Origin of the sequence: Finegoldia sp. (assembly GCF_046991905.1) — a bacterium.
Lineage (GTDB): Bacteria > Bacillota > Clostridia > Tissierellales > Peptoniphilaceae > Finegoldia.
Window position 1 is genome coordinate 68,372 of the sequence record NZ_JBKWZF010000003.1, and the last position, 57,671, is coordinate 126,042.

Annotated in this window: 56 protein-coding genes, 1 other RNA gene and 1 other annotated feature (1 of these 58 cut by a window edge); of the genes, 38 read left to right on the plus strand and 19 right to left on the minus strand. The window is 41.2% G+C overall.

The genetic code is table 11. The features are described 5' to 3' along the window. The 5 genes from ACLUJM_RS02545 to ACLUJM_RS02565 form a co-directional block, all read left to right on the plus strand. On the plus strand, positions 1 to 456 hold a 456-nt coding region (locus ACLUJM_RS02545; RefSeq protein ID WP_257355015.1), incomplete at its 5' end, for a hypothetical protein. A gap of 12 nt (positions 457 to 468) precedes the next feature. Continuing rightward, positions 469 to 663, plus strand: a complete 195-nt coding sequence (locus ACLUJM_RS02550; RefSeq protein WP_002607800.1) for a hypothetical protein — start codon at positions 469 to 471, stop codon at positions 661 to 663. After that, positions 660 to 851, plus strand: a complete 192-nt coding sequence (locus tag ACLUJM_RS02555; RefSeq protein WP_002607799.1) for a hypothetical protein — start codon at positions 660 to 662, stop codon at positions 849 to 851. Before ACLUJM_RS02550 ends, ACLUJM_RS02555 begins: the two co-directional genes overlap by 4 nt. Before the next feature lie 16 nt (positions 852 to 867). Further along, the gene (locus ACLUJM_RS02560) at positions 868 to 1,113 is read left to right on the plus strand and encodes a hypothetical protein (protein ID WP_002607798.1); all 246 of its coding nucleotides are present in this window, start codon (positions 868 to 870) and stop codon (positions 1,111 to 1,113) included. Positions 1,114 to 1,117: 4 nt separating this feature from the next. Next, the gene (locus ACLUJM_RS02565) at positions 1,118 to 1,402 is read left to right on the plus strand and encodes an HU family DNA-binding protein (protein WP_002607797.1); all 285 of its coding nucleotides are present in this window, start codon (positions 1,118 to 1,120) and stop codon (positions 1,400 to 1,402) included. A 202-nt stretch (positions 1,403 to 1,604) separates the two neighbouring features. On the opposite strand, the gene hydF is transcribed toward ACLUJM_RS02565, so the two are convergent. The 11 genes from hydF to ACLUJM_RS02620 form a co-directional block, all read right to left on the minus strand. Beyond that, entirely contained in the window at positions 1,605 to 2,870 is a 1,266-nt protein-coding gene (gene hydF, locus ACLUJM_RS02570; RefSeq protein WP_412412079.1) for a [FeFe] hydrogenase H-cluster maturation GTPase HydF, read from the minus strand. Then, entirely contained in the window at positions 2,797 to 4,215 is a 1,419-nt protein-coding gene (hydG, locus tag ACLUJM_RS02575; RefSeq protein WP_009588991.1) for a [FeFe] hydrogenase H-cluster radical SAM maturase HydG, read from the minus strand. Before hydG ends, hydF begins: the two co-directional genes overlap by 74 nt. Continuing rightward, on the minus strand, positions 4,194 to 5,282 hold the full coding sequence (gene hydE, locus ACLUJM_RS02580) for a [FeFe] hydrogenase H-cluster radical SAM maturase HydE (protein ID WP_022299983.1): 1,089 nt from the start codon (positions 5,280 to 5,282) through the stop codon (positions 4,194 to 4,196). Before hydE ends, hydG begins: the two co-directional genes overlap by 22 nt. Continuing rightward, positions 5,275 to 5,538, minus strand: a complete 264-nt coding sequence (locus tag ACLUJM_RS02585) for a TM1266 family iron-only hydrogenase system putative regulator (protein ID WP_002606672.1) — start codon at positions 5,536 to 5,538, stop codon at positions 5,275 to 5,277. The genes hydE and ACLUJM_RS02585 overlap by 8 nt, the downstream gene beginning before the upstream one ends. A 387-nt stretch (positions 5,539 to 5,925) precedes the next feature. Then, complete coding sequence (locus ACLUJM_RS02590; protein WP_161128921.1) at positions 5,926 to 8,028, minus strand: diguanylate cyclase domain-containing protein; 2,103 nt, start codon at positions 8,026 to 8,028, stop codon at positions 5,926 to 5,928. A 93-nt stretch (positions 8,029 to 8,121) separates the two neighbouring features. Then, on the minus strand, positions 8,122 to 8,736 hold the full coding sequence (locus tag ACLUJM_RS02595; protein WP_002606674.1) for a protein jag: 615 nt from the start codon (positions 8,734 to 8,736) through the stop codon (positions 8,122 to 8,124). A gap of 12 nt (positions 8,737 to 8,748) precedes the next feature. Next, a complete protein-coding gene (locus ACLUJM_RS02600; RefSeq protein WP_009588973.1) occupies positions 8,749 to 9,744 on the minus strand; it encodes a YidC/Oxa1 family membrane protein insertase in 996 nt (331 codons plus the stop codon). Between the two features lie 31 nt (positions 9,745 to 9,775). Further along, positions 9,776 to 10,102 carry a ribonuclease P protein component gene (gene rnpA, locus ACLUJM_RS02605; RefSeq protein ID WP_002606676.1) on the minus strand — a complete coding sequence of 109 codons (327 nt, stop codon included), beginning with the start codon at positions 10,100 to 10,102 and terminating at the stop codon, positions 9,776 to 9,778. 188 nt (positions 10,103 to 10,290) lie between these two features. Further along, positions 10,291 to 10,425, minus strand: coding sequence for a 50S ribosomal protein L34 (gene rpmH / locus ACLUJM_RS02610; RefSeq protein ID WP_009274359.1), 135 nt, complete (start codon positions 10,423 to 10,425; stop codon positions 10,291 to 10,293). Between the two features lie 114 nt (positions 10,426 to 10,539). After that, the gene (locus ACLUJM_RS02615; RefSeq protein ID WP_161128920.1) at positions 10,540 to 10,923 is read right to left on the minus strand and encodes a hypothetical protein; all 384 of its coding nucleotides are present in this window, start codon (positions 10,921 to 10,923) and stop codon (positions 10,540 to 10,542) included. A gap of 173 nt (positions 10,924 to 11,096) precedes the next feature. Further along, the gene (locus tag ACLUJM_RS02620; protein WP_412412081.1) at positions 11,097 to 11,414 is read right to left on the minus strand and encodes a hypothetical protein; all 318 of its coding nucleotides are present in this window, start codon (positions 11,412 to 11,414) and stop codon (positions 11,097 to 11,099) included. A gap of 209 nt (positions 11,415 to 11,623) precedes the next feature. Here ACLUJM_RS02620 and dnaA point away from each other — a divergent pair, with 209 nt between their 5' ends. The 13 genes from dnaA (at position 11,624) to ACLUJM_RS02685 (ending at position 27,241) form a co-directional block, all read left to right on the plus strand. Then, positions 11,624 to 12,982: a chromosomal replication initiator protein DnaA gene (gene dnaA, locus ACLUJM_RS02625; protein ID WP_002606678.1), complete on the plus strand. Its 1,359-nt coding sequence runs from the start codon at positions 11,624 to 11,626 to the stop codon at positions 12,980 to 12,982. 150 nt (positions 12,983 to 13,132) lie between these two features. After that, positions 13,133 to 14,251 carry a DNA polymerase III subunit beta gene (dnaN, locus tag ACLUJM_RS02630; protein WP_008816042.1) on the plus strand — a complete coding sequence of 373 codons (1,119 nt, stop codon included), beginning with the start codon at positions 13,133 to 13,135 and terminating at the stop codon, positions 14,249 to 14,251. A 207-nt stretch (positions 14,252 to 14,458) separates the two neighbouring features. Further along, on the plus strand, positions 14,459 to 14,662 hold the full coding sequence (gene yaaA, locus ACLUJM_RS02635) for a S4 domain-containing protein YaaA (protein WP_002606680.1): 204 nt from the start codon (positions 14,459 to 14,461) through the stop codon (positions 14,660 to 14,662). Then, complete coding sequence (recF, locus tag ACLUJM_RS02640) at positions 14,659 to 15,759, plus strand: DNA replication/repair protein RecF (RefSeq protein WP_044904274.1); 1,101 nt, start codon at positions 14,659 to 14,661, stop codon at positions 15,757 to 15,759. Before yaaA ends, recF begins: the two co-directional genes overlap by 4 nt. A gap of 11 nt (positions 15,760 to 15,770) precedes the next feature. Beyond that, positions 15,771 to 17,714 (plus strand): DNA topoisomerase (ATP-hydrolyzing) subunit B, encoded by a 1,944-nt coding sequence (gyrB, locus tag ACLUJM_RS02645; RefSeq protein WP_002606682.1) that lies wholly within the window; start codon positions 15,771 to 15,773, stop codon positions 17,712 to 17,714. Between the two features lie 16 nt (positions 17,715 to 17,730). Continuing rightward, on the plus strand, positions 17,731 to 20,244 hold the full coding sequence (gyrA, locus tag ACLUJM_RS02650; protein WP_008816040.1) for a DNA gyrase subunit A: 2,514 nt from the start codon (positions 17,731 to 17,733) through the stop codon (positions 20,242 to 20,244). A gap of 8 nt (positions 20,245 to 20,252) precedes the next feature. Next, positions 20,253 to 20,462: a binding site (T-box leader), on the plus strand. Positions 20,463 to 20,501: 39 nt separating this feature from the next. Further along, positions 20,502 to 21,788 (plus strand): serine--tRNA ligase, encoded by a 1,287-nt coding sequence (gene serS, locus ACLUJM_RS02655; RefSeq protein ID WP_008816039.1) that lies wholly within the window; start codon positions 20,502 to 20,504, stop codon positions 21,786 to 21,788. Between the two features lie 837 nt (positions 21,789 to 22,625). Beyond that, positions 22,626 to 22,723, plus strand: an RNA gene (gene ffs, locus ACLUJM_RS02660) — signal recognition particle sRNA small type. Between the two features lie 13 nt (positions 22,724 to 22,736). Continuing rightward, positions 22,737 to 23,192 carry a tRNA adenosine(34) deaminase TadA gene (gene tadA, locus ACLUJM_RS02665; RefSeq protein ID WP_008816038.1) on the plus strand — a complete coding sequence of 152 codons (456 nt, stop codon included), beginning with the start codon at positions 22,737 to 22,739 and terminating at the stop codon, positions 23,190 to 23,192. A 94-nt stretch (positions 23,193 to 23,286) separates the two neighbouring features. Further along, on the plus strand, positions 23,287 to 25,092 hold the full coding sequence (dnaX, locus tag ACLUJM_RS02670) for a DNA polymerase III subunit gamma/tau (RefSeq protein WP_074747890.1): 1,806 nt from the start codon (positions 23,287 to 23,289) through the stop codon (positions 25,090 to 25,092). A gap of 4 nt (positions 25,093 to 25,096) precedes the next feature. Beyond that, positions 25,097 to 25,405 carry a YbaB/EbfC family nucleoid-associated protein gene (locus ACLUJM_RS02675; protein WP_002606688.1) on the plus strand — a complete coding sequence of 103 codons (309 nt, stop codon included), beginning with the start codon at positions 25,097 to 25,099 and terminating at the stop codon, positions 25,403 to 25,405. Then, on the plus strand, positions 25,405 to 26,001 hold the full coding sequence (gene recR / locus ACLUJM_RS02680; RefSeq protein WP_009270082.1) for a recombination mediator RecR: 597 nt from the start codon (positions 25,405 to 25,407) through the stop codon (positions 25,999 to 26,001). Before ACLUJM_RS02675 ends, recR begins: the two co-directional genes overlap by 1 nt. 304 nt (positions 26,002 to 26,305) lie before the next feature. Beyond that, complete coding sequence (locus tag ACLUJM_RS02685) at positions 26,306 to 27,241, plus strand: hypothetical protein (protein ID WP_008816035.1); 936 nt, start codon at positions 26,306 to 26,308, stop codon at positions 27,239 to 27,241. Here the strand turns inward: ACLUJM_RS02685 and ACLUJM_RS02690 are convergent. Together ACLUJM_RS02690 and ACLUJM_RS02695 are read right to left on the minus strand one after the other, a co-directional pair. After that, positions 27,224 to 27,475, minus strand: coding sequence for a DUF1294 domain-containing protein (locus ACLUJM_RS02690; RefSeq protein ID WP_035303967.1), 252 nt, complete (start codon positions 27,473 to 27,475; stop codon positions 27,224 to 27,226). The two genes, ACLUJM_RS02685 and ACLUJM_RS02690, sit on opposite strands and share 18 nt — an antisense overlap. Next, positions 27,472 to 28,029 (minus strand): CYTH domain-containing protein, encoded by a 558-nt coding sequence (locus ACLUJM_RS02695; protein ID WP_412412082.1) that lies wholly within the window; start codon positions 28,027 to 28,029, stop codon positions 27,472 to 27,474. The genes ACLUJM_RS02690 and ACLUJM_RS02695 overlap by 4 nt, the downstream gene beginning before the upstream one ends. 59 nt (positions 28,030 to 28,088) lie before the next feature. Between ACLUJM_RS02695 and ACLUJM_RS02700 the strand changes: the two genes are divergently transcribed. Next, on the plus strand, positions 28,089 to 28,862 hold the full coding sequence (locus ACLUJM_RS02700) for an NAD kinase (RefSeq protein WP_008816032.1): 774 nt from the start codon (positions 28,089 to 28,091) through the stop codon (positions 28,860 to 28,862). Between the two features lie 274 nt (positions 28,863 to 29,136). Here the strand turns inward: ACLUJM_RS02700 and ACLUJM_RS02705 are convergent, their stop codons facing one another. Continuing rightward, positions 29,137 to 30,357, minus strand: coding sequence for an FtsW/RodA/SpoVE family cell cycle protein (locus tag ACLUJM_RS02705; RefSeq protein ID WP_008816031.1), 1,221 nt, complete (start codon positions 30,355 to 30,357; stop codon positions 29,137 to 29,139). Positions 30,358 to 30,581: 224 nt separating this feature from the next. Here ACLUJM_RS02705 and mutS point away from each other — a divergent pair, with 224 nt between their 5' ends. The 8 genes from mutS (at position 30,582) to ACLUJM_RS02745 (ending at position 39,895) form a co-directional block, all read left to right on the plus strand. Continuing rightward, complete coding sequence (mutS, locus tag ACLUJM_RS02710) at positions 30,582 to 33,113, plus strand: DNA mismatch repair protein MutS (RefSeq protein WP_009588944.1); 2,532 nt, start codon at positions 30,582 to 30,584, stop codon at positions 33,111 to 33,113. 60 nt (positions 33,114 to 33,173) lie between these two features. Further along, complete coding sequence (gene mutL / locus ACLUJM_RS02715) at positions 33,174 to 35,261, plus strand: DNA mismatch repair endonuclease MutL (protein ID WP_009588982.1); 2,088 nt, start codon at positions 33,174 to 33,176, stop codon at positions 35,259 to 35,261. A gap of 132 nt (positions 35,262 to 35,393) precedes the next feature. Beyond that, complete coding sequence (gene miaA, locus ACLUJM_RS02720; RefSeq protein ID WP_008816028.1) at positions 35,394 to 36,305, plus strand: tRNA (adenosine(37)-N6)-dimethylallyltransferase MiaA; 912 nt, start codon at positions 35,394 to 35,396, stop codon at positions 36,303 to 36,305. 1 nt (position 36,306) lies between these two features. Beyond that, the gene (locus ACLUJM_RS02725) at positions 36,307 to 37,047 is read left to right on the plus strand and encodes a ThiF family adenylyltransferase (protein WP_009588980.1); all 741 of its coding nucleotides are present in this window, start codon (positions 36,307 to 36,309) and stop codon (positions 37,045 to 37,047) included. Further along, positions 37,037 to 37,816: a nitroreductase family protein gene (locus ACLUJM_RS02730; protein WP_009589002.1), complete on the plus strand. Its 780-nt coding sequence runs from the start codon at positions 37,037 to 37,039 to the stop codon at positions 37,814 to 37,816. Before ACLUJM_RS02725 ends, ACLUJM_RS02730 begins: the two co-directional genes overlap by 11 nt. A gap of 178 nt (positions 37,817 to 37,994) precedes the next feature. Then, a complete protein-coding gene (locus ACLUJM_RS02735; RefSeq protein WP_257274058.1) occupies positions 37,995 to 38,699 on the plus strand; it encodes a hypothetical protein in 705 nt (234 codons plus the stop codon). Positions 38,700 to 39,018: 319 nt separating this feature from the next. Then, positions 39,019 to 39,357, plus strand: coding sequence for a PadR family transcriptional regulator (locus ACLUJM_RS02740; RefSeq protein WP_008816025.1), 339 nt, complete (start codon positions 39,019 to 39,021; stop codon positions 39,355 to 39,357). Further along, the gene (locus tag ACLUJM_RS02745) at positions 39,335 to 39,895 is read left to right on the plus strand and encodes a DUF2812 domain-containing protein (RefSeq protein WP_008816024.1); all 561 of its coding nucleotides are present in this window, start codon (positions 39,335 to 39,337) and stop codon (positions 39,893 to 39,895) included. The genes ACLUJM_RS02740 and ACLUJM_RS02745 overlap by 23 nt, the downstream gene beginning before the upstream one ends. Positions 39,896 to 40,076: 181 nt before the next feature. On the opposite strand, the gene ACLUJM_RS02750 is transcribed toward ACLUJM_RS02745, so the two are convergent. Further along, positions 40,077 to 40,727: a YggS family pyridoxal phosphate-dependent enzyme gene (locus ACLUJM_RS02750; RefSeq protein ID WP_002606703.1), complete on the minus strand. Its 651-nt coding sequence runs from the start codon at positions 40,725 to 40,727 to the stop codon at positions 40,077 to 40,079. Between the two features lie 736 nt (positions 40,728 to 41,463). On the opposite strand from ACLUJM_RS02750, the gene tmk reads away from it, so the two are divergent. The 10 genes from tmk to ACLUJM_RS02800 all read left to right on the plus strand — a co-directional run bounded on the left by tmk (position 41,464) and on the right by ACLUJM_RS02800 (position 52,431). After that, positions 41,464 to 42,096, plus strand: a complete 633-nt coding sequence (gene tmk, locus ACLUJM_RS02755; RefSeq protein ID WP_008816023.1) for a dTMP kinase — start codon at positions 41,464 to 41,466, stop codon at positions 42,094 to 42,096. Then, positions 42,089 to 43,066, plus strand: coding sequence for a DNA polymerase III subunit delta (locus tag ACLUJM_RS02760; RefSeq protein ID WP_008816022.1), 978 nt, complete (start codon positions 42,089 to 42,091; stop codon positions 43,064 to 43,066). Before tmk ends, ACLUJM_RS02760 begins: the two co-directional genes overlap by 8 nt. Further along, on the plus strand, positions 43,063 to 44,133 hold the full coding sequence (ricT, locus tag ACLUJM_RS02765; protein ID WP_008816021.1) for a regulatory iron-sulfur-containing complex subunit RicT: 1,071 nt from the start codon (positions 43,063 to 43,065) through the stop codon (positions 44,131 to 44,133). The genes ACLUJM_RS02760 and ricT overlap by 4 nt, the downstream gene beginning before the upstream one ends. A gap of 9 nt (positions 44,134 to 44,142) precedes the next feature. Then, positions 44,143 to 45,000, plus strand: a complete 858-nt coding sequence (rsmI, locus tag ACLUJM_RS02770) for a 16S rRNA (cytidine(1402)-2'-O)-methyltransferase (protein WP_002606707.1) — start codon at positions 44,143 to 44,145, stop codon at positions 44,998 to 45,000. Positions 45,001 to 45,109: 109 nt separating this feature from the next. Continuing rightward, a complete protein-coding gene (locus tag ACLUJM_RS02775) occupies positions 45,110 to 45,805 on the plus strand; it encodes a GNAT family N-acetyltransferase (RefSeq protein WP_008816020.1) in 696 nt (231 codons plus the stop codon). 64 nt (positions 45,806 to 45,869) lie between these two features. Beyond that, entirely contained in the window at positions 45,870 to 46,550 is a 681-nt protein-coding gene (locus ACLUJM_RS02780) for a response regulator transcription factor (RefSeq protein ID WP_074747878.1), read from the plus strand. Beyond that, positions 46,534 to 48,177: a sensor histidine kinase gene (locus ACLUJM_RS02785; RefSeq protein WP_021420140.1), complete on the plus strand. Its 1,644-nt coding sequence runs from the start codon at positions 46,534 to 46,536 to the stop codon at positions 48,175 to 48,177. Before ACLUJM_RS02780 ends, ACLUJM_RS02785 begins: the two co-directional genes overlap by 17 nt. A 397-nt stretch (positions 48,178 to 48,574) precedes the next feature. After that, positions 48,575 to 50,920 (plus strand): anaerobic ribonucleoside triphosphate reductase, encoded by a 2,346-nt coding sequence (locus ACLUJM_RS02790; RefSeq protein WP_008816017.1) that lies wholly within the window; start codon positions 48,575 to 48,577, stop codon positions 50,918 to 50,920. Continuing rightward, positions 50,913 to 51,461: an anaerobic ribonucleoside-triphosphate reductase activating protein gene (nrdG, locus tag ACLUJM_RS02795; RefSeq protein ID WP_008816016.1), complete on the plus strand. Its 549-nt coding sequence runs from the start codon at positions 50,913 to 50,915 to the stop codon at positions 51,459 to 51,461. Before ACLUJM_RS02790 ends, nrdG begins: the two co-directional genes overlap by 8 nt. A gap of 481 nt (positions 51,462 to 51,942) precedes the next feature. Next, the gene (locus ACLUJM_RS02800; protein ID WP_008816015.1) at positions 51,943 to 52,431 is read left to right on the plus strand and encodes a helix-turn-helix domain-containing protein; all 489 of its coding nucleotides are present in this window, start codon (positions 51,943 to 51,945) and stop codon (positions 52,429 to 52,431) included. Between the two features lie 409 nt (positions 52,432 to 52,840). Here the strand turns inward: ACLUJM_RS02800 and ACLUJM_RS02805 are convergent, their stop codons facing one another. From ACLUJM_RS02805 to ACLUJM_RS02820, 4 genes are read right to left on the minus strand one after another with little or no spacing between them, the layout of a single operon-like run. Beyond that, positions 52,841 to 53,284: a PTS sugar transporter subunit IIA gene (locus ACLUJM_RS02805; protein ID WP_002606721.1), complete on the minus strand. Its 444-nt coding sequence runs from the start codon at positions 53,282 to 53,284 to the stop codon at positions 52,841 to 52,843. A 3-nt stretch (positions 53,285 to 53,287) separates the two neighbouring features. Continuing rightward, positions 53,288 to 54,325 (minus strand): PTS fructose transporter subunit IIC, encoded by a 1,038-nt coding sequence (locus tag ACLUJM_RS02810; protein WP_008816012.1) that lies wholly within the window; start codon positions 54,323 to 54,325, stop codon positions 53,288 to 53,290. 20 nt (positions 54,326 to 54,345) lie between these two features. Continuing rightward, complete coding sequence (locus tag ACLUJM_RS02815; protein WP_002606723.1) at positions 54,346 to 54,660, minus strand: PTS fructose transporter subunit IIB; 315 nt, start codon at positions 54,658 to 54,660, stop codon at positions 54,346 to 54,348. A 14-nt stretch (positions 54,661 to 54,674) separates the two neighbouring features. Continuing rightward, positions 54,675 to 57,317, minus strand: coding sequence for a glycoside hydrolase family 38 C-terminal domain-containing protein (locus ACLUJM_RS02820; protein WP_009588979.1), 2,643 nt, complete (start codon positions 57,315 to 57,317; stop codon positions 54,675 to 54,677). Between the two features lie 334 nt (positions 57,318 to 57,651). Between ACLUJM_RS02820 and ACLUJM_RS02825 the strand changes: the two genes are divergently transcribed. Further along, positions 57,652 to 57,671, plus strand: partial view of a BglG family transcription antiterminator gene (locus ACLUJM_RS02825; RefSeq protein ID WP_008816008.1) — the beginning only. It continues 1,924 nt past the right edge of the window; 20 of the gene's 1,944 nt are visible here — the first part of the coding sequence; the start codon lies at positions 57,652 to 57,654; its stop codon lies off the right edge, out of view.

Here is a 57,671-nt window from a genome sequence, read left to right on the forward strand (position 1 = left end):
AGTCAAAAAAGTTTTGATTCCGTTCTATTGATTAACAGAGAATTAGCCAAAACAAAATGGTTTCCATTATTGGTAGAAAAATGGTGGTGGCACATTGACGGAGAAATTGAAGACTGTATGGGATATATAACAGGTGTTTGGGAAAAAAAAGAAGAAAAACCACAAATTATGAGGATGGAAATTGTCTTGAGCGAAGAAAAAGCAAAGCTTCATGGAATTGATGTAAACAAAGGATATAAAGCCATTGATGATTATTTTGAAAATCGAGGAGTACCTAAACTTGGACAAGGAATATATGAATGTATTGAAGATGATAATAGTTTCTCTACATTTAGCGTTGCAATCGCACAATTACCTGAAACAAAATGGTTTCCTTTGCTAGTAGAAAAGTGGCTATGGTATATCCAAGGAGAAGTGGAAGATTGCATTTCATCATTGAAAGGAATTACTCTTTAATAGGATGTTTGTATGAATAAAAAAGCTATCAACTTTGATTTGGATACAAAGAAATTGAGAGAATTCCATCCAAAAGGTATTACTCAAGCCTATACAGATATACGAAATTTTCTTGAAAGTATGGGATTTGAACATAGACAGGGTTCAGGCTATGTATCGAAAGAACCAATGCGTTATGCTACTGTAGATGCAATCGTAGAAAAATGAGTAATGAACATGATTGGTTATCTAAATGTGTAAAAGAAATTGATGTTACTGATGTAGGAGAAAAATATTACAGTTTATTAGATACTGTTTGCGGTAAAGGAAGTATTGTTAAGGATATCTTAGAAGAAAAAGATGAAATTGATTTAGATATTGATATTACAGATGATTTTTTCGACATTGATAAATAACTAAAGGAGTGATTGAGTGAGCAGGAGAGAAGAACAACTACGCAAAATGAGAGATCAAAAAATTTCTGAAAGAGTGAGCAATATTTATTTGTCTTCAATTACTGAAGTTTTATTTGAGGCAGGAGTAAAGAAAGAAGATATTGAAACTCTATTATGTAACCTAACTGAAAAAATTGAGAATTTGACGAAAGGGTACATAGGTTTAGATACTTATATTGAAACAGTTGAAGAAAAAGTTGGAATTAAACTAAAAGGAGAATAAGAATATGAAAACAACAATTAAAAAAGTGGATTTAGCTGAAAGTGTAAAAAACGCACTAGCAACAACAAAAAGTGCAGGAATGGAAGCAGTGGAAACAGTATTTACAGAAATCGCAAAAGCACTGGCTGAAGGCAATACAGTTGAAATTTCAGGGTTTGGTAAATTTGAAGTAACTGAACGCTCTGCGAGAACTGGAATCAATCCTGCTACAAAAGAAAAAATCGAAATTCCTGCAAGTAAATCAGTAAAATTCAAGCCAAGTAAAGCACTAAAAGATCAAGTAAAATAACTATACAAATGCCTTGTTCAGAACTTGGCATTTTTTCTTTTTTGGCATCAAAAAAAGGCATTTGGAAAAATGCCATTTGCCTTTTGTTAAATTGATACAAGAGTGATACGAAAAAAAGTAAAACATATATATTTTAAGTCTTTTATAGACAATGCAGATATTATAAACACGCATAATTACTTCACTTCATATTCAGAATTTTTCAATATATAATATGCTCCAGTATCCCTTTCATATATGCGATAGCAATTCCGTAATTCGTCATCGGTATTCCTTCCTTTTTTGCCTGTTCCACTCTGAATTGAACATATTTTTTATTAAACATGCAGGCACCGCAATGAATGATGAAATCATAGTCCTGCAGTTCTTTCGGAAAGTCCGTACCGCAAACAATAGTCACCTGCAAGCCGTCTCCATATTTTTTCTTCAGCATAGCAGGAATCTTAACCCTGCCGATATCCTCCGCAAGTGGGGCATGTGTACAGGCTTCGGCAATTAGAACTCTGCTGTTTACAGTCAGCTGATCAATAGCCTTTGCACTTTTTATGAAATATTGGATGTCCCCTTTGTATTTTGCGAATAGTACGGAGAATGAGGTCAACAGACTTTCCTCCGGCTTTTTTTCATATACAAGCGGAAACACCTGTGAGTCTGTGATTATCAGCTTCGGCGGCTTTGACAAAGCTGAAAGAGCCGCATCTAACGTATCGCTTGTACAGCTTTGAATAATACATTTGTGATCCAGCAGATCGCGAATTGTCTGTACCTGCGGCAGGATCAATCTTCCCTTTGGAGCCTGTATATCCTGCGGCATAACAAGCAGAACAAGATCATTTTCCTGTACCAGATGTCCGGTGATTGTTTCTTCCGTAAAATCAGAGGGAAGCAGACGAATCAAAGCCTGACAAACATCATCCGTCACCAGCTCCTTCACATTTGTAATAAGTACGTCACTACCTGTTTTCTTCTCAATCTGTGTAACCACATCCGCATATACTTTCTCATCTTCAGCATCCTGATTCCATATGCAAAGAACAGGAATCTGTTTTTCTTTTAACTTCTTATACCATGTCATTTCCCAGGAAATATCCATGTCACGGAATACCAGAATTGCCATATCTGTTTTCTGAGTGACTTCCACTGTTTTTTCAACACGCAGATTCCCCAGCTCCCCTTCATCATCAAAGCCTGCAGTGTCATAAAATACCACCGGTCCAAGACCATGAAGCTCCATCGCTTTTACTACAGGATCCGTGGTTGTGCCCGCCACAGGAGAAACGGTAGAGACCTTCTGCTTCGTAATGGCATTTAACAGTGTGGACTTCCCGCTGTTTCGTTTTCCAAATATGCCAATGTGCAGACGTACTGCATTGGGTGTGTCCTGAAGACTCATATTAAAACCGGAAATCCCGTTTTCCATTATCAATGGAATGCAGATAGGAGGCACAGCTTTCTCTTGCTTTCTCATTTGGAATATGTAACAGCTCCCGATCTATTATGGCACTGCCAAGCTTTTTTGTATCCTCTTTTGCATAATCATCCAGATACTCCCGCAGTGTCAATAATGCGTTTGGATGACAGCAGTTGGCAATCTGTCCGGATTTCACCAGACTCATAAAGCGGTCCCCTGTTCTTCCTTCCCGATAGCATGCCGTACAGAAGCTCGGTATATAGCCCAGCTTCAACAACCAGTTAACCACCTCATCCAGGGTACGGTTATCACTCACATCAAACTGCGCACTGTTTTCCTCTTCCTTTTCCGGTACTGCATAGCCGCCGACACTGGTGGAAGAAGCTCCGGATATCTGAGAAATACCGAGATCAAGAACCTTTTCTCTTGTTTTCTGTGATTCTCTTGTAGAGATAATCATACCGGTATATGGTACAGCTATTCGCAATACAGCAACAATTTTTGTAAATATCTCATCACTGATGGCATTTGAAAATTCATTCGGATTTATATCGTCAGCAGGACAGATACGTGGAACACTGATTGTATGCGGACCAACGCCGTGAACCGCCTCCAGATGCTCAGCATGCATTAAAAGTCCTACAAAGTCATAACGATACATATTCAATCCAAACAATACCCCACAGCCGACATCATCAATACCGCCCTCCATGGCACGATCCATTGCCTCCGTGTGGTAGGCATAGTTTGATTTCGGTCCGTTTGGATGCAGCTGTTCATATGATTGCTTGTTGTAGGTTTCCTGAAACAGGATATACGTACCGATTCCTGCTTCCTTCAGCTTTCGGTAATTATCCACAGTTGTTGCCGCGATATTTACATTCACTCGGCGAATAGCTCCATTCTTATGCTTGATGCCGTAAATCGTTTTAATACTCTCAAGTACATATTCAATCGGTGAGTGAACAGGATCCTCTCCTGTTTCCAGAGCAAGTCGCTTGTGTCCCATATCCTGCAGGGCAATAACCTCCTGCCTTATTTCTTCCTGCGTCAGCTTTTTCCTTCGAATATGCTTGTTCTTATAATGATAGGGACAGTATACACAGCCGTTAACACAGTAGTTGGAAAGATACAGCGGAGCAAACATAACAATGCGATTGCCATACAGCTTCTGCTTGATCTGTTTTGCCAGCGTAAACATCTTTTCATTTTCCTCAGGAAGATCACATTCCAATAACACCGCAGCCTCTCTGTGTGTAAGCCCCTTACAATCTGCGGCTCGCTCAATCAGGGAGCTGATCAATTCCTTATTGTGTTTGTTTTCCTGTGCAAAGCACAGTGTTTCTTTGATTTCCTCATCGTCAATAAATTCCGTTGCTTTCAGTGAATGTTTATTGTACATATACGTTTTTCCTCTAACTTTCTTATACTGTCGCCGCGATCTGTTACGAGTTCATATCCAATACGCTTCATACGATTGGAAAGACATACTCTGCATTCGGCTGCTTCATCACCGGTACAGATTTTATCATCATACAGCATGTATTTCTTTCTCACAGCTATCGGACTGAGATTGGGCATCACAACGTTGGCACCTGCTAAAATCCCCTGTTCTCTTCCCTGTGGATCAATCGTACCCAGAGCTGTAGTCGCCGGAAGAAGTACATCCGGCAGGATCAGACGGATAATGGAAAGCAGTGTCAGTGTCAGCGTGAAGCTGCCGGCCGGTTCATTGTGAAACGGTGTATCATGATGCGGAAGAAAAGGCCCGATTCCCACCATTTCCGGCTGAAGCTCCTTCATGAAATGCAAATCCTCTACAATATGCTTCAGCGTCTGTGAGGGAGAACCGACCATGATTCCGCAGCCGGTCTGAAAACCGATTGCCTTCAAATCCTTTAAGCACTGCTTGCGATGCTCACTGGTAAGCTCTTTTGGATGCAGACAACGATAATGCTGTGCATTGCTTGTTTCATGACGCAGCAGGTAACGATCTGCACCTGCATCATAATAGCGCTGATAGCTCTCCTTCTCTTTTTCTCCAAGTGATAAGGTGATAGCACAATCCGGATACCGCCGTTTTATATCAGTTATGATTTCAATCAGAAGCTCATCCGTATAATATCCATCCTCCCCGGACTGCAGGACAAAGGTACGAAATCCAAGATTATAGCCTTCATCACAGCAGGTAAGGATATCCTCTTTTTTCAGACGGTATCTTTGCGCATGGGAATTGCTGCGGCGGATACCGCAGTAATAGCAGTCATTGCGACAGTAGTTGCTAAACTCTATCAATCCACGGGTATACACCTTATTTCCATAGTATCTGTGCGCTGTTTTTCTTGCATACTCCGCAAGCAGATTTCTTATTTCATTCTCACCATGATGTATAAGTACCTCAAGAAATTCTTCATCTCTTAGCCAGCCTTCCATATATAGCTTTTCGATCAGAAAAGAAACATTATCCATCTATATTCTCCATCACATTGGAATACAGTGCCTTTGTACTGACACCCTCTAATTTCCCCAGTTTACCGGATAATGCAGAAATGACAGGCTGAGGTGCATCTATGATAATACTGATAACAGAAATCCCTCTTTTCTGATACGGCACTCCCATACGACCAAGAATATATTGTGCATATTCATGAAGTATGGAATTGATTTTTTCAGCAGACTCCGTATTTTCGACAATGATACCGATAACAGCAACTCTAGTTTCCATAACATCCTCCTCCATTAAAAAAATTCTTGTCCTATGAAAAAACAAGAATACAGTAAAAAACTATTTGCATTCCCGTCTTTTTCCTCAGGCTGTTCCTTTAGAAGCAGATCGTCAGCGATCGATGTTTGATGTTTACGGTCAGTACCACTTTCCGCTCACTTCAACATCTTGATTATAACACCTTGTTTATTTGTTCACAAGCAATATAGTACTATGTACTTAAAAAACTAAAATAATTCCAATACATAAAGAAAAGAAGAAGACATTGCTGCGTACTTCCTCTTCCTATTCTTACATTGGATGAAATGCGTCTGTTTTTCGTTCAATCAGAACTGCAAATTGTTTAGACTCCATGTTTTTATTATATTTCTCAGATTCACCTTATCCCTATTTTTCAATTGCAATCAGGTAGGTCGCAAATGCATAGGAAAGATTACGAATCAGCGATAGATCATCTTCATTCCATTCATGAATTCTTCGATCATTCATACCAAGTACACCTATCATTCTATGATCGTACAAAATCTGATGCTGCAGTGTTGCCTGAATTTGATATTGTTCATACGCATTTATATAACGGATATCATTTACGTTAATCTGATTCTGATAGTAAAGGTGTCTGTCATCAAAAGCCTTTAGGTATGCTGGATCCGTCTGAATATGAACATGCTTGGATGCCTTATTCCTTTCCAGGTCATATATATAAACTCTGCCCATGGAATATGCTTCATTTTCAAAGCGAAGCAGAAATATATTTTTCACATTCATGGAACGGCAGATAAATTCCATCGTCTGTGCCAGCAGCTCATCCCGTTTATCGAATACATTCAGCATTTCAAATACCTTTGGCAGAATATCATTGACGGTGACCTCATGGCGGTCCTTGCGCTTTTCTTTTTTCTGCATGATCTGACTGAAATAGTCATTTTTATAGACAACAAACTGGTCACGCCCATTTGCCTTAGCTTCATAAAGAGCATGATCCGCTTTCATAAAGATATCTTCAAAATCCTTTTCTATATCCACAATACAAATTCCCATACTGACAGTAAGCTGCTTCTGCAGCTTACTGATATTCAGATTGCGTATATTATCTATAATACGTAAAGCATTCTTTTCAATATCCTCAATACATGAGATATGATTCAGATACATACAAAATTCATCACCGCCGATTCTGCCGACTAGATCTTCCTCTCTTAGATTATTCTGAAGATTAGCTGCGACCTTCATGATTACCTGATCACCCACAAGATGTCCACAGGTATCATTGATAATTTTGAAATTATCAATATCCAGTATAAAGAAAGCACCCTTTTCGTCTGCTCTTTTACCACGAATCGCCTCCAGCACATGGTTGCGAAAGGCAGTTTTATTCAATACCTCGGTAAAGGGATCCAGTTTGTTGCTGCGAAGAAGCTCTTCATTTCGCTGCAGGATAATATGCTGTTCGTAGAGTGCGTTTTCCAAATCCATTTTATTCATCATACTTTGCAGATTATTGCGTTTTTCCTGCTCTCTGGCCTTTCGGTTGAGACGATAGGCTTCCAGCAGATGGAGAAATAGTTCCTCTTTGGAGCAAAATTGCATTGCCAGCTCCACCTTGATATCTGCTAGTCTTGCGGAATTGATAGAGTTTGGATGATGAGATTCCATTTTTTCAAGATTGCGATATAGCAGATATGCCTGATCCTTTAATTTTAATGAAATGCAGATGTGAATACAATCCATATAGTTTCTCACTGTATTTTTATAATCAGATGTATGGGGAGCAGCCTCCAGAAAATCATATAATCTTTGCTTTAATTTCGCTATATCCTTTCTGTGCCACAATTCGAATATGCTGATCATGATTCTATTCTCTGTCAGTACCACATGGTCATTGTCTTTGAAATAGCGTAAGAATGTTTCATACCAGGGAGCTGCCTCTGCTGCGCGGTTCATTTTCATATATACCATCAGAATATTCGTTAATATAATACCGTCATTCAGTGAAAATTCAAGATGCATTTTTCTTCGTTCCTGAAATGCCCGTATGAAGTATTCAATTCCTCTTTGTTCACAATCGATATCATGAAACAATGTTCCCAGATTGTTAATAATCGCATAATGATATTCGAATTCCGGATGATCCATTGTGAGATAATAAGCCTTTAGAAGAAAATGCAGGGAGGTGAGAAAATCCCCCAGATCAGAATAAACGATTCCCTGTAGATTATGTATGTATGCAAGAATTTTCAGATATTCATTTTTTTCACAGTATTCCTCACTTTGAAAGCAGTGCTGAAGACATTCTTTGTAATTTCCTCTTGAAAATTCATAATATGCCTGAAAATATAATGCAGCTGCAATGTAGTAGGAATCCTGATGAAGCTGCGCAATTTCCAGTAATCGGGAAGCCTTTTGAAGAATCTCCTCCGGTCTCCCCTGTTTGCGCAGTATAAGAAGCTGTTCTTCAAGCTCTGTAGCTTCTTTTTTATAAACTTCCATGCTCATCCTCTTTTCTATAATTAAAAAAACTCACATTCGACAAATTTCGCATATGGAAAGGGAGCCATGCTGTCTTGCATGACTCCCTGTTTTTTATGCATTATCTTCGCTGTAAACGATTTTCAGACGCCGCTGATTACCTTCACCTTCACTGACGGTAGCAATATGCTTCATATTGGCTAAATAGTTGTGAATAGCCTTTCTTTCATCGGCCGGCATAGGATCCAGTGTTGCATCAGTTTTTGTCCGCTGTACGCTTTTCGCAACTCGAAGAGCCAATGAACAAACTTTCTGATATTTCTCTTCCTTATATCCGTTGATATCAATCAGTACACCAATCCGGCGCTTAAACTCACTGGAAGAAGCAGATTTCAGAACAGTATTGACTGCCTGTAATGTCTGTCCGTTCTTTCCAATCAGAATAGCGTTGTTCTCAGCGTCCAGATTAACACGGAAATATTCACCGTCATCCACCACATCAATGGACACTTCCATATGAATACCTTCGAAATAGGTCTGCAGATATGCTTTCATGAATTCACGAATATCATTTCTACAGTAAGCCGTTATGGTTGTTTTGCTGCCAAGACCCAGAAAGCCTGAGGTTTCTTCTGTAACATTATAAGTGAGCTCTTCTACGCTTACTCCCTTATCCTCGGCAGCCTGCTTCAATACATCTTCCAGATTTTTGCCAGTATACGATTTCATCCTGTTATCCTCCTAATCTTTGATAAAGAATTTGTGGATTACAATATTTTGGATAACTCTTGCAAGAGAGTTTACCAGCCAGTAGAAGGACATACCCAGCGGCCAGTTGATTGCAAAGATGGCAATCATACCGGTACTCATGTACATCATCATGTTCATGGAGCCCATCATACCATTTCCGCCCTTTTTCTTAGGCTCTGCATATTTTTTCTCTTTGACATGCATCTTTTTCTTTCTGTGTTCCTGCAGCCACTGCGGCATTTTGAAGGACAACAGCTGGAAGGCTACCATCAGAACAAAGATGACAATATACCAGTAATCACCTAAGTTAAACCCTTCAATCGGCGTCTTAGCCAGGTTGATTCCCTGGAAGGAACCGGTTACCACGCTGTACGCACGCATCGTCGCCTGATACATACCCAGAATTACCGGGAACTGTATAAACGTTACTAGCAGTGTTCCAAACGGATTGATTTTGTATTTGCTGTAGAGCGCCTGCATTTCCTGTGCCTGCTGCATCTTGGAGCGGTCATCGGTTTTGCCTGCATATTTCGCCTGAATCTTATTCATTTCCGGCTGAATGGACTGCATACGCTGTGATGCTACCTGTGATTTGATTGAGAACAGGAAGATCAGCAGCTGAATCAGGAAGGTCGCTGCAATGATACCGATACCTGCATCACTGAAATCTGCTACAAAGTTAATCAGGAATGCAATCGGCCATACGATCAGCCCATTGAACCATCCCTCATCCATTGCATCCGAGAATGTTGTTTTTTCGATTGTAATCAAATCATCTGCTTTATAATCCTTATACTTCTTTTGAAGTTCTTTGTCGTCTGGAATGTCAACATCTCCGCGTTTCACCTGAACGTCATTGTTCGTGTAAATGGAATTGACATATGTCTTACCATTCTGCCCACGCGGAACACTACATCCGGTCAGTGTCACGACCATCAGCATAACGACCAGAAGAAACTTCTTTTTGTTTCTAAAAAAATCTTTCATCTTTTTGTCTCCTCGCTAAGTTTGCCTACCTTTATATTTTAACTTTTTTAACCAATCTTTCCAAGAGTTTTTTGTTGTTTATATAATTTTCTTCATGATATTTTACGCGAACGAGTATAATCGTATCAAATTTCTCTTCAAAACTGTAAATATCCTGTACCATCATGCGTACCTGACGCTTGATTTTATTACGTACAACTGCTTTTCCCATTTTCTTACCAACGGAAATTCCTACTCTTGCATGATCTTCTTTTCGCGGCTTCACATAAATAGCAAAGGAAGGACAGGTGTAAAATTTTTTGTAATTCATAATCTCGGCGAATTCCTGGCTTTTTTTCACACGATATTCCTTTTTCATGCAGTTCTTCCTTTCTGTCTTCCGCTTCCCTGATGCCGTTTTCTACCTGCTATACGCTTTCACAGCATCATACGCTTAATCATAGCCTAAATCAGGGGAAAAAGCAATAACGTACGGCAGGAAAGCACCTGAAACAGAGGAAGCCATCACTTTGACAAGGCGAAAAAAAATCACCACAGGGTGATTTTTTATGCTGATAACACTTTTCTACCTTTGGCACGACGACGCGCTAATACTTTACGTCCTCCTACTGTAGCCATACGGGCTCTGAATCCATGAGTTTTCTGGTGTTTTCTTTTGCTCGGTTGATATGTTCTTTTCACAAGAGCCACCTCCACTTCTTCTTTATCATTTTATACAAATTGAGCATTGCTTTAAAATTATACATAAAAACTCTGTCAAAGTCAATAATTCATTAAAAATATTTGAAAATACGTTTATTTGTCAATCCATGCCATTTTTCGACAGAAGGTATGTGTAAAAATAGGGAACAGCAGCACGATAAAAGCAGAAACCACTATAAATATAAAGATACTTGCATAAAAAAATAAAACGGTGGAGATCAGTGCCTGAAGCAGCAGCATGATGCCGTAAACAATTCTGGTTTCCACACGCAGACTCATAACTGCGTACAGGAAGATAATTCTTGCCGCTACAACCACAGCGAGAATTCCGAAAAAAACGGATAGGGAAGAAAGCTTATCCGCAATCAAAACAAATGAAAGCAGTGCCAGAAACAGCTCCAGCAGCAGACTCATCTGATAGGTAGAGGCAAGACGGTGCTGAATCATGCGTTTTGTACTTTTTTCAAACCAGTTCATATCATCACATCCTATATAATCATCTCATCTATTATATAGGAAGTTGAAAAAGAACACAATTCACTTCGCAAATTGTTCTGTATATTATCATTCAGAGGGTTTTCAACAAAACACTCCGTTTACGGTGGAAAACTTGGCTTTCAACCCCAATTTATAATATGAAGCAGAGGATATCAGCTGTTTATCCCGTCGCAACAGATTTTCCACGATTCTTCCACAAGAATACATAACATAGTTTTCCACCATATGTGGAAACTGTAGAAAAGCTTCTCATATCCTTTATTTATCATACTTTTCATGTGTATACAATGATGGAAAAGCATCTGTTGATATCCATTGTTTTCCACTTTTCCACAAAATACGGGATTCCACACTTCCTGTTTCCCCATTTTTTCCATATGGAAAGCTGTGGAAAGTGGAGAAACTCCTTTATTTATCCTGTTTAAAGCATGTTTTCCTGTGGATAACCTATGTGTGTAAACGGAATCCACCGGAAATCCTTCAGAAAACGTGTCCTGTCCGGTGGAAAACTGAATCAGTATTCTCCTTCACTTTCCATAAACAAATTATTTCCATTTTTTCTACATGACAGCAGCACTTTTTTACATATGCTGTGATTCCCTTTATCTTAATCAGAATAGCCGTGGTATTTTTCCACAATCTATAGTAAAATATAAGGTGCATGAAAAAGGAGTCGTTTATGTCTAATTTTGCCAAGGTACAGCTTGAGCAGATCTGGCAGAAGACACTTCAGCTCATAAATGAAAGTGCACATTTCGATGATGCCGTATTCAACGCATGGTATAAAGAAGATTCTCATCTCTTTGATATAGAGGATGATTTTGCGACCATTGTTGTTCCTTATAAGATCAACAAGCAGATCATGATGGATTCCATCGATCTGATTCAGCAAAAGCTGTCTGATGTTCTGGATATGAAGGTCTCCTGTCAAATCCTGCTCAAGAGCGAAGTGGATATGCTTCAGCCATCATCTGTCATTAAAAGAAGAAATGAAATTTTATTTGAAGACAAAGTAAAAAAAGAGTACACCTTCGACAGCTTTGTCGTAGGGAAAAACAACCGGGAGGCTCACGCTGCGGCATTGTCCGTATGCTATTATCCCGGTAAATTCAACAATCCGCTGTTTATATTCGGAAATTCAGGCCTGGGGAAAACCCATCTGCTGCATGCCATCGGCAATTACGTCAAGGCAAACAAGGCGGATGAAAAGGTTTTATACATTTACAGTGAGGACTTCGTCACCCTGCTGATTGAGGCGATGAAAAACAAGACGGTTGAGGACGTAAAGGAAATGATCTGTTCGGTGGACTATCTGCTGATTGATGATATCCAGCGTCTGAAGCAGAGCACCTCACAGGAAATCTTCTTCAATATGTATAACAAGCTCATTTCCGACAACAAACAGATTGTCATTACCAGTGATATTCATCCTACAGAGCTGAAGGGAATTGAAAACCGTCTGATATCCCGCTTTTCCAGCGGTCTGTCCGTATCGGTAGGGTCTCCGGAATTTGAAACTGCGAAAGCTATTCTGCAGAAAAAGATGGAAGGCCGCAGCGATGAAATCATGATTGATGACGAGGTTCTCGATTATCTGGCAACCCGCTTTGCAAGTGATGTCAGAAAACTGGAGGGAACGCTCAACGAGCTGTTCTTTAAAGCAATATTATATAATCCCGAGCGGATTGATATCACCTTCGCGAAAGAAATATTCAAAGAAAATCCGATTGTTGTAAAGCAGGAGGATGAACTAACGCCGAAGAGGATAAAGAATGCGGTATGCGAATACTATGGTCTGACCAGAACCCAGATCGAATCAAAATCAAGAACCAAAAATATCGCCAATGCGCGTCATATCGCAATATACCTGTGCAGGACGCATCTGGAAATGCCGTTTGCCAAAATCGGTTTTGAATTTGGAAACCGTGATCATTCCACGATCATGTCCTCGTATGAAAAAATGATGAAGCTGTTAAAGGAAAAGGAAACATTTCAACAGGCAGTCATGCAGATTGAAAGTAATCTGGGGATAAAATAGCTAAGATATCCACATGTTTAAACTTTTCATCCACAGCAAAATTTGTTAAAATAAGCCTATGTTCAAAGTGTTTTTATAGCTTTTCCACACTTTCCACATACTTATTATTGTTTATTTACTTATAAAACATAAAAGAAGGGAGCATCACCCATGTACTTTAAGGTGTCTAAAAAAGAATTCTACAATGCATTATCTGTGGCATCCCGTGCCATCTCTACATTTTCACCACTTCCTGCGTTCTCCGGTATTAAGATTGACGCAAAAGAAGATTGTCTGATTCTGACCGGAAGTGATTCGGATGTATCCATTCAGACGAAACTGACAAAATCGGAAGAATGTGTTCTTGAGATTCGTGATATGGGATCAATCGTTATTGAAGCTAAGTATATTCTGGAAATCGTTCGTAAGATTGATGCTGATGAAATCGAGTTTGAAATGATTGACGGTTCCCTGACTAAAATCAGTGGAAACACTGCAGAGTTCAGAATCAATGGAATGCGTGCAAATGAGTATCCGGCTATCGACTTCTCCAAACCGAAGGAATGCTTTGCATTAAAAGAGGAAACACTGAAGAAAGTGATTTTGCAGACCAGCTTTGCGACAAGTGATAAAGAAACACGTCCGGTACTGACCGGTGTGAATTTCCACTGTGAAGGCAATACGCTGCACTGTGTCGCTACCGATTCCTATCGTCTTGCAAAGAAAACGATTGATATCAGCGAATCCCTGAACTTCAATATCACCATACCTGCCAAATCCCTGTCCGAGGTTGTTAAAACACTGGAAGGTGAAGGAGAGGTGGAAATTGCAGTCAATGATAAAAAAGCGCAGTTTATCATTCATGACACAATCGTACAGACGCGACTGATTGACGGTGTATATCCGGAAACAAGCCGACTGATTCCTTTACAGTTTGACTACGAGCTGACAATCGATTCCCGTGATCTTCTCAATGCTATTGACCGTGCAAGCTTTATTAAAAATGACGGGGTTTCCGTTATTAAATTCAGTCTGAGTGAGCAGGAATGCGTGCTTTCCAGCAAGTCCGTGGAAGTAGGATCCTCCACTGAGGTTTTAAGCAGTGCCAGCTTCACAGGAAGCTCTCTGGAAATCAGCTGTAACGGACGATATGTCTTTGACGCAATCAAGGCATTGAGCGGCAGTCTGGTAACCTTCCGCCTTTGTGGAGAAATGAAGCCGTTTATCATTAAATCTGTGGATGATGATAATGTTTTACAGCTGGTACTTCCAGTCAGAACCTATGCATAAACAACAGGCAGTAAGGGGAACATCCTGCTGCCTTTTTCTATGTATTTTAACAAAAGTAGACCTTTTTCAGGACTGGAATGCAGCGTTTGAAAAGAGAATAAATTTACATGTGAAAAATGATGCAGAAAAGTTTGAAAACCATAGGAAAAACTAACAAAAAACCTTTAAATATGATATAATATATAGGAATGTGAAAGAGGTTTTATAATGGATATAAAGATAACCGGTGAATACATAACATTAGGTCAGCTGCTTAAAATGACGGATTTTATCCAGAGCGGCGGTGAAGCAAAATTTGCGGTAAAATCCCTGAAAATCAACGTGAACGGGGAACAGGAAAATCGCAGAGGACGCAAGCTGTATGCAGGTGATGTCATTGACATTGAGGGCAGCGTATTTTCTTTGTCATGAGACTGGAATCACTTCGTCTTCATGATTTTCGCAATTATGCAGATGTAAATGTCAGTTTTACCGACGGCATTCATATTCTGACAGGAAAGAATGCACAGGGAAAGACCAACCTGCTGGAATCTATCCTTTATTTATCAACGACCAGATCCCATCGAACCAGTGAAGATAAAGATCTAATCAAAGAAGGTGAGCAGGCCTTCTTTATTAAAGCCTTGATTGCAAAGGAACAGAAAACGGAGGAAATCCGTGTGACGGTAAATGAAAAGGGGAAAAATCTTTTTATTTATCAGAATCCCGTGAATCGCGTCAGTGACTTCATAGGTGAATTTAACTCCGTTATGTTCTGTCCGGATGATATGAATCTGTTTCAGGCCTCTCCCCGCGTCAGAAGACGCTTTGTGGACATGGAGCTGAGTAAGATAAGTAAGAAGTATGTATCAACGCTTTACGTCGCTACACGGCTCTTAAAAGAGCGGAATGCTTATCTGAAGCAGGAACGGGTGGACCGCTCCTATCTCGAGGTCTTAACCTCACAGCTTGTGGATGCATCTGTTGTCATCATGAAGCAGCGGCATTTCTTTCTGGAGGAGCTGCTGGACAAATGCAGGACATTTTACCGCCAGCTTTCCAATGATGATACGGATATAACGGTACGCTATCTTAGCTGTGTTCCTTTCTCGGACAGTGAGGAAGCGCTGAAGGAAGCTCTGCTGAAGAAATATCAAAAGCATCAGGATCGTGACCTGCTGTTGAAACAGACGACGGCCGGTATTCATAAAGAGGATTTTATCTTTGAAATGAATGGGCACGAGCTTGTCAGCTTTGCTTCCCAGGGACAGAAGCGAAGTGTATTGCTGGCATTGAAAATCGGTATGATTCATATGATTCATGAAATCATACAGGAATATCCGGTGTTATTGCTGGATGATGTATTTTCGGAGCTGGACAGCTATCGGAAACAGGAATTATTAAAATCTCTGCCCAAAGAGGTGCAGATTTTCATCTCCACAACAGATTTTGTGGAAATGGATGATATGAAAAGTGATCGCAGAGTCACGTTGTGGAATGTAAGCAACGGTACAATCGAGAGATGTTAGGAGGATGAACTATGGATGAGAATCAGATGAAAGAAATCGAAGAAATGGAAGATAAGGTTGATCATTCTTATACGGCTGATGATATTCAGGTCCTGGAAGGACTGGAAGCTGTACGGAAACGACCTGGTATGTATATCGGTTCTACCAGTGAGAGAGGTCTTCATCACCTTGTCTGGGAAATTGTTGATAACTCGATCGATGAGGCTCTTGCCGGATTCGCTACGGATATTGAAATAACGATTGAAAAAAATAACATCATCCGTGTAGAGGATAATGGTCGAGGAATGCCGACGGGAATCGTTGAAAAGACAGGAATATCCGGTGTGGAAACGATTTTTACTGTACTGCATGCCGGTGGTAAATTCGGCGGTGGTGCTTATAAGGTTTCCGGAGGTCTGCATGGTGTCGGTGCCAGTGTTGTTAATGCATTGAGTGAATGGCTGGAGGTTAACGTACATCAGAACGGACATGAGTTTTTCCTTCGTTTTGAAGACGGAGGCAAGGCAACAGGACCTTTGAAAATCATCAATGACAGCGAAAAGCATGGTTCCATTGTGCGTTTCAAGGCAGATCCTGAAATCTTTCAGGAAACACAGGAATATGATTTTGATACTTTGAATGCACGTATTCGTCAGCTGGCTTTCCTGAACAAAAGCATTCGTCTGGTGCTTTGTGATGAACGGGAAGCGGAGCCGAAACGAATTGAATATAAATACGATGGCGGTATCCGCCAGTATGTGGAATATCTGAACAAGAACAAGACGCCGCTGCATGAAGAGGTTGTGTATGTGGAAGGGATAGAGGACGGGATTCTTGCGGAAATCGCCATGCAGTATAACGATGGCTACATTCCAAGCATCTATTCCTTCTGTAACAACATCAACACGATGGAAGGCGGGACGCATGAGGATGGCTTCCGACTCGCTCTGACAAGGATTATCAATGCCTATGCGAGAGAGCAGGGAATGATAAAAAAAGACGAGACACTGGCTGGAGATGATGTGCGTGAGGGATTAACGGCTATTATCTCGGTAAAGCACCCCGATCCGCAGTATGAAGGACAGACAAAGACGAAGCTGGGAAACTCAGAGGTACGAAAAATTGTTTCCAGTATACTGGGTGAACAGCTGGATCGTTTCTTCATGGAGAATCCGGAAACAGCAAAGATTATTGTAGATAAGGCGATTCTTGCGAGCAAGGCACGTCTTGCGGCAAAAAAGGCAAGAGAGCTGACAAGAAGAAAATCAGCCCTGGAAATCACATCACTGCCCGGTAAGCTTGCGGATTGTTCCAGCAAGGATGCCTCGGAATGTGAAATCTATATCGTCGAGGGTGATTCCGCCGGCGGAAGTGCAAAGCAGGGAAGAAATTCCAAGTTTCAGGCAATTCTGCCACTGCGTGGTAAGATATTGAACGTCGAGAAGGCGCGTTTGCAGAGAATCTTCGAAAATAATGAAATTCGCTCTATGATCACAGCATTCGGCTGTGGAATCGGAGAGGAAATGGATGTCAGTAAGCTGCGTTATCATAAAATTATTATCATGACCGATGCCGATGTCGATGGTGCGCATATCTGTACACTGATGCTGACGTTCTTCTACCGTTACCTGCGTCCGATCATTGAGGGTGGCTATGTATATATCGCCATGCCACCGCTGTTCAAGGTTGCCAAGGGAAACCGTGTGGAATATGTGTATAAAGAGGAAGAAGTGGAAACGGTACGTGCTTCTATGGGGGAGAATGTAAACGTACAGCGATATAAAGGTCTGGGAGAGATGAATCCGGAGCAGCTGTGGGAGACAACCATGGACCCAGCATTCCGTACGCTGAAGCAGGTAAATATTGATGATGCTATGGAAGCTGACAGTATTTTTGAAATGCTGATGGGAGAAGAGGTTGAACCAAGACGTGACTTTATTCAGGAAAATGCAATCTATGCAACACTGGATATCTAAGGAGGTGTAAGGGAACATGGATTTAAACAAGGAAAAACTGATTCAGGTAGATATTTCAAAAGAAATGAAAACCTCCTTTCTGGACTATTCAATGTCTGTAATCGTAGATCGTGCACTGCCTGATGTTCGTGATGGAATGAAGCCTGTTCATCGCCGTATTCTGCATGCGATGAATGAGCTGGGAATTGTGGCAAGCAAGCCGTTTAAAAAGTCAGCGCGTATCGTTGGTGAAGTAATCGGTAAGTATCATCCGCACGGTGATACAGCCGTATATGATGCCATGGTTCGTATGGCACAGGACTTCAGCTACCGCTACATGCTGGTACAGGGACATGGTAACTTCGGTTCCATGGATGGTGACGGTGCGGCGGCAATGCGTTATACCGAAGCCCGTATGTCTAAAATCGCTATGGAAATGATGAAGGATATCAATAAGGATACCGTTGATTTCATACCCAACTATGACAATGAGGAAACTGAGCCGGCTGTGCTGCCTGCCAGATTCCCGAATCTGCTGGTAAACGGTTCTGTCGGTATTGCGGTAGGTATGGCGACCAATATACCGCCGCATAATCTTACAGAAACAATAGACGCAACCTTTGCCATTATGGATAATCCGGAGATTTCCGTTGTGGAGCTGATGGACAATTATATCAAGGGTCCTGATTTTCCAACAGGCGGTATCATTCTGGGAAGAGCCGGAATTCGACAGGCATTTGAAACAGGCCGCGGCTCTATCATGGTACGCAGTAAGCATCATCTGGAGGATATGGGCAACGGTAAGACAAGAATTGTTGTGACTGAAATCCCGTATCAGGTGAATAAAGCGAATCTGATTACCAAAATCGCAGACCTGGTAAGAGAAAAGCAGATTGAAGGTATCACCTATCTGAATGACGAATCAAACCGTGAGGGTATTCGAATCGTGATTGAGCTGCGTAAGGATGCTCAACCGGATGTTATTTTGAATCAGCTGTATCGTATGACACAGCTTCAGACCTCTTTCGGTGTCAACATGCTGGCACTGGTAGAGAAAACACCGAAGCAGATGGGAATCCGGGAGGCACTTCAGCATTATGTGAATCATCAGATTGACGTTACGGTACGCCGTACAAAATTTGAATTGAAAAAAGCTGAGGATCGTGCTCATATATTGGAAGGTTTGCGTATCGCACTGGATCACATTGATGAAATTATTCATCTGATTCGCTCCAGTCAGAATGATGCGGAAGCAAGAACTGGTCTGATGGAGCAGTTTAAACTCACGGAGATTCAGGCAAATGCAATCCTGGAGATGCGTTTGCGTCGTTTAACAGGCTTGGAACGCGATAAGATTGAAAATGAATATCGTGAGCTGATGAATACGATAGCAGATTTACGTGATATTCTTGCAAACCATGATCGTGTTCTCGGGATTATCCGTGATGAGCTGACTGAGGTTAAAAATCGCTTTGGCGATGAGCGTCGTACAGAAATCAGTGAGGCAGATTACGATATGCAGGATGAAGATTTAATTCCTGTTGAGGATGTTGTTATCACAATGACAACAAACGGTTATATCAAGCGTATGCCGACAGATACCTATCGTACACAGAACCGTGGAGGCCGCGGTGTGAAGGGTATGTCTGTAAATGAGGATGATATTGTTGATCTGCTGATTACAATGTCCACTCACGACTATCTGATGCTGTTTACCAATCTTGGCAAGGTTTACCGTATCAAGGGGTATAAGGTGCCGAATTCTGGTAGAACGGCTAAGGGCCTTCCGGTCGTGAATCTGTTAAATCTGGACAAGGAGGAGAAGGTGCGTGCACTTGTTCCTGTTCGTCCGGATAGTGAATCCTCCTTCCTGCTGTTTGTCACAAAGAACGGACTGGTTAAGCGAACACCGATGAGTGAATTCGATTCTATACGTCAGAATGGTAAAATCGCCATTACACTACGTGAATTTGATGAGCTGGTTGGTGTGAAGGAAACAACCGGAGATGATGAAATTATTATCGCAGGCTCCAATGGTAAGGCAGTTCGATTCCATGAAGATGATATTCGTGCTATGGGACGTACGGCAAGCGGTGTGAAGGGCTTTAATGTTGATGGCTCAATCGTAGTAGGTGCTGCCACTTCTAAAGAGGGAACACATCTGCTGGCTGTTAGTGAAAATGGTTATGGTAAGCGTACCGCTATTGAGGAATACCGTCTGACAACACGTGGAGCGAAGGGTGTAAAGACAATCAATGTTACCAATAAAACCGGTGAGCTTGTTTCCGTTCGCGCTGTAAATGGTGATGAGGATGCCATGATTGTTACAAACTCCGGTATTATTATCCGAATATCTGTTGATGATATTGGTATTTACAGCCGTAATACTCAGGGTGTTAAGCTGATCAACGTGGCAGATGAAGAATCTGTTGCCAAGGTGGCTATTGTTGAAAAGGAAGAAGAGGAGCCGGAAGAGGCTGCAGCTGGTGAAGCTTTGGAAAATAATGAAGAAACTACGGAACAGATAATTGACAATCCTGTAGAAGAATGATATAAAATAATAAAACGTTGAAAAGGTCAAGTAAGAAAGCAGGCTACTTTCAGAGATATAACGGTAGGTGTGAGTTATAATAGCTGCTTATGAAATCCGCCTTTGAGTGAATCAATGAACTATTAGTAGTTGATTACGGTAGCACCGTTATAGCTATGAGAGGGTATATCTTTATAGGTATATCAAAAAGGGTGGCAACACGAGGTATCGTCCCTTTATGGACATACCTCTTTTTTATATTCTAGGAGGTTATGATTATGCTTGATATGAAATTTTTACGCGAAAATCCTGAAATTGTAAAAGAAAACATAAAAAAGAAGTTTCAGGATCACAAGATTGAGCTTGTAGATAAAGTGATTGCTATGGATAAAGAGAATCGCTCTCTTAAACAACGAGGGGATGAGCTGCGAAGCAAGAGAAATGCTATGAGCAAGGAAATCGGCGGTCTGATGGCCAAAGGTTTAAAGGATGAGGCAAATGCTATTAAAGCCAAGGTTCAGGCTATGGCAGATGAAATGAAGGAAACAGAGGTTAAGGAAACTGAGCTTGCTGAGAAAATCAAGGAAATGATGATGCAGATTCCAAATATCATTCATCCTACGGTCCCGGTTGGTAAGGATGATTCAGAAAATGTTGAACTGCAGAAGTACGGCGAGCCTGTGATTCCTGATTTTGAAATTCCATATCATACAGATATTATGGAACGGTTTGAAGGTATTGATCTGGATAGTGCAAGAAAAGTTGCAGGGAACGGGTTCTATTATCTGATGGGAGATATTGCACGACTTCATTCTGCTGTCATTTCATATGCACGTGATTTTATGATTGATAGAGGATTTACATATGTTGTACCGCCTTTTATGATTCGTAGTAATGTTGTGACCGGGGTTATGAGCTTTGCGGAAATGGAAGGAATGATGTATAAGATTGAGGGCGAGGATTTGTATCTGATCGGTACCAGTGAGCATTCTATGATTGGAAAATTCATTGATACAATTCTTGATGAGAAAAAACTTCCTTATACTTATACAAGCTATTCTCCTTGCTTCCGTAAAGAAAAAGGTGCACACGGTATTGAAGAAAGAGGAGTTTACCGCATTCACCAGTTTGAGAAACAGGAAATGATTGTTGTTTGCAAACCGGAAGAAAGTGCAGACTGGTTTGTAAAGCTGTATACGAATACTGTTGATTTATTCAGAAGTCTGGATATACCAGTGAGAACCTTAGAGTGCTGTTCCGGTGATCTTGCTGATTTGAAGAATAAGTCTGTTGATGTCGAAGCATGGAGTCCACGTCAGAAAAAATATTTTGAAGTGGGAAGCTGTTCTAATTTGACAGATGCACAGGCAAGACGTCTTGGCATTCGCGTAAAGGGTGAGAATGGAAAATATTTTGCTCATACTTTGAATAATACGGTGGTAGCTCCACCTCGAATGCTGATTGCTTTTTTAGAGAATAATCTGAACAAGGACGGCAGTGTGAATATTCCGGAAAAATTGCAGCCATATATGGGAGGCACAAAAATATTGATGCCAAAAAATTAAGCAGTATTGAAAAGGTGATTTTTATATAAATTTCACCTTTTTTAGCATCTAAAACAGCTTATTATTTGTTGGTTAAAAATAGCAGAAAAGCCTTTGTTTATCGCATTATTTGGATAAATAATACGATATTGTGACTCTCTGATTTACATCGATATTTGAATAATCGGACAATTGGTCATGTCGTTGCAAATGATTGCACAGCTTTTTTAGGCATTTTTGTTTCACGTGAAACAATTAAGGATAAATCAAGAAATTTCAGCTGTTACTTATGCTTGTTTTATAATGTTTTAAAAGAGATAATAAAAAATGTGTAAGCAAATAGAAGATAAGTTATAATGATGCTATACATAAAAAGGTAACCTTATATATGAAAATTATTTTTATACAAAGTAGGCGCAAATCCAATGTTAAGACAATTTCAAACATTCTTATGTATGCACTAATGATTTTCTAATAATAAAATAAGAAAGCTTCCTTCAGTTGTATCGTGTTTGAGAAAAGGAAGTATCAAATTCTGTTGAATAATATAATGGTGATAAGTACTCAATGTAGTTATGTTCAACCTGAGTTTATGAACTGTTTAGAAAATTAGCCTGCTCATTCTTAAAGAGAATAAAAAGTATTCCGTTTTATGACAATATATTGTATCTGAAATACAATTCATATTACTATCTTGTTAATAGCTCAGATAAAAAAATAGTGTTAATCTTAAGGATAAAGGAGTTTCCTTTGTGAAATACAGGATAGACTTGTTCATCACTTGTAAAAGTCAAAATGGCAATTATAAAATATGTGAAAGCAAATTAACTGTTGAAAAAATCAGAGAATATGCTATAATATATAAGCTACTACAATGGTATCTACTGAATTAGGTCAGATTGGGAACAAAGCAGCCTTAAGGGAGCTCTATCATGTGTGGTAGCCCTTTTTTATATCTGAGGTAATTTTATGAAAGAAGAATATATGCGGGCTGCTTTAAGAGAGGCAGAGAAGGCTAAAAAAATAGATGAGGTACCCATTGGCTGTGTTATTGTTAAGGATGATAAAATTATAGCAAGAGGTCATAATCTCAGAGAAACAAAACAGCAGTCAATAAACCATGCTGAAATCATTGCAATTCAAAAAGCTTGTAAAAAGGTAGGAAGCTGGCGTCTTGAGGATTGTGATTTATATGTTACTCTGGAGCCCTGTTGCATGTGTGCCGGTGCTATTCTGCAATCACGTATCAGAACTGTTATCTATGGAACTGCTGATCCAAAGGGTGGAAGCATTGAAAGTACCTTGCATATGTATGAACAGCCGGGATATAACCATTATCCGAAAGTTGAATCCGGTGTTCTTCAAAACGAATGTTCACAGCTCTTAAAGAATTTCTTTAAAGAAAAAAGACTAAAAAAGAAATAAAAGCAAATACTGTAAGAAAGAAAAGTATTTGCTTTTCTTATGTAAAATTCATTGTCAGCATGATATAATTGACAGTGGAGAAAGCAGGTGAAGTATGGCATATAAAGCGTTATATCGTACTTATCGTCCAAACAGTTTTGATGAAGTAGCAGGACAAAAGCACGTTGTACAAACCTTGCAGCATGCAGTGGAACAGCATAAGATTGCACATGCTTATTTGTTCTGCGGCCCCCGTGGTACAGGAAAAACATCAATTGCGAAAATCTTTGCGAAAACTATAAATTGTGAGAATCCAAATCATAAACCATGTTTGGAATGTGATAACTGTAGGGCAGTACAGGATGGAAGCCATCCGGATATTATTGAGATAGATGCTGCCAGCAATAATGGTGTAGAAGAAGTACGTACACTGATAGAAAAAGTTAAGTATGCGCCATTGAAGGGTAAATATAAAATTTATATTATTGATGAGGTCCATATGATGTCAACGGGTGCATTTAATGCGCTGTTAAAGACGATTGAGGAACCACCGGAACATGTTATTTTTATTTTAGCTACGACAGAGCCGCATAAGGTGCTGCCTACGATTATTTCACGTTGTCAGCGATTTGATTTTACTAAAGTTCCACGTGAAGAAATCGTTCAGAGGATACATACTATTCTGGAGAGAGAACAGATTACGTGTGAAGAGGAAGTAATTCGGATTATTGCACAGCTTGCTGATGGCGGATTGCGTGATGCTTTATCTATTCTTGATCAATGTATTGCGTATGCACAGAATCATATCCAGGTGCATCATATCAATGAAATTTATGGCATTACAACCATACAGGAAAAATTAGATTTGTATCATTATATCTATGGAAAAGATGCAGTATCCCTGTTAAATGCGATAGATCAGCTTATTGAAAAAGGTATTGATATCAAAAGGCTGACTGTTGATTTAATTGAAATATTAAAGGAGAGTATCATTTTCGAGTATACAAAGGATGCATCTCTGCTTCATATTCTAAATAGTGAAGAGGTTTTAACTCTGATTGATGGAAAATCTATTGCAGAGAGGTTTCAAATGATACATCTTCTAATGGAAACATATGATAAATATAGAAGTGCAGCAAATGCAGGATCTTATTTTGAGGTCTGTTTACTGCAAATGCTGGATGTAAAGGCAACTGTGGTGACAACGACATCACATCCATTGGAGACTCCTAGGCAGGAACAAAAACCAGTAAGCACTGTTAATAATGTTTCACGTGAAACATCTAAGAAGAAACCTATACTTGAGGTTCCTATGGATGATGAACCATTTACACCATATGATACACCAGTATTTGATTCACCAGTAACAAAGAGTGCGAAGTCTTCACATATACCGGAAAATATAGTAAGCAAGGAAATTACTGCTGTTTCAACAAAAGCTTTAAAACCATTGGATAATGAATTTGTTCTTGGACTTCTTGCCGGGGCAAATAAACCTGAAAAAGCAAAGGATAGTCAGCATTTTCAGAAAATACCTGAATTCATGCTCGATTTTAAATATGCTAAATATGGAAGTCTTTTAAAGAATGCAGGTATTGTAGGCAGTGGTAATACCTATATAGTGGTATGTGTCGATAATCAGGCAGTAGCAAATGAAATAAATGAGATGGACAGTAAAAATGAATTTCATGATTTCATTACTGTATTGATGGAAAAGAATAAAAAAATATTTGCTATTTCTGCTGATCAGCAGAAATATGTTATCAAAGAGTTTAAAGACCGTATGATTGCAGGTACATTGCCAGATCCTATACAGATTGAAGCTGTGACGATTGAAAAAAAAGAAGTAAAAGAATTAACACAGGAAGAAGCTGTATTGGATTTGTTCGGTCAGGAAAATATAATAATAACGGAGGAATAAGATTATGAATATGCAGGGATTATTAAAACAGGCACAGAAAATGCAAAAGGAACTTACTAAGCTGGAAGATGAATTAAATGAAAAAGTATATGAAACAACAATGGGTGGTGGTGTTATCAAGGTAGAAGTAAAAGGAAGCATGTCTGTAGAAAGTATCTCAATCGATGAAAGTTTGCTGGAGAAAGATAACAAAGAAGATTTAGAGGATATGCTGAAGTCTGCCTTGAATGATGCATTCGCTAAAGCAGTCGAGGATAAAGAAAAAAATATGAATCAAATTACAGGCGGAGTGAAAATGCCAGGTGGCTTCTAATGTATCCTAAGAAATTTGAAGCACTTGTTGAATGCTATCGGAGACTACCGGGTGTAGGAATAAAAACTGCAGAACGCTATGCATTTCAAACGCTCGAATGGGATGATGAAACTATGGACTCTTGGATTCATGCATTTCAAAACGCAAAAGAAGGCTTAAAAAAATGCGCGGTATGCGGCAACTTATCGGAAGATGACACATGTGATATTTGTGGAGATCAAAGTAGAAATAGTCAGATTATATGTGTTGTACAAAGTCCAAAGGATGTTATTGCAATGGAGAAAACAAAAGAATACTCTGGAGTATATCATGTGTTGAATGGTGTAATCTCAACATCAAAAGGTATACTGCCTGAGGACATCAACATAGACTCTCTATTAAACAGAATTAGTGAGGAAACCGAGGAAATTATTATTGCAACCAATCCGACAGTCGAAGGTGAAACTACAGCATTGTACTTATCAAAGCTGCTGGAAAAATATCCGGTTACTGTAACAAGGATTGCACATGGTCTTCCAATGGGCGGACATTTGGACTATGCGGATGAATTAACCTTGATTAAAGCAATTGAAGGAAGAAAGAAAATGGAACCATAATGTTGGTTCTTTTCTTTACTGTATTATAAAACGTAAGAAGTATATAGTAAATGAGGAAGGACAGGAATACCCTGCTTTCAAATGTATGGATGTTTAAATAGCGTTTAAATCAAGAATATGAAAAAGGGAACAACCTCCTACAGCAACAGCAAAATAGGCGATACACAGAAAAAGCATCATCACTATATGAACTAATTGTATAAATCCAAAATCACCAGCACCTTACATATATAGAAAAGAAATATTTTCATTTTACTGCAAGCGCTATCATGGTAAAATGGATATATAGGAAGAAGGCGAACATATGGGCTCAATTGCTTATATTACTGATAAAAATATGATGGAGTACCATAGACTTCATGGTAACTCTGTTATCAATTTCTGGAAGCCAAGTATCAAAAGTATTACTGATTTTAAAAAGGGAGACATGCTGTTTTTCTTGACAAAGGGGACAGAGCGTGGGAAAAAAAGAGAAAAGGGAATACTTGGATACGGTCATCTTCGAAAGCAACAAAACATGGGGTTTACACAAATGTGGAATGTATATAAAACTCTGAGTGGCTATCCGGATAAGGAATCATTAAAGCAGGCAATCTGCAAAATTACAAAACAGGAGGAAGTACCTGAGCTACTTTCCTGCATGGAATTAGAAAATGTTATCTATTTTCAATATCCGATTTACCTAAGTGAAATCGGTATGAAAATTTCCAATAATATAGAAAGCTTTTTCTATATAGATAAAGAGGATATACAAAATACAGGAAGACTACTGCATCTGGCATCCTCTATTGGTACGGATATGTGGGTGAACAGTACTGTTATTACAAAGGAAAAGAATATGCAGGAGGATGCTGTACTTCAAATACTGGAGAACCTGAGCAGACGTATAGAGACTAGCTTCTATTCAGAATATGAAGAATCAAAAATACGTCATTATATACAAAAACTTCAGGATGCAAATATACAGTCAATTAGAAACAGTAAAACAGAGTATTGGACAAAACGCGATGGAAAAATAATGATTCTACTTCCATGCCTCTTAAACTTTATAGATGCTGAAAGTAAAATGCAGTATAGCATTGGTCATTATCAGTTATTTAAAGTATATATAAATCAAAGTGAATATGCTGATCAGATTTCCATCAAACTATTGTTTAACCAAAAGATCCACAGTAATTGGAGACTTGCTCTCAGCTATTTAAAGATAGAATATGAAGAAAGGCTAGTCGAAGAGGACTAGCCTTATAGCTATTACCTGAAGAATACAAAAGAAAGGGACCATAAGAATGAATTTTGTTTTCCTTATTTTGTGTCGGAAAGCAATCATTCCAAGACCAATACCAAAAGCTCCTCCAAGGAATGCATACAGTAATAGAAATCGCTCAGGTATTCGATAACGCTTATGAATGGCTTTCCATTTATCAATTCCCATCATACAAAATGAAATCACGTTCCAGAAGACGACGTAGATCATTCCTCCACTGCCTGCAAAGCACGCTGAATCTTAGATGTGCAGTTTTTTTCATAAACAAGCTGCACATGAGAAAGAAGCTTCTGAAAAACAGAAAGCTCGTCATGTGGCTGCTTATATTCATATTCAATTTCATAATCTGTATGATTTCCATAGGTGCTGATATCAAAGCATAGTTCAGCATTCTCTGTTTCTACAACAGCTCTTTTTGTCACGAGAGTAGTTAACGGAATGATTGCAGCTTCAATTTGATACTCATGCAATAGCTGAACAATTTCCTCTGATTGCAAAGCATGAATACTGTTTTCAGATACTTCACACTCACACTCGCACAGCCCATCAAGATTCTCCTGCCGCATCTTTAATGTAAACAGAAACCTTCCATTTCGCTCACGTATACGCATTGCACCCTTCTTTTTCTGAATGTCCCCGTTTACCGTATCATAATAGGTATTGGTCTGGGTTATAAAATTCAGATTTTCATACAAACTACACAGCTTATCAAACTGTTCCTTGTTCACAAGCATTTTATATTCTTTTTCAACATGTTTATTCATCTTTCATCACCTTATAGGATATGATACAATAGTACCATAACAAAAGGAAGTGATTTGTGATGAAATATTCAGTAGTTGCGAAAAAAGATGCAAAATCACATGCAGTAGAGGAGAAAATCAAAGAGCGTCTGCAGTCTTCTGGCTGGATTTATGACAAAGCAGAACCACAGCTTGTTATCTGTGTGGGAGGAGACGGTACACTGCTGTATGGCGTGCATCAGTATCTGCATCGAATCAGCGAAGTAAACTTCCTTGGCATTCATACAGGAACCCTTGGCTTTTTCACGGACTATACGGAAGAGGAGCTGGAGGAATGCCTGCATGATGTATTGGAAAAGGAGCCTGTGATATTTGAATCCGGTTTATTGAAAATAAAGCTGGATAATAATCCAAACCCTTATTATGCATTAAATGAGATGCGTGTTGAGAATATTGTGAAATCTCAAATCATGGATATATATGTAGACGGTGAGTTTTTTGAAACCTGCAGAGGCTCCGGCATCTGTCTATCCACTCAGGCAGGCTCCACTGCATATAATCGATCTCTTGGAGGAGCAGTTATAGACTGTGGATTATCTCTTATGCAGCTGGCGGAAATAACAGCTATTCAGCACTCCAAGCACCGCTCCCTCGGAAATCCGTATATCATGATGGAGAACCGTCATGTAACAATGAAAAGTGAAACCTTTGATACAGCAATACTCTGCTATGATCATTTGAATGTGCCGTTGGAAGCCACCAAAGAAATCTATTGCGAGATGTCTGATCGGAAGGTTAGATTCGCACGTTATCGTCATTACAGTTATTTGAGAAGATTAAAAAATTTATACTGACAGATAGTATGGATGAAGGGATATGATTTAGTCATAAGCTGCTTCATTAGTCTATTCAGTTGCAGGAAGAACGAGGATTATCGCATCATGAAAAGTAAAAAAACAGATACGCGTGGAATCTGTTTTTTATATCCGTTTTTTCCTGTACCAACCATTATTTACTTTTGAGAAATGTATCGTATAACAAATATCAATAAATTGAAGTAGCATGCGCATTTCATCCGTTATAAAAAAAGCAAGCAAAATAAAACCAATCACAAAACTTATGATTGGCTTATTCATATACATAATCAGAGAGCTTTTTTGCTTTTGCACTGGCATTCATAATGATTCCAAATGCAATCAGATATGACAGTAATGATGAACCGCCATACGATATCATAGGAAGCGTGATTCCGGTAATCGGCAATAAACCGATTATCATCCCGATATTTTGTATCTGTTGATACAGCAGCATCCCCAGAATACCCAGAATGAAATACTTTTCAAACATATTCTTTGACATGCTGGCAATACGGCATAAATGAATATCAAGCCCGAGACACAGAACCACTATGAATAATGTTCCGATCAAGCCCCAGCTTTGTCCAATAACAGCAAAGATAAAGTCGGTCTGTGCTTCCGGTATGGATACCAGCTCGATTCCCATACCATGACCTGTAAGGCCGGCCGAGCCAAGAGCAAGCAAGGCCATATACAGCTGATGCCCCTCTCCATTGATATCTGTTTCCGGATTCAGCCACGCTGTTATTCGTTTCAGACGATATCCTCCTTCACCACCAATCAGCTCATTCAGAACATTGAAATGATAGTAATACATATAGAAGAATAATACCAGCACAATGACAATCAGGATACCTATGATGACAAACCATTGTTTTTTTATACCGGAACATACGATCATCGCCACCAGTGAAATAGCGATAATCAATACCACTCCGGTATCTGGCTGAGCAAGTATCAGAAGGATAGGGGGAACTGCCCATTTCGCTACATTCATAAACAAAGAGAAATCCATTTCATAGGACTCTGTTAATTTGTTATTGTTATGCTCATCAATCACACCGGCAGTTATTAAAATCAAAACGATTTTCATAAACTCACTGGGCTGAAAAGAACCGAACGGCCCCAGCTTAAACCAGGATGTGGCACCGTTTGTTGTGATGATCATTCCCAGCAGACTGCCTCCGGTCAACATATTGTATACCTTACCAATCAGCAGCACCACAAGACAAACCATAAGAAACCAGTATCCTATTTTTGCGAACTGCAGCATGGAATCATTACCGAGATACATAATCACACCGATCGCGATTGATCCGATAATAAACCACATTGCCTGCTTCATCATATAGTCTATACCGGCTGCCTGACCGATAATACCAAAAGCGGAATAGATGGACAGAAGACTCATGCCAATCGTTAAAATCAAATATGTAACTAAAACAAAATCGAACTTATCCGGACTCTTTGCCCTGGATAATCCTACTTTCATTTGCACCACTCCAGACAAAAACCTTTTTGAAACAAGGTTGTACTTATTATAACACGGTTTATATTTCTTATGTTGCAGCATGGTCAATTATTTTCTGAATTTCTATTAAGAAATGAGAATAAGCATACACTGCAGGTTAGGATGATTGTATGAAAAAACAAAAGCATATAGGATTATACCCAATGGTCATGTTATAATAATAAGCAGTGAGTGGAGTTGATAAAATGACTAAAAAAGCTACCTATACACCGATGATGAAGCATTATCTGGAATTAAAAGAACAGCATGAGGATGCAATCATATTCTATCGTCTCGGTGATTTTTATGAAATGTTTTTCGAAGATGCAAAGACGGCATCCAGTGAGCTTGATCTGGTTCTGACAGGAAGAAATGCCGGTGTTGAAGAACGGGTACCAATGTGTGGAATTCCACATCATGCCGCAAAGGGATATATACAGCGACTGATTCAAAAAGGATATAAAGTCGCAATTGTTGAGCAGCTGGAGGATCCGGCACTGGCAAAGGGACTGGTGAAGCGGGATGTCATCAAAATCGTTACACCCGGAACCATCATGGATGAAGTAAGTGATGAGAAAACAACTGTCTATATTGCTTCTCTGCATGACTTTCAATTCGGTCTTGCCGTCATACTCTGTGAAATGACAACCGGAGAGCTGCGTGCGCAGCTGATTGATAAGCATGTCATGGCAATACAGAAGGTTCTGCTGGGAAACAATGTACGAGAAATTGTAATACAGGAGAAGTTTGATAAGAAAATCGTGAAGATGATAGAAGAAATGCAGACGATTACCGTTTCCTTTCATAATGATAACGCATTAAAGGAAGAATACCGTCATTTGCTGAATGGAATTGAAGATGATCGTGTGGAAACTGCCTTTGGCGTTCTCACCAATTATCTGGATGAAACACAGAAGCGAAATATGGCTCATCTGAATGCTGTTGAAATGGTGTATGAAAATGATTTTCTGCAGATGGATTTTTCGACAAAGCAGAATCTGGAGCTGACCTCCAGTCTGCGCAGCAATTCACGCTCACAGACATTATGGAGCTTTCTTGATAAATGCCGCAGCTCCATGGGCTCTCGGTTATTAAAAAAATGGATTGAATACCCGCTGGTTGATACAGCGATGATTAACCGGCGTCTGGATGCTGTTGAATATTTGAATGATAACTTCATTACGAAGGATGAACTGCGTGAGCATCTGGGCTTTGTCTATGATATGGAGAGACTGAGTGCCAGAGTGGCCTATGGTTCTGCAAACCCGCGGGATATCCTGCGACTGATCAAAACGCTGGAACATACACCGCAGATTTTTGAATTATTTCATGACTGCAGTGCCTATGAGGAATTTCAGAGTATCGATCCATGCCGGGAGCTGTACGATATGATCGAGGGTGCCATCATTGATAATCCTCCTTTGACATTAAAGGATGGCGGTGTGTTTGTGGAGGGCTATAATGAAGAGCTCGATCAGGTGCGCGAAATCGGTAAAAACGGGAAGAACTGGATTCTTGAGCTTGAAAACAAGGAGCGGGAAAGAACCGGTGTAAAGTCTTTGAAAATCGGATACAACCGTGTATTCGGGTATTATATTGAGGTTACAAAAACCAATCTGGATTCTATAAAGGATGAATTTGGTTATGTCAGAAAGCAGACACTGACCAACGCAGAACGCTTTATCACGCAGGAGCTGAAGGATAAAGAGGACGCGATTGTACATGCGCAGGAAAGAAGTATCCGTCTGGAAGCAGAGCTATTCAATCACCTTCTGAATCAAATCAAGGTATATCTGCCTAAGTTGCATGATCTTTCACATGCATTGGCCACAATTGATGCATTATATGCACTTGCAGAGATTTCCAGTGAAAACGGATATACACGGCCACAGTTTCATACCGGTCATTCCATTCACATGAAGGAGGCAAGACATCCGATCCTGGATCGAATGATGAAAACAACACGTTATGTTTCCAATGATCTGGAGATGGGTGAGGACAATGACATTCTGATGATTACCGGACCGAACATGGGTGGTAAATCCACCTATATGCGACAGACCGTTCTTCTTGTCATCATGGCCCAGATAGGCTGCTTTGTCCCTGCAAAGAAAGCGGAAATGCCAATCTTTGATCAGATATTCACACGGATCGGCGCAAGTGATGATATCATGTCGGGACAGTCAACCTTTATGGTGGAGATGATCGAAGCGAACAATGCATTACAGAATGCCACAGCAAATTCACTTATTTTATTTGATGAGATCGGGCGCGGTACCTCCACATATGACGGTATGGCACTGGCGCAGGCTATGATTGAATATATAATGCGAAATATCAAAGCGAAAACGCTATTCTCTACCCATTACCATGAGCTGACAGAAATGGCAGAAAAGAATGCAGGTATCCGCAATGTGCATGTGGATGTACATGAAGAGGATGATAAGGTTACATTTTTATACCGCGTGCTTGACGGCAAAGCAGATAAATCCTATGGAATCAATGTTGCACGTCTTGCACATCTTCCTTCCTCCGTGCTGGAGCGTGCCAAGCAGATTCTGGACAATCTGGAGCTGCAGCCGAATATGGTAAAAGAGGTGAAGCCACCACTCGTCATAGAAAAAGAGAATCCGCAGCACATGCAAATCATCAATCAGGTTAAACAGGTAGATGTAAATAAAATGACACCGATGGAAGCCATGCAGTTTCTGTATGAGCTGAAGGAAAAAATGTCATAGAAGAGAACTCTGTAATCCCGGATTACAGGTTTTCTGTTTTATAAGAAAGAAGGTGTACTTATGGGTAGAATCAATCGACTGGACGAACATCTCAGCAATATGATTGCGGCTGGAGAGGTCGTGGAACGTCCGCAGGGTATTGTAAAGGAACTGGTTGAAAACTGTATCGATGCACACGCATCAAATATAGAAATACAAATATCACAGGGTGGTATTGCGACCATTACGATTATAGATGATGGTGACGGTATGGATCCTGAGGATGCCACGCTGGCATTTGAGCGGCATGCCACAAGCAAGCTGAAAGAGGTTAATGATCTCTGGAATATACATACAATGGGATTTCGCGGGGAGGCACTGCCTTCCATCGCATCTGTTTCTCATGTACTGCTGCGAACAAATGACGGCACAAGCTCTACCGAGGTGGAGATCAACTACGGCAAGCTGATCAGTGCCAGACCATGCGGGACTCCGAAGGGAACCATGATAGAAATTCAGAATCTGTTTCAGAAAACACCGGCACGCTTCAAGCATCTGAAAAGTCCGCAGTATGAATTTTCTCTTATTTCGGATGTAGTTCAGAAGTTTGCCCTTTCCCATCCGGAAATCGGATTCTGCCTGTCTCATGATGGAAGAACGGTTTTTAAAACCAAGGGCAGCGGTAATCTTTTGGAAGTACTTATGCAGATTTATGGAAGAGACAGTGCGAAGAGTGCGATTTCGCTGGATGGAAGTGATCAGGATTATAAGATAAAAGGCTATATCATGCAGCCGCAGTTTAACCGTGCAACAAAATATTATATGCTGCTGTACATCAATGGCCGTATGATACGGAATTACCATTTGCAGAAGGCAATACTGGATGCATACTCACCTTATATGCCGAAGGACAGATATCCCATCGTTGTCATTGATTTACTGATGGATGCACAGCTGGTGGATGTCAATGTACATCCGTCCAAATGGGAAATTCGTCTGTCCAAGGAAAAGCAGCTGGAAAAGCTCCTCTATGAGACAATTCGCAAAGCACTGCAGGAGCAGCTTGAGGTTCCACGCGTTAATATTACAAAGGAAACCGTAAAAGAGAAGGTGGAAGAGCAGGAGCTGCAGTTTACGTATGAACGTGATGATAGCATTTCAAGACTGCATGAGGAAGTAAACGACAGCTTTATACATCCGGAAAAGAATGAAAAGCCCTCTCTGGATATGGAAGAGCTGCGTAGAAAAATCGAAGCAGATAAAAACCGGAGAAAAGAATCAGCTGCTCCGATACAGCCTAAGACAAAGGAACTTCTTCCTGAAATCCGGGAAGAAACAGCATCCTACGAGCCTGAGGATTCAACATCGGTAAAGGCGGTGACAGAGGAAGCAGATGTCAAGGTTCAGCATGAGGACACTGACAAAACAGAAGTGCTGCCCGCTGCCCACACCGGGTCGGAGGCACACACAGAAGCTATAGAAACAGACATTTCTTCGGATGCAGCTGTTGCATACAAGGAAATCAGTCAGTCCGAGGAGCTTGTCTATGAGAAAAAGGCAGAGGTGGAACAGCCACAGCCTTTGAATCCGAGTCTCCCACAGCTTCGTGTGATTGGTCAGTTCCACAGCTGCTATATCTTGGCAGAGGGTGAAAAGGGCCTGTACATAATTGATCAGCATGCAGCACAGGAGCGCTATCATTATGAAATTATCAGAAAGCAGATTCTAGACGGAAACAATGATACCCAGCCGCTGCTGCTGCCTATAACAATAGAATCTACGATTTCTGCTGTTTCGCAGGCAGATGATTTGAACGCATTGCTGGAACAGCTCGGCATCCATCTTGAGGTGTTTGGAGATCATACCTTTGTGTGCCGTCAGCTGCCGCTGTGGATGAAGGATGTTGAAGAAGAGGCTTTTCTCTGCGATATGATCGATATATGGGAAAAGGATAAGGAAATCAGTCTGGATAAGCTGCGGAAGCATGCAATAGCTACCATGGCATGTCACAGCTCCATACGCTTTAACCGCAGTCTTACACTGGATGAAATGAAGCGTGTCATAGAGGATTTAGCACATTGTGAGCAGCCGTTTCATTGCCCGCATGGAAGACCGACAATGATCTGTATGGAGGATAAGGCATTGATCCATGAATTTGAACGTGGATAAGCAGCAGGAGGAAACAGCCTGCAAGCATATAGCTGCTTGTAGTCGCTGCCTTTTGAAATGGCATACCTCTGGCTACAGTGAGAACGGATACTGTGAATTTTGAGGATATCTTGTGAGAGAACGGAGTTAATTATGGAAAAAGTACTGGTGATTGCAGGTCCCACAGGCGTAGGAAAAACAAGCCTTAGTGTGGAGCTGGCAAAAGCCTGTCATGGAGAGGTTATCAGCGGAGATTCCATGCAGGTTTATAAAGAAATGAGTATCGGAACAGCAAAAATAACAAAGGAGGAAATGCAGGAGGTACCGCATTATCTGATTGATTTCTGTTCCTTTACAGAGGAATACAATGTTAAAATTTTTCAGGAGAAGGCCAGAGAATACATAGCGGAAATCACCAAACATGGGCATCTTCCCATCATATGTGGAGGAACAGGGCTATATATAAAGTCCTGTCTGTATGATTATCAGTTTGTCGATCAGCCACAGGATACGGAGTTTATGAATTTTCTGGCAGAGCGAAGTACGGATGAAATATGGGGGATGCTGTCAGTCATCGATCCAAAAGCCTGTGAGAATCTGCATCCGCATAACAGGCAGAGAATCGTTCGTGCTCTTGCGATGGCACATACCGGAGAGAAAAAAAGCGAAATCGTTGAGTCACAGGAGCACCGTCCTGTTTACGATGCCTATATCATAGGTCTTACAATGGATCGTTCGCGGCTGTATGAGAGAATCAATGCTAGAGTCGATACCATGATGGAACAGGGACTGCTGCAGGAAATTGAACAGCTCCATACCCTGCAGGAGGATGTCTGGAGTCTGCAAAGCTTTCAGGGAATCGGCTATAAGGAATGGAAAGCTTACATAGAGGACAGGGAATCAGTTGACACCTGTGTGGAACGTATTAAGAAAAATTCACGTAATTTTGCGAAACGCCAGTATACATGGTTCCGCAATCAGATGCAGGTGCACTGGTATGATGTTGAAGATGAGAACTATCGCGAAAAGATTTTAGAAGATGTAAAAGCATGGATGGAGAATTGAGATGGAAACACCTTTACAGAGAATGGAGCTTCTGATTGGAGAAAACAATCTGGAAATATTAAAGCGTTCCACCGTCATGGTTGTAGGTGTCGGAGGTGTTGGCTCCTATGCTGCGGAGGCACTGGCAAGAAGTGGAGTCGGAACCCTGATTCTTGTTGATGGTGATACCGTTGCACCCAGCAATCTGAACCGTCAGATACATGCCGTCTATGCTACCATCGGTCGATCAAAAACAGAGGTTATGAAGGAACGGATGGAAAGCTATCGCAGGGACTGTACAATCATCTGCAAGGATATATTTTATAAGGAAGAGGAAAATGCAGTCCTCTTTGATAAACCGGTGGATTTCGTTATCGACGCAATTGATACCATGAGCAGTAAGCTTTCCTTAATCACATACTGCCTGAAACATAAAATACCCTTTATCAGCAGCATGGGGATGGCAAACCGTCTGGATCCGACAAAGGTGGAGTGCTGCGAGCTTATGAAAACAAGCTATGACCCTGTTGCGAAAATTATGCGAAATCTGATTCGGAAGCATCATATAAAAGGAAAGATTCCGGTTGTGTTTTCCAGTGAAAAGCCCAGCGTACAAACCAAAATCATAAATGAAAACGGTGTTACCAGAAAGCAGAAAATGCCGCCTGCCAGCTCACCGTTTGTTCCGAGTGCTGCTGGTCTTGCAGCGGCTTCCTATGCTATGCGCATACTGCTTGAGAAAGGGGAACACCATGGACAATGAAACTCTGAAGGTTATTCGTAGCCGTACATCCCTGCGTACCTACGATGCGAAACCGCTGCGTGAGGAAGAAGAAAACGCCATTATCGAGAGTGCTCTTCTTGCCCCTACTGCTGGAAATCAGATGCTGTATTCCATGATCATCATCCGTGATCAGGAAAAGAAAAAGAAGCTAAGTAAGCTTTGTGACTATCAGATGTTTATACAGGATGCCCCACTTGTTATTGTATTTGTCGCAGATCATCACCGCTGGTTTGATTATTATCGCATGAACGGCGTAAAGAGGTATGCGGAAAAGCACGGATTATCATTTACATCACCTGCGGAGGGGGATTTAATGCTTGCGGTGGAGGATGCGATGGCTGCAGCGCAAAACAGTGTCATAGCTGCGGAATCTATGGGAATTGGTTCCTGTTATATTGGTGATATACTGGAAAATTATGAAACGGTAAAGGATCTGCTTCAGCTACCCGATGAGACCTTCCCCATCGCAATGCTATGCTACGGACATTATAAACAAGAGCACAAAAAGGTGTTTAGAAAACGCTTTGATAGAAGGTTTGTGGTATTTGAGGATTCCTATCGGCAGCTGCAAAAAGAGGAATATGAGCAAATGTTTGCCGAGCGTGCGGAAAAGGAATTTCTGACACAGAATAAATACGCAGCGAAAAACTATGCACAGCAGTTCTATGCGAGAAAAACGGGAGCCTCCTTCAGTAAGGAAATGACTAGAAGTGTAAAGGAAGCCTTAAAGGCCTGGACAGGAAAATAACGTCTTATCGCTAACAGACTTTATTTGGAAAGGATATTATGAGACAAATAGATGTTGTCTATTCGCCGATGTGTGAAGCTACAGCTGCAATGGTTGAAAAGCTTCGAATCTGGCTGGAGGGCACAGACATACAAATCAATTTAATTCCATATCATCAGCTGCCATCGGATAAAAAAATTTGCGAAAATGTGAAAATTGCTTTATCGATGTATACGATCGTGGTCGAAAAATAGACACGGTACCGTTGCATAAGCAACAGCTGTATGCAGCCCTGCAGATTGAAAGAAATGCAGAGGATGAAGAACCTGTATTCTCAAAATGGAATGGTTTGACAGAAGAGCAGTTTAAAAATTGTTTACATAAGGATGAAATTTCATTCATACCTATCACAAAACATAATTATCTCAGAGAAATGTCGATGTGTCTTACCAATTATCCCTTTGGTAATCCCTCTGAGCAATATCATCAAAGCTGTATATCATTAAAATCCAAGGTGTTTTCAGAGATATGGCAAAAGGAAGATATTGCTGGAATTTTCGCAGTTTTGAATGATAGGGTAATTGGCTTACTGGAGGTAATGCCAAGAGAGATTTTACAAAAATACGGCTATATGACAGGAACAGCAGGGAATAGCGACAGCTATTTGACAATAGGCTGCTACGAGGTTGGATATGGTGTTCCTCGGGTTGAAATGCTGGATGCTCTGATGGAGAACCTGGAAAAGGTATATCCGCTCTTCCATCGGAAATACCTCGAAGGTATCGGTATTTATGAATGGAGGGATGGATTCAATCCATACTGGGTATATGAAAAACATGGGTACAGCAGAACGGAAAAATTAGCTGACAATATTATTGTAATGTCAAAGAAGCTTTGCAAGTAGTGCAATCCATAGCAGATGAGAAGAGGAACAGCTGTTAAGAATGCAGGGTACTCTGTGTCATAGTAAATATATAACATATAAGGAATCAAATTTATCAGTTTATGATATCTGATTCTTTTTATTATGTTCGCTTAATTTCTTGTTGTTATAGAAAAGCCTTATGATCACTGATTGTATCTATAAATGAATAAAAGGAATGAAGCATGCAGCAGCCTTTGAGACAGCTGCGTCAGTTTCTATTGACATATAGATAGCACTGCGATATAGTATATATAGAGGTTCGATATATAGAGATACAATGTAGTAGTGGAGGTTATCTATGGATGAAAAACTAAGACGTGTTTATGTGCCGATGACAGAAACCGGTTTTTATATTCTGTTTTCCCTGCAGGAGGAACGCCATGGTTATCATGTAATTCAATATGTGAAAAAAATTACAGATAACGAAATCATTATAAGTGCAGGAACCTTGTATGGAACTCTTTCAAAAATGGAAAAGGATCAGCTGATCAGGTTTACAAGAGAGGAAGAAAAAAGAAAATATTATCAAATTACAGAGCTTGGCAGTACGGTACTGCAGCTGGAGCTGGCCCGTATTAACCGCTTATATATCAACAGTAAAGGAGGATGCTATCATGGAAACAAAGAGAATCTTTAGATTCTTCTCACTTGCGGAATATGGCGAAGAACAGAAGTTTCTGGAAGAAATGCATCAAAAGGGCTGGAAGCTGAAAAGCTATACGGTTTTCAGGGGGTATGTCTTTGAGAAATGCATACCGGAAAACTGGATTTATCAACTGGATTATCGTGATGAAGTAGAGGATCTGAATGCTTATATACAGCTGTTTCAGGATTGCGGCTGGGAGTATGTCATGATGTTTAATTCCTTCTATTATTTTCGCAGAAAAGAGAATGGGGAAGAAAACAATTCGGAGATTTTCAGTGATCGTGAAACGCGGCGGGAATATTGTGAGTCTATTTATAAGCGAAGTGTATTTCTTACCTTGTTTTGTGCAATCATATTTTCTATTATCATAGTTCCCGGTCTGTGGAAGGCTTTGCAAATGTTTGAAAGAGATCCATGGTTTCTTGTTGTATATTCTTTGATTTCCGGTATTATGCTGTTTGAACTCCTGTTTTTAATAAAATGCACGCTGAAATTATATGCGGCAAAGAAGGAGCAGGAAAGCACTTAAAGCGATGCAGTATGCTTCATAATCTGTTACTTTGTGTTTACGAAAAAACCAGAGCTTATTCATAATGAATGTTCTCTGGTTTTTATTATAATTGTTTTACTTATGCGCAGGAGTATTTGTTTTACTGGTTACGTGAGATCAATCAGTATTAGAATCAACAGGCTTTATGAAAATGATATGCTTATATAGAATAATTTCGCTTACCGAAAATCACAGTACCCAGGCGAATCATATTCGAACCATGCTTCAAAGCAATCGGATAATCATCACTCATCCCCATGGACAGATAGCGGATCTGCTCACTTCCATATTCACTTTGCAGCTTGTGAAAGAGGATATTCATCCTTTCAAAGCATTCCTCAATACGGTCACGGTCCGCATCCAGTGGACCAACACACATTAGTCCCTGAACATCCAGGTGTTTATACTGCATGCACTGTTTTACAAAGGCAGGACATTCTTCCATATACACACCAGTCTTGTTTGCTTCTCTTGATATATTTACTTCAATCAGTACCGGCATAATTTTATCGATTTTCGCACACTGCTTTTCTATTTCCTCAGCCAGACGCAGACTGTCGAGACTTTGGATCATATCAGCGAGAGGAACAACATCCTTTACTTTATTGCGCTGTAAATGACCAATCATATGCCATTGATAGCGATCATCATATTTTTCTTTTAATTCCTGTACCTTATTTTCACCAAACACCCGACATCCGCAGGCATAGGCTTCATCAATTTCTTCTTTCGTATGTGTTTTACTTACTGCAATCAGTGTAACATGATCCGGAAGATGTTTCTGTATTTCCTGAAGTTTCTTTTTATCCATTTTGCATCACCTGTATCATATTATAGCACTATTTTGTATAGATAGAAAAGAATCTGTTTCATATGCGGAAAATGAAGAAGAAATTAGATATTGAATCCCAAAATGTTATGCTTATACGCGTTTGCAGTAATCCTTTATTTTACAGTTATTTTGTATAGGATAGGCAGTGAATGTTTACTGCAAAGAAAAATTCAATATATGAAATGGCAAAAGACATTAGGAAGAGGCGAACATCAGAGAACAGAAAAGACAGAATCTATTGACTCTGTCCATCTGGCAGGTATGCTGCCTGTATGTTGAAGGGAATGAATGAAGTTCCCTAACACTATCTTATGCAGGGACTGGTGTTTTATACGAAAATTTTGATCGATAAAGAAAAAAGAGAATGCAGGAGCAATCTTATCATATTTTTTATGCATTCTTAAGTTTGTACTGTGACTGTCAACATAAAAGCCTATGCGTGTATTTTTATTATCCATGTGTATTGTATCCAGTAATCATTCATCGGAACCAGTACAGATAAGACCAGAGCAAAGAACTTAATAGAAAAGCTGTGAGGCTTTCCTTATGATGGAAAATTCAAAGCTTACTCCTCAGTATGAATTCATAATTATGCCTGAAAACATATTCTGCAGCTTATCAGTACACAATGCTGTAAATAGCATGAGAAATCTCTTTGTAGTGCAATAGCTGATTATGCTATAATGATAGGGTCTAGTTAAAGGAGTGTCAGGCTATGAACAAGGGATTGTTTATCACATTTGAAGGAAATGACGGAAGCGGGAAAACAACCATCAGTAAGCTTGCATATGAAAAGCTGAAAGAGATGGGGTATCCTGTACTATATACAAGAGAACCGGGAGGCATAGATATTGCGGAACAGATTCGCAGCATCATACTGGACCCGGCCAATACGGCAATGGATGAACGCTGTGAGGCATTGCTGTATGCCGCCAGCCGCCGCCAGCATCTTATAGAAAAGGTACTGCCTGCGCTGAAGGAAGGAAAAATCGTTCTCTGCGACCGCTTCGTGGACAGCTCTCTGGTTTATCAGGGAATTGCCAGAGGTATCGGTGTTGAGGAGGTCTTTGCTATCAATCAGTTCGCAATTGAAGGGCATCTGCCGGATGCTACGGTATTTCTTTCTGTTGATTTTGAAACAGGACTGTCCCGCGTCACAAGCCGTGGCAATAAGGATCGACTGGACAATGAAAGTATGGAGTTCCATAAGCTGGTTGCACAGGGCTATGAGCTGATCAAAGACAAATTTAAGGAACGTATGCATATTGTGGATGCCAATCCTGATGTGGATACAGTTTTGAACAATACAGTAGCCTGTCTTATGGAGATTATAAAAAACCATGTTTAAAGATATTCTGAGAGAACAGCAGCCGGTGGTATATCACACTCTGCGAAATGCTCTGGAGCATAACCGTCTTGCGCATGCCTATATGTTCAGCGGTCCCAGCGGTACGCCTAAAAAAGAAACAGCATATCTGCTGGCCCAGAGTCTGGTTTGCAGGGAATCAGGCTTCGCCTGTGAGGTATGTGATACGTGTGAGCGTATTGCACACAACGAATATGCCGATATGATATATCTGGATGGAACAAGTGTTTCCATTAAGAAGGACGATATTCTGAAGCTGCAGCATGCATTCGCAAAAACCGGCCTTGAAAAAACCGGAAAGAAAATATATGTGCTGGATCATGCGGAAAATGCGACACCGGATGCATTAAACTCCCTGTTGAAATTTCTGGAGGAACCGGGAAGTGATATGATTGCAATACTGATTGTGGAACAGCTGGACAGAGTTCTTCCTACCATCATATCCCGCTGTCAGAATATCCCCTTTACCCCGTTGAGCGCATCACAGTGCCATGCGGCGGTACAGGAGGATCTGGAGGCGCTGGATGCCTATCTGCTCAGCAGCATGATCCGCCAGAAATCGGAAATTCTGGAGGCTTCGGAAAGTGAGGATTATCAGCATGCCCGCTTTTTAATGAAGGGAATGCTGGAGCGTTATCTTTCCTCACCATATGATGCTTTGCTGTTTCTGCAGTTGGAAGGCTTTCCTTCAAAACAGAAAAAGCACGGAAAGCAGGCAATGCTCTATCTGCTTGATATGCTTACTATATTCTTCCGTGACTGTCTGCGTGGCAGTCGTCGGCAATCGGATACATGGTATCAGAATATGCTGAAGGAATATCAGAAGAAAAACATGGATATGGCAGCAATTCTGCAGATTCTCATGCAGACGAAGGATACATTACTGCGTTCGGTCAACCTGCAGCTGCTCGTTGATCAGATGCTGTACAGAATGAAAGAGGTGACAGAATGAATCAGTCGGAAGACAGGAACGGGATTTCAAAAGGAAATCCGAATCCGAAGCAGGATAAAAAGAAGCATCATGACAGAGGCTTTGAACAGAAACGGGATATGAAGCATCATCCCAAGCATGATGGAAAACCCAATATGAAGTCGGAAGCGAAGGAACCACGACAGGAAGTAAAGAAGGAAATGAAGCAGGAACAAAGGCCTGCACAAAAGCCGGAGCACAAGAAGGCAAACCACAATGAACGCAAGCCGGAAGGCAGAGTTTATAAATACATCGCGTTTGTATCCTTTAAGGATTCAAAAAAAATCTATACCTTCGGTACCGATGTGGATGAGTACCGGGTGGGTGATGATGTGGTGGTTGAAACGATTCGTGGTCTGGAGCTTGGAAAAATCGTTAAGGAAACAGAAACCTTTTTGTCCAACGGAATGGAGATCAAGCCAATCACACGCAAAGCAACAGAGCGTGATTTAAAGCAGGCACAGGAAAATATTGAAAAGGCCGGTAAGGCTATGGAGATATGTGCGGAATGTATCCGTAAGCTTGGATTGGATATGAATCTGATTGAAGCGGAGTATACGCTGGATTGCAGTAAAATCATCTTTGTATATGTTGCGGATGAGCGTGTGGATTTCCGTGAGCTTCTCAAGGAGCTGGCAAGTATTTTTAAATGCCGCATTGAGCTTCGTCAGATTGGTCCCCGTAACAAATCAAAAATCATTGGTGGTCTGGGAACCTGCGGTATGGAAACTTGCTGTTCCAGATTTATGAATGACTTTGATGTCGTATCTATCAATATGGCAAAGAATCAGCTGCTGGCATTGAATATTCAAAAGCTGAGCGGACAGTGCGGCAAGCTGATGTGCTGTCTGAAATTTGAAGACAGTCAGTATAAGCGGCTGCGTGAGGGTCTGCCGAAAATGAATTCCCAGATTGAATACAAGGGAAGCCGGTATCGAATTACCAGTATGAATGTACTGCTTCAGCAGGTAAAGATTGAAAATAAAGAGGATGTACAGTTTCTTTCCTTTAAGGAATTGTGGCCGGATATAGATTTCTCCGATCGGTAGGTGAACAAAATGAATCGTCAGAAGAGCTTTGAAAATGAAAAAGCAACCCTGTATGTGGTGGCAACGCCAATCGGAAATCTGCAGGAAATGACACCAAGAGCATTGAAAGTGCTGGAGTCTGTCGATGTAATTGCGGCAGAGGATACCAGAAACACACTGAAGCTGTTAACGCATTTCGGTATTCATACCCGACTGATTTCCCATCACCAGCACAATGAGGCTCAAAGTGCAAACGGTCTTTTGGAGCTGCTGCGTCAGGGACAGGATATCGCGCTTGTGAGTGATGCCGGCTATCCTTTGATCAGCGATCCGGGCTGTGTTGTAACACAGAAGGTAATCGAGGAGGGCTTTAATGTCGTTCCAATATCCGGAAGCAATGCGATGCTGAATGCCCTGGTATCCAGTGGCATGGACACCAGACATTTTCTGTTTTACGGATTTTTGAAATCCGGTGAAAAGGAACGGATTCGTGAATTGTATGAATTAAAATACTATCCGTTTACCATGGTCTTTTATGAAGCACCGCACCGTGTAAAAAAAATGCTTGCTTCCTGTCTTGAGGTACTGGGCAACCGCAATATCTGTCTGGCTCGTGAGCTTACAAAAAAGCATGAGGAGTTTCTGAGAGGAACTATCGAAGAAATTCTGGAAATTGCGGAGGAGCTTAAGGGTGAAATGGTAATTGTTATGGAGGGCTCCAGAGAAACCAAGGATCCGGGAGAAGATTCCGCAATGCCGCTTGTTCATGAACAGATCAATACCTATATTAAAGAAGGATTGACTACCAATGAAGCAATCAAGCGTGTCGCAAGAGAGCGCGGCCTCAGTAAAAATGAAATATATAAGCAGTACCACGGATTATGTTAAAATACCTGAACGTAAGTGAATCAATTGTTTGAACTACGTTATTGAGCTGTTAATAAGGATTGATTTCTGTATGGAACAGGAGTTAATCCTTTTTTAAAAGGAGAAGAGCATGAATTTAACAAAGGAACCCTGTCTGTATGCGGATATGCTGCAGTGCAGGAATGCAGGCGGGTTAGTTTTATATGAAACAGAGACAGCCCTGCTTTTACAGGGAAGAATTTCAAAGATTTTATATAGTGCTGCGGCAGATGATCAGGCAGGGAAAGAAATCGTGGAGCACCTGCCAAAGCAGTTTGGCATACTGGTTGCCCATGACACCTATACGGATCCCTGGCTGAAATCCATGCGAAAGCTGGAAAGCGAGCTGGAGTGTGTTCACTGTGTATATGTTGAGGATGTACCCCCTGCAGTAGCCCTTCCGGAAGGCTTTGTAATAAATAGGCTGGATGCATCACATACACAGAAAATCATTGCATTATACAGGCATTCAATGGAATCTCTGGCAAATGAACAGTATATCGGTGAATGTCTGCAGGATGGTATGTATGGTGCATTTTACAAGGGTGAGCTATGCGGATTTATCGGAGTACATGAGCAGGAAAGTATCGGAATTCTGGAGGTTCATCCCAAATGGCGGAGAAAAGGACTAGCTGTGGCTCTGGAGCAGGTGATGATTGGCAAACAGCTGGAGCGCGGCAGACTGCCCTATGGTGAAATTGTAAAGGATAATACTGCCAGTATCCGGCTTCAGAAAAAAGCAGGGATGATTACAGATGAAAAGCTTACCTACTGGTATTTTCCCTGAATATTCATAAAATCATCACATAAGGGTATGGCATTCAAGTTATAATACAGATAGAGGTGATAACATGAGCAAACTGCTGGTTGTGGACGATGAGGAACGTATCAGAAGCATGATTCGTAAGTATGGTGAATTTGAGGGACATGAAATTGAGGAAGCAGTGGATGGAATGGATGCCATCGAAAAGTGTAAGCAGGCGGAATATGATCTAATCATTATGGATATCATGATGCCGAATCTGGACGGCTTTTCAGCGGTAAAGGAAATCCGTAAGGATGTGCAGACTCCTGTCATTATGCTCTCCGCAAGAGGAGAGGAATATGATAGAATCCACGGCTTTGAAATCGGTGTTGATGATTATGTGGGAAAACCGTTTTCTCCTAAGGAGCTGATGATGCGTGTCAGTGCCATATTAAAGCGATATCATGGTGATGTAAACACCAGAAAAAAGGATATCTATACCTATGAAGGCTTGAAAATCGATTTTACGGCACGCAAGGTCTTTATTGATGATAAAGAGGTGGAAATGTCGCCAAAGGAATATGTTCTATTATTTTATCTGGTACGCAATGAAGGAATCGCACTGACAAGAGAACAGCTGATTCATGATGTATGGGGGTATGATTTCTATGGGGATGACAGAACGCTGGATACGCATATCAAGCTGCTGAGAAAAAGTCTGCAGGATTACAGCCGCCTGATTATTACACTGCGCGGAGTAGGGTATCGTTTTGAAGCTGAAAAATAAACAGGTGGCAGGCGTCGACAGAAAAGAGCGAAAACCAATCAGCGTCAAGTGGAAGATTTTTGTCACACTGGTGTTCTTTATTGTCATTATCATTGCAGTACTATGGTTTTTTCAGGTATTTTTTCTGGAAAAATTTTATATGTTTATCAAATCCAATTCCGTAAAAAAGGCCGCCAGTGAAGTAAATGAAGTCATTACGCAGAAGCTGGATGGCTCACTGGATATGGAATCCTATAAAACAAAAATTTCAAACATTTCCCGCAATGGGGATTTCTGTGTCATCGTTTATGATGAGGATACGAGCAAGGATCCGATTATGGGCAATGAAAGCGATGGCAAATGTATGCTCAGCAAATCTGCCAGCTATGCTGCCCATGCAGATGTTATTGATGAACTGAAGGGGGAAGCCCTGTCACAGAAGGATGGAATAGCTTCCAGACTGATTGAGGATACTGCCAAGGTGGAGGTGCCCTTTGAATCCTTTCGTTTCTCTTTGACAAAGGAAGGTCTTATGATACCGCGTCCGGAGGCATTTCCATCACGGCTTACATCGGATATCAGAGACAACGGCAGAAATAAACAGAATATGAAAATTTCCAAGGGTGTGCAGAATATGACCTACATCAGTGTGGTCACAGGAAGCAATTCCCATATGAAAATCAGTGTGATCAATGCACAGCTGACACCGGTAAATGCTACGATTGAAACAATCAAGACACAGTTTATCATCATTGCGGCAATATTGACTGTAGTGGCGCTTATGCTGGCCTTTTATCTTTCAAGAAAGATTGCACGTCCCATCATCTCCATTAACAACGGAGCGAAAACGCTTGCGACCGGTCAGTATGATGTTGCCTTCAGCGGTAAGGGATATCTGGAAATTGAGGAGCTGAGCAATACGCTGAACTATGCTTCCAGAGAGCTGAGGAAGGTGGAGAATCTGCGGCGTGAGCTGATTGCGAATATGAGCCATGACCTGCGAACACCGCTGACAATGATCAGCGGATACGGGGAGGTTATGCGGGATATCCCCGGTGAGAACACACCGGAGAATGTACAGATTATCATTGATGAGACAAAACGTCTGACCAATCTGGTGAACGATATGCTGGATCTATCCAAGCTGCAGGCAGGTGTACAGGAGCTGCATGCGGTTTCCATGAATCTGACGGACGAGATCCGCAGCATCATCGAACGCTATGAAACCCTTTTAAAGCAGGATGAGTATGATATTCGCTTTGAATATAGAGAAGATGTCATAATTCAGGGAGATGTGATCAAGCTTGATCAGGTTATCTATAATCTGATTAACAATGCCATCAACTACAGCGGAGAGGATCATCAGGTCATCGTGAAGCAGCTTCTTGAACAGGGAAGGGTTCGTATCGAAATAATCGATCATGGTCCGGGTATCGAAAAGGATAAGCTTGCGTATATCTGGGAACGGTATTACAAGGTGGATAAGACGCATGTGCGCTCCCGGGTTGGCAGCGGTCTGGGTCTGAGCATTGTTAAAGCTGTTCTGGAGCTTCATAAGGCTGAATACGGCGTACTTAGTGAAGAAGGAGTAGGAAGTACCTTCTGGTTCTCTCTGCCTTACAGCAAAAGCCAAAACGAGGATGGATAGTGTCTGTATCAAGCTGAATCACTAGAAACTATGATAATAAACACAGCTGTTTTAAAACGATGTCAGGGAGGCAGCAGGTACAGACTCAAAACAAGGGGTGCTCGTTATAAAATACATACCATACATATTCATATAGAATAAAAATATCTGTGGATGACATTTCATGGATATTTTTTATTAATCATTACGTAAATGGAAGAAAAATATCAGGAAAAATGCTTACACTTTTTCATGTAAATAAAAAAAAGCATTTACAGTCCCACAAACACTGAAATTGAGGTATAATAAGTGTCAGAGCAAATAGAGATGAAGGTTCATCTACAACATAAACAATCTGAATACACGTAAATGCCGCGTGTATTTTCTATTGTCATTGTTCTAGGTTAAGGAGGATTCTATGATCACTAGCATTAAGAAAAGGGACGGACGTGAAATACATTTCTCTCCGGAAAAAATCACAAGAGCTATTTTCCTGGCAGCAAGCAGAGTAGCACAGGAGGAAGGCAGCAAAGCAGATTATGAAACAGCGGAAATACTGACGGAGAAAGTCGTAAATCTTCTGAATAATACATACCAGGGCACAACACCAACCGTGGAAAATGTGCAGGATGCAGTTATTAAGGTATTGATTGAAACCGGTCATGCGAGAACCAGTGAAGCATATATCCTGTATCGTGCAGAACGTACAAGAATCCGCAGCATGAAGACAAGGCTGATGAAATCCATTGAGGAAATTACGTTTGCGGACAGCAACGATGCGGATATCAAGCGTGAGAATGCCAATATTGACGGAAATACGGCAATGGGTACCATGCTGCAGTACGGAAGTGCTGTATCCAAGGAATTCTGTATGAGTCAGCTGATGAATCCGCAGCATGCGGCGCTTCATGAAAACGGAGATATCCATATTCATGATATGGATTTTATGAATATGGGGACGCTGACCTGCTGTCAGATTGATTTGGAAAAGCTGTTTAACGGCGGTTTTTCAACCGGTCACGGGCATCTGCGTGAACCGCAGGATATCACCAGCTACGCAGCTCTTGCGGCAATCGCAATCCAGAGTAACCAGAACGATCAGCATGGCGGTCAGAGTATACCTGCCTTTGATTTTTATCTGGCAAAGGGTGTCGCAAAAACCTTCCGCAAGGAATATATCAGTAATCTCAACAAAGCGCTGGAGCTGTTTATCAATCTGGATGCCGATGTGAGAGAACCGTTCAAGGCAGTGGAGAAGGAAACAGGAAAAACTGCAGCTATGATCATGGACGACAGCTTCCTGAACAGCCTGAATGCCATGCTGAAGGAAACCTTCGGTCTTGGTGAGGAACAAATCGAGCTGATCAATAAATTCGCTTATAAAGAAGCAAACGTTGCCACAAGAAGAAAAACCTATCAGGCAATGGAAGCCTTTGTACATAATCTGAACACCATGCATTCACGTGCCGGTGCACAGGTACCGTTTTCCAGTATAAACTTCGGTACGGATATGACACCGGAGGGTAGACTGATCAGTGAAAATCTGATGCTGGCACAGGAAGCAGGTTTAGGGAACGGAGAAACACCGATTTTCCCGATTCTGATTTTCAAGGTTAAGGAAGGCATTAACTATAATCCTGAGGATCCTAACTACGACCTGTTTAAGCTGGCAATGCGTGTATCCGCAAAACGTCTGTTTCCGAATTTCAGCTTTATGGATGCTCCGTTCAACAAACAGTATTACAAGGAAGGACATCCGGAAACAGAAACAACCTATATGGGATGCCGTACCCGCGTTATGGGAAATATCAACGGTCCGGAAATTGCGACAGGAAGAGGAAACAACTCCTTTACCTCCATCAACCTGCCGCGTCTTGGAATCAAGCACGGAGTTGCTGTAAATGGTGATTTCAATGAGGCTGCTTTCTTTAATGAGCTGGATGAAAAGATGGAAATCGTTATTCAGCAGCTGCTGGAGCGTCTGGAAATTCAGGGAAGAAAGAAAGTGAAAAACTTCCCATTCCTGATGGGACAGGGTGTCTGGATCGGCAGTGAGAATCTGAGCTGGGAGGATACGCTGGAGGAAATCATCAAGCAGGGAACGCTGACGATTGGTTTCATCGGTCTGGCGGAATGTTTAAAGGCGCTGATCGGAGAACATCACGGAGAAAGTGAAGAAGCGCAGAAGCTCGGTCTGAAAATCGTAGGGCATATGCGTGAAATGTGTGATGAAGCTACAGAGAAATACGGTCTGAACTTCTCTCTTATTGCAACTCCTGCAGAAGGTCTGTCTGGAAGATTTACACGGATTGATAAGAAAATCTACGGTATCATACCGGGTGTTACAGATCGGGATTACTATACAAATTCCTTCCATGTACCGGTATACTATCACATAACAGCATTTAAGAAGATTCAGAAGGAAGCTCCTTATCATGAATTCACAAACGGCGGACATATCTCCTATGTGGAAGTGGACGGAGATCCTACAAATAATCTGGAAGCATTTGAATCCATCGTTCGCTGTATGAAGGATGCGGGAATCGGTTACGGCAGCATCAACCATCCGGTAGACCGTGATCCATGCTGCGGCTACAGTGGTGTAATTGAAGGGCATGTCTGTCCAAAATGCGGAAGAGACGAGCGTGAGGAAGAATATAAGTTTGAGAAAATCCGCCGTATTACCGGTTATCTGGTAGGTACGGTAGACCGTTTCAATGATGCAAAGGCATCTGAAGAACGGGATCGTGTAAAGCATGGATAGCAAAACCATCCGACTGGCTTCCCCTATGCAGGAGGACAGCTTTGTAGATGGTCCCGGTGTTCGTATGGTTATCTGGACGCAGGGGTGCAGACATCACTGCCCAAACTGTCACAATCCGCAAACCTGGGATACGGAAGGCGGCACCCTGTATTCCGTTGAACAGCTGCAGCAGCAGATTCGTGATGCACAGCTGCAGAGCGGTCTGACACTTTCAGGCGGAGAGCCGTTTCTGCAGGTTGAGCCATTGCTGGAAATCGTAAGAACGGCAAAGGAAAAACAGCTGAACATCTGGGCTTACAGCGGGTTCACCTATGAAGAGCTTCTTGCGGATGAGCGTAAGAAAAGGCTGCTTGTGCAACTTGATGTGCTGGTTGACGGTAAGTTTGTGAATGAGCTGAAGGATTACCGTCTTGTCTTTAAGGGAAGCCGGAATCAGAGAATCATCGATGTACAGAAATCACTGCAAAGCGGCAGTGTCATCCTGTCAGAAAAGGATGAACAGAATCAGAAGCTGAAGGAAGAGGATATGATCAATGCATGACCATATCCTTTCTTTTATCTCTTTCTATAGCATAAGAGGAATAGCTGAATCATCGATTCTCTGTGAAACTGCAAACAGCGTCATATGAGCCAAAAGGAAGAGGGAATGCGGCTGTTCTTAATTACTGCATACCTTTTTCCAAAGGTGATGCTTTGTGCCCTTGTTATTATAATTTCATTCTATACAGAAAACTTTATAGATAATTATTTTGATGTGTGAACTATACAGGCACTGAAGCTGTACAGCAAGATTGCATATATGCAATGGAAGTTCTTCCATAAGATTTTAAGGAATAGATTGCATGACAGATAAGTGTGTTGATACGAATATAATGTAAAAGGCTGTTGTAAAAGGAAATATGGGGAATTCTACTATTGGTTGAGAAGCAGACAACGAGCAGTTGTGACATTCAACCAGCTCTATCTTCCTTTAGGAAGAAATCATTTCTATAATGAGGGTGTGAAGAAAGGTGGAACACTATATGAAAGCATTAGGAACCAAAATAAGTGAATTGAGAAAAGCAAGGGGTATGACACAGGATGAGCTTGCAGATAAAATGGGAGTTTCGCCGCAGGCTGTATCAAAATGGGAGAATGATCTTTCTATGCCGGATCTTCCAGTATTGATTGAGCTGTCAGACTTCTTCCATATTTCTCTGGATGATTTTCTAAAAGAAAAGGTGCAGACAGTCGAACTGCTTCCGGAAGATAAGCGAAAGGATATCGAACAGATGTTTTTGAGAGTGTATGTGAATTCAGAGAATGGAGACAGAGTACGTGTCAACCTGCCGCTGGTTCTGGTAAAAATGGCCAGAGATATGGGGCTGGACATCCCGCAGATGACAGACAATCCAATGATGCAGAAAATCGATCTGGGAATGATTATGCAGCTGATAGAGAGTGGTGTGATCGGAAAGCTTGTAGAAGTCGATTCTGCAAACGGAGATCATGTCGAAGTGATTGTCGAATAGCATGAAGATACGGATTCATGCACAGTCCTGCCGTCTAAATCTTCGCATTCCCGATAGCATGCTTTATAATATGCTCACCTGTACAGTGATTAGAAAGACAATACAGGAGAATACGGAAATAGCATGGACAATGGATAAGGAGACCACAAGAAAGATGATGCGTCTTCTAAAGCATTTCAGTAAGGAATACAGGGGATTAACCATCGTTGATGTAGAAACGGCTGATGGGGAAATTGTGCAGATAACATTATAAAAGGATCATGGCTATGATCTTTTTTCTGTTTACACCTGTGCTCCTGAACAAAGAAGAGAAGCATTTTGAAAAAAAGAAACAGGTGCCGTTGACCTGTTTCTAAGCTGCTTCCTATCTTTTACTGATTATGTAACATGCAAAGCTGTAGTTTTATCTTCAGCTAATGCTGCATTCTTCCAGCAGCTGCAGACAGCCGTCCGGATTGTCTGAATGAAGAAGCGCATTTGTAAATCCCAAATCCATCAGCTTTCTTGCCAGGTTGGAAAGGATTCTAAGATGCTCATTCCCGCTGTTTTCCTTGCGTACAGCAATACCGAATACCATCTGAACCTGATCATCATCCCATTGAATTGGATTTTGTAGTCGAAGAAAGACCAGAGATGTATGCCTGACGCCCAATGACAATGCATGCGGTATAGCGATGCTGGAGCCCATGGCTGTAGATATTTCGTCCTCTCTTGAATAAACATCGTCTATATATTGCTGCTTATCACACAGCCGCTGATTATTCTCCAGTGTATCCGCAATGCAGGAAATAATATCATCCTTGGACTGCAGATTCATATCAAGGAGAATCAGATTCTCATTGATCAACTTCATGTCTTACTCCTGATCCGGTTCATTTCTGATAAAGAAATAAATCATACAGACAGCAACTGCTGTTCCTGCTGCAAACGATAACAGATATAATGGGATATTGCTGACAAGAAGCAATGTTTCCAGACCGCCAATCGGTGCAGATAGTGTAATTCCAAACATGGCTACCAAGGCTCCTGTTACTGCTGCTCCAACACATAAGGAAGGAAGAATTTTCTTAGGCCGGTCTGCTACAAAGGGAATGGCTCCTTCAACAAAGAAACTGAGTCCCATAATATATGCAGCAATTTTTGCCCCCCGTAAATTTTCGCTGAACTTTTTAGGAAACAGTGTACAGGCGACAGCACAGCTTGTAGCAATTACCATGGCACTGCAGCCGCAGGAAGCCATGACAACAGACGGTACGGTTCCTCCATCTGCTGCAGTCAGTGTTGCAACAGAGAACAGATATGCAGTTTTGTTGATGGGACCGCCAAGATCAAGTGCCAGCATACCGCCGATTACTGCCCCAAGCAGTGCAGCATTTGTACCGCTGAGACCGGACAGGAAATCTGTAAGCGCATTGCTGACAGGGGCAACGACAGAATTGATTGCCAGCATGGCAAGACTTGTTAATGCAAGACCCAGTATCGGGAATAACAGCAGTGTTTTGATTCCCTCCAGAGATCGAGGTATCCCGGCAGTCAACTTTTTCAGACCGAGAATGATATAACCCGCTGCGAAGCCGCCGATCACAGCGCCAAGAAAACTAGAGCCGCCGTTTGCTGCCAAAGCACCGGCTACCATACCGGTCAGCAATCCCGGCCGATCCGCTATGGAATAGGCAATATAAGCTCCCATAATCGGAAACATATACCCCATAGCCAGCCCGCCAATCTGATTCAGCCAGGAAACGAAAACATTGGATGAGCCGAAGGTCGCTGTGTTGGCATTCTGAAAATCAAACAGATAGGCACATGCCAGCATAATTCCACCACCTACAACAAATGGCAGGAAGTAAGAAACACCGGACATCAGATGATTATAGCTTTTTTTCCAATTCATAATTTTCTCCTCTTTTTCATTTAATATTCTTTTAGTGCATCATTCAGTTTTTCATATACGCTTTCTACTTTTCTAACGGCATCTGTTACAGAAACCTCCAGAAGCTTTTTCCCTCTGAAGCGCTCCATTTCCACACGGGTATCTGCCGCAATGATAACGTAGTCTGCTTCCTTAATATCTTCCTCACGTAATCGGTTCTCTACACCTCCGGAACCATTTGTTTCAATTTTTACCTGAAAGCCCAGTTTCTTACCCTGCCGCTCCAGATTCTCAGCGGCCATATACGTATGGGCAATTCCTGCCGGGCAGGCACATACTCCGATAATGCGTTTCATAAACAAGTCCTCCTTTATGTTCTTTCTATCTGTATCATTCTGAGCTCACCCTTACGCAGAGGCTCCAGCTCATTGGACAGCGGTTTGTGTATTGTATGATCCAGTGTCGTCAGTGTGTAAACAAGCGCTTCATCGCTATGTATTATGCCGCAGGATACCGGCTCTATTTCATTGTTATACAGACGAAGCAGCCAGTAATCTTTTTCCTTCACCAGTGATCCGAAGCAGCCCTGTAGCTCATCCATATTCAGAAAGCTCCAGGAATCCGGAAGTCTCTGTTCTGGTGGATTGGTAGGAAAATAGGATATCGGATGCACAGACTTATCAAAATGCTGTCCTTCAAAACAGAGCTGCGGGCAGGCATATTGAATGTAGTCTTGGCAGATACGATTACCGTCATAGCTTTCATACCACGTTAAGGCCAGATCAAAGCTGTTTTCTTTCAGCATCTGACATTTCGGTGTTTGGAATATCATGTAGTCCAGACCGCTGGGCCTGCCCGGACGACGATGCAGATCCGGATAGCCCATAGCACCATAGGAACGAAACAATACTACAGCGATATCCTTGTTACCTTCGTCTATCAGCTCATATTCCTTACTGCTTTTCGTCATAACAGTCATGACTTCATCATCCTCTACCGATACATAATTCAATAACGGCCATGTTGGACTGGGCTCTTCAAACCAGCCATCCGCCTTCCAGGTCTTTAAAGCTGCCGGAGTGCTTTCGCGTTTGATGTAGCTGTATTGTGTCCCTGCAAGTGAATACGTATGCGGTGCCTGTCCGGTGAAAACCAGACGTACACGATGATCCGTTGCATGATTATCAATCGTTCCCGAAATACGGATATTATTCTTATCTATCAGCTCAAGCTTAATTTTATATCGCATACCGGAATTTCGTATTCTATCTTTTCTATTCTTCAGATTCCGAGGTATCTCCATGGTACCTGTCAGGGTCATACAGCTGTAAGTCATATTCTGTACGCAGGAAACTTCTGCATGTTCAAAGTAATCTGTAAGAATCCAGTCATATTCTGGAGGAGAATAGTCAAAGCTGTCTCCCTCATCCCCGGACTCCTCCAGATAGATAGCGCTGCGATGCTCCCTATGACTCCTGTAATCAAAGATATGTACACCCTCTTCATCCTTGTGAATACGGAAACGGTTATTTTCAATATAAGGAACCTGCGCCAGTTCATAGCTGACAGATGGCTGATCAATATCCTGAATATACAATGTGCGATAGGAAAGCCCCTTCATATGATCAATCTGCAATATGATTTCTGTTTCATAGAAATAGCCCTTGGGATCCATATCACGGATATCTTTACGTAAAACACCACAGTTCTTTTTTACTGTCCCTGCACGCGTATACGGCAGCTCCTTTCCATCCAGAAGGATTCGGAAATCAGGTTTTCCAGTCTGTACAGTTGTATGCAGTGTCTGTGTTCTTGTATATGGCAGCGTATTGCATACCAGCAGAGGATATCCATCCTCCCTCTTCTGTACAGAAAGAGAAAGCAGCTTCATCAGAAATACCGTTTGAGAGGTTATCAGATTGTAAGCATTCTGTGTTTCCTGCTGAATATAGTCATTTGTTTCATCTGTCAGTGTCGCAGAGGAATGTGTCTGGCAGCGCAGCAGACGATTCCATATTTCATCGATCAGTCCGTGGTCATACGGGATACCCTGTGCATCCAGCATGGACATAAGAGGCTGAAGACCGTATGTGATCTTTCGCTCACAGGCATCCTGCAGTGCTTTGATATCTGCGCGTGCGGAGAAAATGGAACGGTGAACCCGATGATACTGCGTCGAGAACAGTTCATGCTCATGGCATTTTAAATTGTGACCATGCTCTCTTACACGATTGCAGAAGTCCTGCCATGTTGTTGATACAAATGCAATGTCTGTTTGCTGTGCGTTATACTCTGCTATTCGTTTTGGTATATCCAGCATTGCCGGATTTTGATCAAAGCCCAGCGGAAATACAAATTCGTGATCCAGTGTGGAATAGGACAGGAGCCGGTCAATCAGACTTTGTACACTGATTTTATTGTAGTCAAGAGCTGATTCATCAAATAATGTACCATTACGGAATGCATAGCATCCGTATCCATAGCCTGCAATCATTGTGCATACCAGCAGCTCACTGCCGTCATTTGATTTCATGTAAAATTCGCTGCCAAGCTTATAATCATCTCCAACACCGCGTGTTATGACAAAATCCTTAATTCCAAACTGATGAAATATCTTGGGAAAATCCCAGGAATGTCCAAAGGAATCCGGCAGATATGCAACCCTGGAAACATATCCGAGATTTTCGGCAGACTGCATGCCGAGTCTCAGGTTGTTAATGACAGATTCACCATTGCAGATAAAGCAGTCAAGCTGTGAGTGAAAGGGTCCGATTACGAGCTTTTTTTCCGTTACGAGAGTTCGTATGTATGCTTCGTCCTCCGGGTGAAGCTTTCTGTACTCATCCATCGGCGCACTCTGTCCGTCGAAAAAGAAATCTGTAATTCTTCCGCTTCGAAAGCCTTCCAGCATCTCCTTCATATTATAGCACAGCTGAACAGTTGCATCCTGTGCTGTGAAATACCAGATCAGATCCCAATGTGTATGATGAATACAATGTGCTGTTTTCTTCATTGCTGTTCCTCCTTGCACCTCTACTATATCAACCGCTGTCTTCAACAATCAATAGAGCACGGCACTTCCTTTTTTCAACATCTACAGGTATTCCTGCAATTTTTTCCAGACAGCTGTATATAGAAATTATGATATAATTTCTATGGAAGAAAGCGGATATCAGATGCTGTTTATTTTAGGCATACAGCTCTCACCTTCGGTATGCGTTCCGAAAGAAAAGCAGAAATTAAATCTGTATCTTTTCCGCAGGATCGAGATAGATACCGTATGGAAGGCTCTTGGCATACTATAATGGGTGATAAAAACAAAAAGGACAGTGAACTGGAGGCTTATCATGAAAAAAACACAAAGGTG

What these genes read in the sequence shown, in the direction of transcription:
- ACLUJM_RS02550 (WP_002607800.1), top strand. Translation starts at nt 469, where the DNA reads ATGAATAAAAAAGCTATCAACTTTGATTTGGATACAAAGAAATTGAGA.
- ACLUJM_RS02555 (WP_002607799.1), top strand. Translation starts at nt 660, where the DNA reads ATGAGTAATGAACATGATTGGTTATCTAAATGTGTAAAAGAAATTGAT.
- ACLUJM_RS02565 (WP_002607797.1), top strand. Translation starts at nt 1,118, where the DNA reads ATGAAAACAACAATTAAAAAAGTGGATTTAGCTGAAAGTGTAAAAAAC.
- hydF (WP_412412079.1), bottom strand. Translation starts at nt 2,870, where the DNA reads ATGAGAAAGCAAGAGAAAGCTGTGCCTCCTATCTGCATTCCATTGATA.
- hydG (WP_009588991.1), bottom strand. Translation starts at nt 4,215, where the DNA reads ATGTACAATAAACATTCACTGAAAGCAACGGAATTTATTGACGATGAG.
- hydE (WP_022299983.1), bottom strand. Translation starts at nt 5,282, where the DNA reads ATGGATAATGTTTCTTTTCTGATCGAAAAGCTATATATGGAAGGCTGG.
- ACLUJM_RS02585 (WP_002606672.1), bottom strand. Translation starts at nt 5,538, where the DNA reads ATGGAAACTAGAGTTGCTGTTATCGGTATCATTGTCGAAAATACGGAG.
- ACLUJM_RS02590 (WP_161128921.1), bottom strand. Translation starts at nt 8,028, where the DNA reads ATGGAAGTTTATAAAAAAGAAGCTACAGAGCTTGAAGAACAGCTTCTT.
- ACLUJM_RS02595 (WP_002606674.1), bottom strand. Translation starts at nt 8,736, where the DNA reads ATGAAATCGTATACTGGCAAAAATCTGGAAGATGTATTGAAGCAGGCT.
- ACLUJM_RS02600 (WP_009588973.1), bottom strand. Translation starts at nt 9,744, where the DNA reads ATGAAAGATTTTTTTAGAAACAAAAAGAAGTTTCTTCTGGTCGTTATG.
- rnpA (WP_002606676.1), bottom strand. Translation starts at nt 10,102, where the DNA reads ATGAAAAAGGAATATCGTGTGAAAAAAAGCCAGGAATTCGCCGAGATT.
- ACLUJM_RS02615 (WP_161128920.1), bottom strand. Translation starts at nt 10,923, where the DNA reads ATGAACTGGTTTGAAAAAAGTACAAAACGCATGATTCAGCACCGTCTT.
- dnaA (WP_002606678.1), top strand. Translation starts at nt 11,624, where the DNA reads ATGTCTAATTTTGCCAAGGTACAGCTTGAGCAGATCTGGCAGAAGACA.
- dnaN (WP_008816042.1), top strand. Translation starts at nt 13,133, where the DNA reads ATGTACTTTAAGGTGTCTAAAAAAGAATTCTACAATGCATTATCTGTG.
- yaaA (WP_002606680.1), top strand. Translation starts at nt 14,459, where the DNA reads ATGGATATAAAGATAACCGGTGAATACATAACATTAGGTCAGCTGCTT.
- recF (WP_044904274.1), top strand. Translation starts at nt 14,659, where the DNA reads ATGAGACTGGAATCACTTCGTCTTCATGATTTTCGCAATTATGCAGAT.
- gyrB (WP_002606682.1), top strand. Translation starts at nt 15,771, where the DNA reads ATGGATGAGAATCAGATGAAAGAAATCGAAGAAATGGAAGATAAGGTT.
- gyrA (WP_008816040.1), top strand. Translation starts at nt 17,731, where the DNA reads ATGGATTTAAACAAGGAAAAACTGATTCAGGTAGATATTTCAAAAGAA.
- serS (WP_008816039.1), top strand. Translation starts at nt 20,502, where the DNA reads ATGCTTGATATGAAATTTTTACGCGAAAATCCTGAAATTGTAAAAGAA.
- tadA (WP_008816038.1), top strand. Translation starts at nt 22,737, where the DNA reads ATGAAAGAAGAATATATGCGGGCTGCTTTAAGAGAGGCAGAGAAGGCT.
- dnaX (WP_074747890.1), top strand. Translation starts at nt 23,287, where the DNA reads ATGGCATATAAAGCGTTATATCGTACTTATCGTCCAAACAGTTTTGAT.
- ACLUJM_RS02675 (WP_002606688.1), top strand. Translation starts at nt 25,097, where the DNA reads ATGAATATGCAGGGATTATTAAAACAGGCACAGAAAATGCAAAAGGAA.
- recR (WP_009270082.1), top strand. Translation starts at nt 25,405, where the DNA reads ATGTATCCTAAGAAATTTGAAGCACTTGTTGAATGCTATCGGAGACTA.
- ACLUJM_RS02685 (WP_008816035.1), top strand. Translation starts at nt 26,306, where the DNA reads ATGGGCTCAATTGCTTATATTACTGATAAAAATATGATGGAGTACCAT.
- ACLUJM_RS02690 (WP_035303967.1), bottom strand. Translation starts at nt 27,475, where the DNA reads ATGATCTACGTCGTCTTCTGGAACGTGATTTCATTTTGTATGATGGGA.
- ACLUJM_RS02695 (WP_412412082.1), bottom strand. Translation starts at nt 28,029, where the DNA reads ATGAATAAACATGTTGAAAAAGAATATAAAATGCTTGTGAACAAGGAA.
- ACLUJM_RS02700 (WP_008816032.1), top strand. Translation starts at nt 28,089, where the DNA reads ATGAAATATTCAGTAGTTGCGAAAAAAGATGCAAAATCACATGCAGTA.
- ACLUJM_RS02705 (WP_008816031.1), bottom strand. Translation starts at nt 30,357, where the DNA reads ATGAAAGTAGGATTATCCAGGGCAAAGAGTCCGGATAAGTTCGATTTT.
- mutS (WP_009588944.1), top strand. Translation starts at nt 30,582, where the DNA reads ATGACTAAAAAAGCTACCTATACACCGATGATGAAGCATTATCTGGAA.
- mutL (WP_009588982.1), top strand. Translation starts at nt 33,174, where the DNA reads ATGGGTAGAATCAATCGACTGGACGAACATCTCAGCAATATGATTGCG.
- miaA (WP_008816028.1), top strand. Translation starts at nt 35,394, where the DNA reads ATGGAAAAAGTACTGGTGATTGCAGGTCCCACAGGCGTAGGAAAAACA.
- ACLUJM_RS02725 (WP_009588980.1), top strand. Translation starts at nt 36,307, where the DNA reads ATGGAAACACCTTTACAGAGAATGGAGCTTCTGATTGGAGAAAACAAT.
- ACLUJM_RS02730 (WP_009589002.1), top strand. Translation starts at nt 37,037, where the DNA reads ATGGACAATGAAACTCTGAAGGTTATTCGTAGCCGTACATCCCTGCGT.
- ACLUJM_RS02740 (WP_008816025.1), top strand. Translation starts at nt 39,019, where the DNA reads ATGGATGAAAAACTAAGACGTGTTTATGTGCCGATGACAGAAACCGGT.
- ACLUJM_RS02745 (WP_008816024.1), top strand. Translation starts at nt 39,335, where the DNA reads ATGGAAACAAAGAGAATCTTTAGATTCTTCTCACTTGCGGAATATGGC.
- ACLUJM_RS02750 (WP_002606703.1), bottom strand. Translation starts at nt 40,727, where the DNA reads ATGGATAAAAAGAAACTTCAGGAAATACAGAAACATCTTCCGGATCAT.
- tmk (WP_008816023.1), top strand. Translation starts at nt 41,464, where the DNA reads ATGAACAAGGGATTGTTTATCACATTTGAAGGAAATGACGGAAGCGGG.
- ACLUJM_RS02760 (WP_008816022.1), top strand. Translation starts at nt 42,089, where the DNA reads ATGTTTAAAGATATTCTGAGAGAACAGCAGCCGGTGGTATATCACACT.
- ricT (WP_008816021.1), top strand. Translation starts at nt 43,063, where the DNA reads ATGAATCAGTCGGAAGACAGGAACGGGATTTCAAAAGGAAATCCGAAT.
- rsmI (WP_002606707.1), top strand. Translation starts at nt 44,143, where the DNA reads ATGAATCGTCAGAAGAGCTTTGAAAATGAAAAAGCAACCCTGTATGTG.
- ACLUJM_RS02775 (WP_008816020.1), top strand. Translation starts at nt 45,110, where the DNA reads ATGAATTTAACAAAGGAACCCTGTCTGTATGCGGATATGCTGCAGTGC.
- ACLUJM_RS02780 (WP_074747878.1), top strand. Translation starts at nt 45,870, where the DNA reads ATGAGCAAACTGCTGGTTGTGGACGATGAGGAACGTATCAGAAGCATG.
- ACLUJM_RS02790 (WP_008816017.1), top strand. Translation starts at nt 48,575, where the DNA reads ATGATCACTAGCATTAAGAAAAGGGACGGACGTGAAATACATTTCTCT.
- nrdG (WP_008816016.1), top strand. Translation starts at nt 50,913, where the DNA reads ATGGATAGCAAAACCATCCGACTGGCTTCCCCTATGCAGGAGGACAGC.
- ACLUJM_RS02800 (WP_008816015.1), top strand. Translation starts at nt 51,943, where the DNA reads ATGAAAGCATTAGGAACCAAAATAAGTGAATTGAGAAAAGCAAGGGGT.
- ACLUJM_RS02805 (WP_002606721.1), bottom strand. Translation starts at nt 53,284, where the DNA reads ATGAAGTTGATCAATGAGAATCTGATTCTCCTTGATATGAATCTGCAG.
- ACLUJM_RS02810 (WP_008816012.1), bottom strand. Translation starts at nt 54,325, where the DNA reads ATGAATTGGAAAAAAAGCTATAATCATCTGATGTCCGGTGTTTCTTAC.
- ACLUJM_RS02815 (WP_002606723.1), bottom strand. Translation starts at nt 54,660, where the DNA reads ATGAAACGCATTATCGGAGTATGTGCCTGCCCGGCAGGAATTGCCCAT.
- ACLUJM_RS02820 (WP_009588979.1), bottom strand. Translation starts at nt 57,317, where the DNA reads ATGAAGAAAACAGCACATTGTATTCATCATACACATTGGGATCTGATC.